Source organism: Leucobacter tenebrionis, from assembly GCF_019884725.1.
In the GTDB taxonomy this organism is placed as follows: Bacteria; Actinomycetota; Actinomycetes; order Actinomycetales; family Microbacteriaceae; genus Leucobacter; species Leucobacter tenebrionis.
Genome location: NZ_CP082322.1, coordinates 1369373 through 1426696, shown reverse-complemented (window position 1 = coordinate 1426696; position 57324 = coordinate 1369373). Strand labels below are relative to the sequence as shown.

General features: G+C 70.0%; 50 protein-coding genes (2 of these 50 only partly in view). 31 read left to right on the top strand and 19 right to left on the bottom strand.

All coding sequences use genetic code 11. The features are described from left to right. Both KVY00_RS06745 and KVY00_RS06740 read right to left on the bottom strand, forming a co-directional pair. A protein-coding gene (locus KVY00_RS06745) for a CDP-glycerol glycerophosphotransferase family protein (protein ID WP_223044916.1) crosses the window boundary here: on the bottom strand, nucleotides 1–866 show its 5' portion. 277 nt of this gene lie to the left of the window's left edge; 866 of the gene's 1143 nt are visible here — the first part of the coding sequence; its start codon is at nucleotides 864–866; the stop codon falls past the left edge of the window. Beyond that, nucleotides 867–2294 carry a sugar transferase gene (locus KVY00_RS06740; RefSeq protein WP_223044915.1) on the bottom strand — a complete coding sequence of 476 codons (1428 nt, stop codon included), beginning with the start codon at nucleotides 2292–2294 and terminating at the stop codon, nucleotides 867–869. Nucleotides 2295–2514: 220 nt separating this feature from the next. Between KVY00_RS06740 and KVY00_RS06735 the strand changes: the two genes are divergently transcribed. Further along, nucleotides 2515–3933 carry a hypothetical protein gene (locus tag KVY00_RS06735; protein ID WP_223044914.1) on the top strand — a complete coding sequence of 473 codons (1419 nt, stop codon included), beginning with the start codon at nucleotides 2515–2517 and terminating at the stop codon, nucleotides 3931–3933. Between the two features lie 64 nt (nucleotides 3934–3997). Here the strand turns inward: KVY00_RS06735 and KVY00_RS06730 are convergent, their stop codons facing one another. The 3 genes from KVY00_RS06730 to KVY00_RS06720 all read right to left on the bottom strand — a co-directional run bounded on the left by KVY00_RS06730 (nucleotide 3998) and on the right by KVY00_RS06720 (nucleotide 5913). Next, on the bottom strand, nucleotides 3998–4312 hold the full coding sequence (locus KVY00_RS06730) for a metal-sensitive transcriptional regulator (protein WP_223044913.1): 315 nt from the start codon (nucleotides 4310–4312) through the stop codon (nucleotides 3998–4000). A 216-nt stretch (nucleotides 4313–4528) separates the two neighbouring features. Beyond that, the gene (rarD, locus tag KVY00_RS06725; protein ID WP_223044912.1) at nucleotides 4529–5458 is read right to left on the bottom strand and encodes an EamA family transporter RarD; all 930 of its coding nucleotides are present in this window, start codon (nucleotides 5456–5458) and stop codon (nucleotides 4529–4531) included. Beyond that, entirely contained in the window at nucleotides 5455–5913 is a 459-nt protein-coding gene (locus KVY00_RS06720) for a GNAT family N-acetyltransferase (RefSeq protein ID WP_223044911.1), read from the bottom strand. Before KVY00_RS06720 ends, rarD begins: the two co-directional genes overlap by 4 nt. A gap of 447 nt (nucleotides 5914–6360) precedes the next feature. On the opposite strand from KVY00_RS06720, the gene KVY00_RS06715 reads away from it, so the two are divergent. The 10 genes from KVY00_RS06715 (at nucleotide 6361) to KVY00_RS06670 (ending at nucleotide 18411) form a co-directional block, all read left to right on the top strand. Next, the gene (locus tag KVY00_RS06715) at nucleotides 6361–7437 is read left to right on the top strand and encodes a sugar ABC transporter substrate-binding protein (protein ID WP_223044910.1); all 1077 of its coding nucleotides are present in this window, start codon (nucleotides 6361–6363) and stop codon (nucleotides 7435–7437) included. 88 nt (nucleotides 7438–7525) lie between these two features. Next, nucleotides 7526–10111: an ATP-binding cassette domain-containing protein gene (locus tag KVY00_RS06710; protein WP_223044909.1), complete on the top strand. Its 2586-nt coding sequence runs from the start codon at nucleotides 7526–7528 to the stop codon at nucleotides 10109–10111. Next, nucleotides 10108–11103, top strand: coding sequence for an ABC transporter permease (locus KVY00_RS06705; protein ID WP_223044908.1), 996 nt, complete (start codon nucleotides 10108–10110; stop codon nucleotides 11101–11103). The genes KVY00_RS06710 and KVY00_RS06705 overlap by 4 nt, the downstream gene beginning before the upstream one ends. Before the next feature lie 36 nt (nucleotides 11104–11139). Continuing rightward, nucleotides 11140–12150, top strand: coding sequence for a Gfo/Idh/MocA family protein (locus KVY00_RS06700; RefSeq protein ID WP_223044907.1), 1011 nt, complete (start codon nucleotides 11140–11142; stop codon nucleotides 12148–12150). A gap of 71 nt (nucleotides 12151–12221) precedes the next feature. Beyond that, nucleotides 12222–13271 (top strand): aminotransferase class V-fold PLP-dependent enzyme, encoded by a 1050-nt coding sequence (locus tag KVY00_RS06695; RefSeq protein ID WP_223044906.1) that lies wholly within the window; start codon nucleotides 12222–12224, stop codon nucleotides 13269–13271. Nucleotides 13272–13286: 15 nt separating this feature from the next. Continuing rightward, on the top strand, nucleotides 13287–14738 hold the full coding sequence (locus tag KVY00_RS06690; RefSeq protein WP_223044905.1) for an aldehyde dehydrogenase family protein: 1452 nt from the start codon (nucleotides 13287–13289) through the stop codon (nucleotides 14736–14738). A 2-nt stretch (nucleotides 14739–14740) separates the two neighbouring features. Then, nucleotides 14741–15499, top strand: a complete 759-nt coding sequence (locus tag KVY00_RS06685; protein ID WP_223044904.1) for a creatininase family protein — start codon at nucleotides 14741–14743, stop codon at nucleotides 15497–15499. Nucleotides 15500–15528: 29 nt separating this feature from the next. Beyond that, a complete protein-coding gene (locus KVY00_RS06680; protein WP_223044903.1) occupies nucleotides 15529–16377 on the top strand; it encodes an IclR family transcriptional regulator in 849 nt (282 codons plus the stop codon). Further along, entirely contained in the window at nucleotides 16370–17416 is a 1047-nt protein-coding gene (locus KVY00_RS06675; protein WP_223044902.1) for a Gfo/Idh/MocA family oxidoreductase, read from the top strand. The genes KVY00_RS06680 and KVY00_RS06675 overlap by 8 nt, the downstream gene beginning before the upstream one ends. Continuing rightward, nucleotides 17413–18411, top strand: a complete 999-nt coding sequence (locus KVY00_RS06670; protein ID WP_223044901.1) for a sugar kinase — start codon at nucleotides 17413–17415, stop codon at nucleotides 18409–18411. Before KVY00_RS06675 ends, KVY00_RS06670 begins: the two co-directional genes overlap by 4 nt. Before the next feature lie 113 nt (nucleotides 18412–18524). Here the strand turns inward: KVY00_RS06670 and KVY00_RS06665 are convergent, their stop codons facing one another. Genes KVY00_RS06665 through KVY00_RS06650 form a run of 4 tightly spaced genes read right to left on the bottom strand, consistent with a single transcriptional unit; the run spans nucleotide 18525 to nucleotide 21581 of the window. Then, a complete protein-coding gene (locus tag KVY00_RS06665) occupies nucleotides 18525–19271 on the bottom strand; it encodes an MBL fold metallo-hydrolase (RefSeq protein WP_223044900.1) in 747 nt (248 codons plus the stop codon). A gap of 3 nt (nucleotides 19272–19274) precedes the next feature. Further along, a complete protein-coding gene (locus tag KVY00_RS06660) occupies nucleotides 19275–19658 on the bottom strand; it encodes a RidA family protein (protein ID WP_223044899.1) in 384 nt (127 codons plus the stop codon). Nucleotides 19659–19663: 5 nt separating this feature from the next. After that, entirely contained in the window at nucleotides 19664–20389 is a 726-nt protein-coding gene (locus tag KVY00_RS06655) for a GntR family transcriptional regulator (protein WP_223044898.1), read from the bottom strand. Between the two features lie 10 nt (nucleotides 20390–20399). Continuing rightward, complete coding sequence (locus KVY00_RS06650) at nucleotides 20400–21581, bottom strand: M20 family metallopeptidase (protein ID WP_223044897.1); 1182 nt, start codon at nucleotides 21579–21581, stop codon at nucleotides 20400–20402. 99 nt (nucleotides 21582–21680) lie between these two features. On the opposite strand from KVY00_RS06650, the gene KVY00_RS06645 reads away from it, so the two are divergent. Together KVY00_RS06645 and KVY00_RS06640 are read left to right on the top strand one after the other, a co-directional pair. Further along, entirely contained in the window at nucleotides 21681–22304 is a 624-nt protein-coding gene (locus tag KVY00_RS06645; RefSeq protein WP_223044896.1) for a bifunctional 4-hydroxy-2-oxoglutarate aldolase/2-dehydro-3-deoxy-phosphogluconate aldolase, read from the top strand. After that, nucleotides 22297–23385, top strand: coding sequence for a pyridoxal-phosphate dependent enzyme (locus tag KVY00_RS06640; RefSeq protein WP_223044895.1), 1089 nt, complete (start codon nucleotides 22297–22299; stop codon nucleotides 23383–23385). The genes KVY00_RS06645 and KVY00_RS06640 overlap by 8 nt, the downstream gene beginning before the upstream one ends. A 36-nt stretch (nucleotides 23386–23421) precedes the next feature. Here KVY00_RS06640 and KVY00_RS06635 read toward each other — a convergent pair whose 3' ends face one another. From KVY00_RS06635 to KVY00_RS06620, 4 genes are read right to left on the bottom strand one after another with little or no spacing between them, the layout of a single operon-like run. Further along, nucleotides 23422–24126, bottom strand: coding sequence for an N-acetylmannosamine-6-phosphate 2-epimerase (locus KVY00_RS06635; RefSeq protein ID WP_223044894.1), 705 nt, complete (start codon nucleotides 24124–24126; stop codon nucleotides 23422–23424). 11 nt (nucleotides 24127–24137) lie between these two features. Next, a complete protein-coding gene (locus KVY00_RS06630) occupies nucleotides 24138–25115 on the bottom strand; it encodes an N-acetylglucosamine kinase (RefSeq protein ID WP_223044893.1) in 978 nt (325 codons plus the stop codon). Further along, the gene (locus KVY00_RS06625) at nucleotides 25108–26289 is read right to left on the bottom strand and encodes a pyridoxal phosphate-dependent aminotransferase (RefSeq protein WP_223044892.1); all 1182 of its coding nucleotides are present in this window, start codon (nucleotides 26287–26289) and stop codon (nucleotides 25108–25110) included. Before KVY00_RS06625 ends, KVY00_RS06630 begins: the two co-directional genes overlap by 8 nt. Nucleotides 26290–26311: 22 nt before the next feature. Beyond that, the gene (locus KVY00_RS06620) at nucleotides 26312–27013 is read right to left on the bottom strand and encodes a GntR family transcriptional regulator (RefSeq protein WP_223044891.1); all 702 of its coding nucleotides are present in this window, start codon (nucleotides 27011–27013) and stop codon (nucleotides 26312–26314) included. A gap of 302 nt (nucleotides 27014–27315) precedes the next feature. Here KVY00_RS06620 and KVY00_RS06615 point away from each other — a divergent pair, with 302 nt between their 5' ends. From KVY00_RS06615 to KVY00_RS06600, 4 genes are all read left to right on the top strand, one after another. Next, a complete protein-coding gene (locus tag KVY00_RS06615; protein ID WP_223044890.1) occupies nucleotides 27316–28089 on the top strand; it encodes an SDR family NAD(P)-dependent oxidoreductase in 774 nt (257 codons plus the stop codon). 5 nt (nucleotides 28090–28094) lie between these two features. Continuing rightward, complete coding sequence (gene nagB, locus KVY00_RS06610) at nucleotides 28095–28892, top strand: glucosamine-6-phosphate deaminase (RefSeq protein WP_223044889.1); 798 nt, start codon at nucleotides 28095–28097, stop codon at nucleotides 28890–28892. Beyond that, nucleotides 28889–30214, top strand: a complete 1326-nt coding sequence (locus tag KVY00_RS06605; protein WP_255572810.1) for an N-acetylglucosamine-6-phosphate deacetylase — start codon at nucleotides 28889–28891, stop codon at nucleotides 30212–30214. The genes nagB and KVY00_RS06605 overlap by 4 nt, the downstream gene beginning before the upstream one ends. An 80-nt stretch (nucleotides 30215–30294) precedes the next feature. Further along, entirely contained in the window at nucleotides 30295–31509 is a 1215-nt protein-coding gene (locus tag KVY00_RS06600) for an NADP-dependent isocitrate dehydrogenase (protein ID WP_223044888.1), read from the top strand. 347 nt (nucleotides 31510–31856) lie between these two features. Here KVY00_RS06600 and KVY00_RS06595 read toward each other — a convergent pair whose 3' ends face one another. Then, nucleotides 31857–32849: a LacI family DNA-binding transcriptional regulator gene (locus KVY00_RS06595; RefSeq protein WP_223044887.1), complete on the bottom strand. Its 993-nt coding sequence runs from the start codon at nucleotides 32847–32849 to the stop codon at nucleotides 31857–31859. Nucleotides 32850–33073: 224 nt separating this feature from the next. Here KVY00_RS06595 and KVY00_RS06590 point away from each other — a divergent pair, with 224 nt between their 5' ends. From KVY00_RS06590 to KVY00_RS06565, 6 genes are read left to right on the top strand one after another with little or no spacing between them, the layout of a single operon-like run. Then, nucleotides 33074–34729: an ABC transporter substrate-binding protein gene (locus tag KVY00_RS06590; protein ID WP_255572809.1), complete on the top strand. Its 1656-nt coding sequence runs from the start codon at nucleotides 33074–33076 to the stop codon at nucleotides 34727–34729. Nucleotides 34730–34758: 29 nt separating this feature from the next. Continuing rightward, nucleotides 34759–35706, top strand: coding sequence for an ABC transporter permease (locus KVY00_RS06585; protein WP_223044885.1), 948 nt, complete (start codon nucleotides 34759–34761; stop codon nucleotides 35704–35706). Further along, nucleotides 35703–36638 carry an ABC transporter permease gene (locus KVY00_RS06580; RefSeq protein WP_223044884.1) on the top strand — a complete coding sequence of 312 codons (936 nt, stop codon included), beginning with the start codon at nucleotides 35703–35705 and terminating at the stop codon, nucleotides 36636–36638. The genes KVY00_RS06585 and KVY00_RS06580 overlap by 4 nt, the downstream gene beginning before the upstream one ends. Then, on the top strand, nucleotides 36638–37489 hold the full coding sequence (locus KVY00_RS06575) for an ABC transporter ATP-binding protein (RefSeq protein WP_223044883.1): 852 nt from the start codon (nucleotides 36638–36640) through the stop codon (nucleotides 37487–37489). Before KVY00_RS06580 ends, KVY00_RS06575 begins: the two co-directional genes overlap by 1 nt. After that, nucleotides 37486–38325 (top strand): ABC transporter ATP-binding protein, encoded by an 840-nt coding sequence (locus tag KVY00_RS06570; protein WP_223044882.1) that lies wholly within the window; start codon nucleotides 37486–37488, stop codon nucleotides 38323–38325. Before KVY00_RS06575 ends, KVY00_RS06570 begins: the two co-directional genes overlap by 4 nt. Nucleotides 38326–38374: 49 nt before the next feature. After that, entirely contained in the window at nucleotides 38375–39439 is a 1065-nt protein-coding gene (locus tag KVY00_RS06565; RefSeq protein ID WP_223044881.1) for a C45 family autoproteolytic acyltransferase/hydolase, read from the top strand. Nucleotides 39440–39786: 347 nt separating this feature from the next. On the opposite strand, the gene KVY00_RS06560 is transcribed toward KVY00_RS06565, so the two are convergent. The 3 genes from KVY00_RS06560 to KVY00_RS06550 all read right to left on the bottom strand — a co-directional run bounded on the left by KVY00_RS06560 (nucleotide 39787) and on the right by KVY00_RS06550 (nucleotide 43957). Then, nucleotides 39787–40890 (bottom strand): LLM class flavin-dependent oxidoreductase, encoded by a 1104-nt coding sequence (locus KVY00_RS06560; RefSeq protein WP_223044880.1) that lies wholly within the window; start codon nucleotides 40888–40890, stop codon nucleotides 39787–39789. 173 nt (nucleotides 40891–41063) lie between these two features. Beyond that, nucleotides 41064–42701: an amidohydrolase gene (locus KVY00_RS06555; protein WP_223044879.1), complete on the bottom strand. Its 1638-nt coding sequence runs from the start codon at nucleotides 42699–42701 to the stop codon at nucleotides 41064–41066. Then, the gene (locus KVY00_RS06550) at nucleotides 42698–43957 is read right to left on the bottom strand and encodes an MFS transporter (RefSeq protein ID WP_255572807.1); all 1260 of its coding nucleotides are present in this window, start codon (nucleotides 43955–43957) and stop codon (nucleotides 42698–42700) included. The genes KVY00_RS06555 and KVY00_RS06550 overlap by 4 nt, the downstream gene beginning before the upstream one ends. Nucleotides 43958–44146: 189 nt before the next feature. Here KVY00_RS06550 and KVY00_RS06545 point away from each other — a divergent pair, with 189 nt between their 5' ends. Then, complete coding sequence (locus KVY00_RS06545; protein WP_223044877.1) at nucleotides 44147–45115, top strand: LacI family DNA-binding transcriptional regulator; 969 nt, start codon at nucleotides 44147–44149, stop codon at nucleotides 45113–45115. A 102-nt stretch (nucleotides 45116–45217) separates the two neighbouring features. Here the strand turns inward: KVY00_RS06545 and KVY00_RS06540 are convergent, their stop codons facing one another. After that, complete coding sequence (locus tag KVY00_RS06540) at nucleotides 45218–45583, bottom strand: DUF2568 domain-containing protein (protein WP_223044876.1); 366 nt, start codon at nucleotides 45581–45583, stop codon at nucleotides 45218–45220. A 114-nt stretch (nucleotides 45584–45697) separates the two neighbouring features. Here KVY00_RS06540 and KVY00_RS06535 point away from each other — a divergent pair, with 114 nt between their 5' ends. From KVY00_RS06535 to KVY00_RS06500, 7 genes are all read left to right on the top strand, one after another. Next, nucleotides 45698–47140 carry an amidohydrolase family protein gene (locus tag KVY00_RS06535; protein ID WP_255572806.1) on the top strand — a complete coding sequence of 481 codons (1443 nt, stop codon included), beginning with the start codon at nucleotides 45698–45700 and terminating at the stop codon, nucleotides 47138–47140. A 543-nt stretch (nucleotides 47141–47683) separates the two neighbouring features. Further along, entirely contained in the window at nucleotides 47684–49270 is a 1587-nt protein-coding gene (locus KVY00_RS06530) for an ABC transporter substrate-binding protein (protein WP_223044875.1), read from the top strand. 201 nt (nucleotides 49271–49471) lie between these two features. Then, nucleotides 49472–50668, top strand: a complete 1197-nt coding sequence (locus tag KVY00_RS06525; RefSeq protein ID WP_255572805.1) for an ABC transporter permease — start codon at nucleotides 49472–49474, stop codon at nucleotides 50666–50668. After that, entirely contained in the window at nucleotides 50665–53418 is a 2754-nt protein-coding gene (locus KVY00_RS06520; RefSeq protein ID WP_255572804.1) for an ATP-binding cassette domain-containing protein, read from the top strand. Before KVY00_RS06525 ends, KVY00_RS06520 begins: the two co-directional genes overlap by 4 nt. A 65-nt stretch (nucleotides 53419–53483) precedes the next feature. Then, nucleotides 53484–54218: a hypothetical protein gene (locus KVY00_RS06510; protein WP_255572879.1), complete on the top strand. Its 735-nt coding sequence runs from the start codon at nucleotides 53484–53486 to the stop codon at nucleotides 54216–54218. A gap of 11 nt (nucleotides 54219–54229) precedes the next feature. Then, a complete protein-coding gene (locus KVY00_RS06505; RefSeq protein ID WP_223044874.1) occupies nucleotides 54230–55999 on the top strand; it encodes an SPFH domain-containing protein in 1770 nt (589 codons plus the stop codon). Nucleotides 56000–56003: 4 nt separating this feature from the next. Then, entirely contained in the window at nucleotides 56004–56624 is a 621-nt protein-coding gene (locus KVY00_RS06500) for a PH domain-containing protein (RefSeq protein ID WP_223044873.1), read from the top strand. A gap of 291 nt (nucleotides 56625–56915) precedes the next feature. On the opposite strand, the gene KVY00_RS06495 is transcribed toward KVY00_RS06500, so the two are convergent. Then, on the bottom strand, nucleotides 56916–57324 hold the 3' portion of the coding sequence (locus KVY00_RS06495) for a YqaJ viral recombinase family protein (protein WP_255572849.1). It continues 146 nt past the right edge of the window; 409 of the gene's 555 nt are visible here — the last part of the coding sequence; its start codon lies beyond the right edge, outside the window — the gene reads right to left on this strand; its stop codon occupies nucleotides 56916–56918.

Sequence of the window (57324 nt, the reverse complement as noted above, 5' to 3'; positions counted from 1 at the left end):
ATCGCGGAGTAGTCGGTGACGAGGTACTCGGCCACCGTGAGCAGCTCGGGCCCGGTGAAACCGGGGCATGTGACGTACTCGCCGTCGGGCATGATCAGGTTGCCGTCCTTGTGCCCGTGCACGATGAGGTTGAATCGATCGCGGTCGATCGCGGCCGCTAGATCCCGCGCGCCGGTGTCGGGGCCGCTGCCGCGCCGGAACGTGGGGGCGTAGAGGATGGTGGGCTTCTGAGCCAGCTCGGGGTGGCTCTTGAGCACGCGGCGGGCGATCTGCTGCCGGTGATTGACGAGGTAGTCGGCCCGGGGCAGCCCGATGTTCAGCAGCTTCGACTCGTCGACGCCGAAGGAGGCGCAGTAGAACGGATTCCAGGCCTTACCGCCGGCGACGACCCAGTCGTAGCCCTCGTGGATGCGCATCGACTGCGCCAGCTTCTGGGAGCGGCCCTGCTCTCTGTCGAGGGTCTGCCGGCCCGACTGCTTGATCTTGCCCAGCGAGTGCCAGGCCTGGAAGACCACGAGCTCGGGGCGGTGCCGCAGAGACGACACCGCGGGCCAGTACGAGTCGAGCACGCACACCTTCGTCGTCGCCAGGTGGTACAGGCTGCGCAGCGACGCGAGGCCGAAACGGAGCGCCGCCCTCGGATTCCCCTCGAAGCGGCTCGAGACGGTGGCGATCACGATATTCGGATCCCGCCGCTCGAGCTCCTGGATGAGCATGCGGAAGTCTCGTGTGATGCCGTCGGAGTGGCGGCTCAGGAAGGTGATCTTGCAGGGGTCGACCCGCGTCACGAGCTTCAGCACCGCGTAGATGGCGCCGAATACCACTGCGATGAAGTAGTGCGCGGCAACCTTGATTCCGGTCGACATCTAGTAGGCCCCTCGGGGTTTGAGAACGGTGCGGAACGTGCGCCACAGGATCAGCAGATCACCCGTGATCGACCAGTTCTCGACGTAGAAGAGGTCGAGGCGGATGCTCTCGTCCCACGAGAGATCGCTGCGACCGCTCACCTGCCAGAGCCCGCTGACGCCCGGCCGCACGAGCAGGCGCCGGTTCGCCCACCGCGAGTACTGATCGGCCTCGGCGGGCAGCGGCGGCCGGGGGCCCACCAGCGACATCTCGCCGCGGAGCACGTTGAAGAGCTGGGGCAGTTCGTCGATGCTGTGGCGGCGCATGAACCTGCCGATGCGGGTGACCCGCGGATCCGACTTGAGCTTGAACAGCACCCCGTTGCCCTCGGAGGCATCGAGCATGCCGGGCAGCTCGTCTTCGGCGTTCTGCTTCATCGAGCGCAGCTTGAACATGGTGAACGGGGTGCCGTTGAGGCCGAGGCGGGTCTGGCGGAAGATGATGGGGCCGGGGCTGTCGATGCGGATCAGGATCGCCATCACACCCATCACGAGCAGTGCGAAGGGGAGGATCAGCAGCGTGACGAACAGGTCGAAGAGCTGTTTCGCGTAGTAGCGCCACCCCGTGAACTGGGGCGACTCGACGTGGATCAGCGGAAGGCCTGACACGGGGCGGATGTGGATGCGGGGGCCCGCGATGTCGGTGAGGGAGGAGGCCACGATCAGGTCGACGTTGCGCCCCTCAAGTTCCCACCCGATTGCGCGGATGCGCTGGGGCGGCAGCGCCGCACCGCCGGCGATGATCAGCGTGTCGGCGTCGTGCTCCTCGATCGCCTGCATGAGCTGGTCGTAGTCGCCGACGACCTCGAGGCCCTTGACCAGCTCCGAGCCCACCGGCGCACTGGAGACCGCGCCGACGAGTTCGAAGCCGACGATGATGTTCGACCGCAGCTGGCGCACCAGCGGCGCCGCGTGATCCTCATCGCCGACGACGAGGGTGCGGTAGGTGTTCTTGCGGCGGCGACGCTGCTGATGGAGCCGCTTGCGCCAGATCCACCGCCCGAGCACCAGCAGCACCAGGCCCAGCGGCAGGGCGATGTATATGGAGTCGCGCCGCAGCTCGATCGGATCGAAGAGCAGCATGATCAGGGCGGATACGCCGAACGTGACGATCGTGGCGTTGAAGAGCCGCTTGTACTCCTCGGGGCCCGTGCCGAAGACGGTGGGGTTGCGGGAGTCGTAGAACGCGAGCGCGAGCAGCCAGCCCGCGACGAGCAACAGGGAGAACTCGACCCGGCTGAGGATCGAGGGGGGCGCGTCCCGCAGCGGAGCGAGGTAGAGCAGGCTGAGAACCTGGCTGATGAAGACGGTGAAGATCACCACGCAGGTGTCGGTCCAGAGGAGCTTTCGCGAGTAGCGACGCTCCCACTGCGGTGCCTTTGCGGTCACGTCACCTCCCCCGAAGCGCCTCTCTGCACCGCGGCCGAGAGTCTGGTTGCGAGAAGGCGCGGTACATAGGTTCCTATGTTACTCCCCTGAAACACGGCGTGCGCACGCGCGTTGCTCGGCCCGTCATTCAGTTCCTGCGTGCCGGGCGGCCCTCCGCTGAGTTACACTGGGTTCTTGTTTCGGCTGCCGTGGCGGCGCGTGGATTCTCAGTGTGAGTGGTATGGACGTGAAGAACGAGAGCGACCCGGCAGAGCCTGTTTCTGCCGCGGGTGCTGTCGGCGACCCTCCGGCCTGGATTCCCGCCCGCGGTCAGCGCTCGAGCACTCGCACCAATCGTGTGCTCATGGCATCGCTCGGAGCTCTCGCCGTGGTGCTGATCACGGTGGGGATCGCGGCGCCCCAGATCGTGTACCTCGACGAGGCCACCCGCTACGACGACTTCGTCGCTGAGGCCACCGACCTGCAGGGCGGTATCAGCAAGACCGAGGCCGATCTCGAGTCCACGGCGGTCCTGCTGCATCTGCAGCAGGAGGAGGCGAAGACCCTCGCGGCGCGGCTCAAGGCTCTGGCATCCTCGAGCGCCGGCGTGCTGCCCGAGGCGCAGGTCGCGGCATTGACGAGCGCGGCGACGGAGCTCACCGAGGTGCTGCCGCAGCAGCCTACGAAGGTGCCCCCCATGCTGCTGCGCAACGTGGAGCGCACCCTGCAGCAGGATCCCGCCTCGGTGCCGGTCTCGTGGTTCGCGGTCTCGCCGATGGTGGCGGGCAGCCTCGCCGGAGTGGAAGCCGAGACGCCTGATCCGGTGAAGGCCGAGAAGACGGTCACGCTCGAGGCGGTCGACCGCGTGAAGCGGCAGATCTCGGGGGATCGGAAGGAGCTCGACGACCTCGAGGACCGGATGACGAGGCGCACCGCCGCTCTCGAGAAGCTCGAAGCGACGACGACGAGATCCCTCTCGACGGCCGAGGAGATCGCTCTCGGGGCGCCCGAACTCGCGGCGACGACGGCTGCCAAGATGCCCGTCGAAGAACTGGACCAGCCGACGCTGGTGGAGCTGAACGCAACGATGACCGCAGCGGCGGACTCGGCGTCGAAGGCGGTGGACTCGAAGGAGTTCATGCGCCTCTCGGACGCGACGCTGGTGCTGGCCTCCGAGGTGCCCGAGGGAACCGAGGGCGCCACTCGGGTCGAGCTGAATGATTCGCTCCGCTCCATGCTCCTTCTGGGGCGAGTCGAGGCGTTCGTGCAGGCGACCGCAGCGGTGATCGACGAGCAGGAGCGGCTGCAAGCAGAAGCCGAGGCGGAGGCGCAGGCTCGCGCCGAAGCGGAGGCCAACTCGTACGTTCCGCCGCCGACCACCGACCCGCCCCCGCCCGACGACTCGGGTGCCGGTGCCGCGGGCACCGCGGACGCGGGCGCTGCGGGGGCCGGCGCGGACGGCTCCGGTACCGGGGCCGACGGGACGGCGGATACCGGGGGATCAGGCGACGCCGGTGCCGGTGCCGACGCCGGATCCAGCGGTGATGCCGACGCGAGCGCGAATGACACCGGCGCGTCGGGCCCCGTGATCGTGGCCGAGGGGAACGCCACGATTCTCGGCGACGGCACTGCGTCGGGGATAAGGATCACCGCTCGCTGACGAGCGGCGGCCTCCTCACGGAGCCAGTCGATGGGAATCGACACCCGGGGTTGCTTCGAGCGGCTCAGCGCACGAGTCGGGCGATCGCCGCGGAGGCCTCGTGCAGCTTCTCCGACGCGACCTCTCCGCCCTCGGCCGCGGCCGACGCGACGCAGTGCGCGAGGTGATCGTCGAGGAGGGCGAGGGCGACCCGCTCGAGCGCTTTCGTCGCCGCGGAGACCTGGGTGAGGATGTCGATGCAGTAGTCGTCGTTCTCGACCATGCGGTGCACGCCACGCACCTGTCCTTCGGCGCGCCGCAACCGCTTCAGCAGCTCGTCCTTGTGCTCGATGTAGCCGTGGGTGTGGTGCTCGCAGGCGGCGTCTGTCGCTTCGCTCATGCGAGAACCATACAACGGACGGGCCCTTGATTCACCGTGTTTCGCGACGGGATGAATCGCGCGGCGTCGGCCGTGGTCCGGCCTGGCCCCCGGCCCGGTCCAGCGCCCGGGCCAGCCCCGACCCGACCCGACCCTGGCTCCCATCCCCGTCGAGATACGGATTTCGCACCCACGAGCGCAATCCGGCGTGCAATATCCGTATCTCGAGGGGGGGCGTCATGCGACGGATCGCGGCCCTCGGCGCGGGCGTAGCTGCGCGATCCCGCCCGCGACCAGCACCAGCACCGCCACCCAGATCGCCCCGTAGATGACGACCTCGCCGGCCGCGATCCGCTCGCCGTTCAGCATCGACGCCACCATCAGCAGCGCCGGCTCGAGGTAGCTGAGCAGCCCGAAGATGCTCAACGTGAGCAACCGCGAAGCGGCGATGTAGAACATGAGCGCGACTCCCGACGCGACGGCGAACAGGGGCGCGGCCCACCACAGCGCCGGATTCGCTGCGAGGGCCCCGCCGTCGACGACCTCGAGCACGAGAAGCACGGCGGCCACCGGGGCGAGCACCACGAATTCCCAGAACATGCCGCCCAGGTGGGCGGTCCCGAGGGCACGCCGCAGCACGAAGTACACGGGGTAGCCGAGCGCGACGAGCAGCGTCTCCCATGAGATCCCGCCCACTCGGATCAGCTCGAACCCGACGCCCAGCGCGGCGATGCCAGCGGCGAGCCACTGCCACCAGGCCAGGCGATCCTTGTAGAGCAAACGCCCCACGACCACGAGCACGAGCGGCAGCAGGAAGTAGCCGAGCGCCACCTGCATGCCGCGGCCGTGCAGGGGCGCCCAGCTGAACACCCAGAGCTGCGCGGCGACGAGCGCGCCGCAGGCCAGGATCCCGAGCAGCAGCAGCGGGTTGCGACGAATGCGGCTCCCGATCTCGGTGATGAGGCGCCCCTGGCGGATCACCACGAGTGCGAGCGCGATCACCGGAATGGTGATGAGATCGCGGAGACCCCAGATCGACTCGGCCGAAGCCGGGGCGAGCCACGGGGTGACGAAGTAGATGCCTCCGAACAGCACCGACGATGCGACGGAGACGGCGATACCGCGCCCGCCCGAGCCGAGCGGGCCCGGGCGGAGCGGCCCGGTCAATCCGCGAGGTCGATTGCGCCGACGACCTCGCCGTAGGGCGTCTCATCGATCGGCTTGAAGCCCATGTGGAGGAAGAAGCCCTCCGGTCCGTCCTCACCCGGCTCCCAGAGCACGGTGAGGCGTTCCACACCGCGACGGCGCGCCTCCTCGACCAGCGCGTTCACCGCGAAGGTGCCCACGCCCATTCCCTGCGCCTCGGCATCGACGTTGATGCGCCACAGCGCCGCGCGGAACTCCTCCTGCGGAGCGTCGGGATCGAAGTTGCCGTGGATGAAGCCCACCACCCGATCGCCGTCGAGCACCACGCGCTGCCAGGCGGTGTGCGCCGGGGTGACGGCGGCCGCTGCGGCGTAGGAGACGGGAGTGATGAACTGCTCCTGGCCGGGCTTCAGGCCGAGCGTGTTCACGGCGACGATGGTCGCAGCGGAAAGTTCTTCGAGTCTCAGAGCGCTCATGTCTCACAGGCTAGCGTGTGAACGGTGAGGCGCAAAGGCTATCGGGGAAACCCGGAGTCATATTGGGGGAAACCCGGGAGGACCCCGAGGATCGCGCGGCAGGAGTCCGGTTTGCGGGCGAGGGCGACCACCGGGATCCTCTGAGGGAGGACGCGGTTGCGGGAGGAGACCTCGAACGCGGCGATGAAGGGCGAGTCGGTCGCGCGGGTGCCGATGTCGGAGCGCACGCTCTTGGATGAGGGGCCCTCGAGGAGGTGGCGCCTGCTGCCCGAGGGTGATGACCTGCGGGTCGACCATCTGCGCGGGAAGTCCAACCCTTGCGCTCATTAGAGTGGATCTGTACTATCTGGAAGAACCTTCCAAAATATGGCGCAGAGCTATGGAGGGAGACCGCGTCGGCGGAGGGTCCTCGGCGCGGGCAGACCAGAGTCTGGAGAGAATATGTGGATGTCAACGGCGCGTCGACGGATTACCGGTGTGATAGCTGGTGCGGCTGTAGCGGCCCTGATGCTGACCGGCTGCAGCGGCGGCCAGGGCGGCTCGAGCAATGGTGACGGCGGGGGTGGCTCGGGCGATACGCCCCAGATCGGCGTCGCTGAAATCAACCTCTCGCTGCCCTTCTTCGTGCAGATGCAGCAGGCCTCCGAGGATATCGCCGATGACTACGGTGTCGAGGTGACCTGGCAGAGCGTCGACGGCTCGATCGAGAAGCAGATCTCGACGATCGAGAACTTCATTGCGCAGGGCAAGGACGCGATCCTCATCGACCCGGTCAACGCCGACGCACTCGTCGATGTCATCGACAAGGCCACCGATGCCGGCATCGACGTCGTCACGATGGGCAACAAGGTCGGGGGCGACGCGAACCACAACACGCTCTACCCGGACTACGACAACTGGGTCCAGCAGGCGCGCATTCTCGGCAACGCGATCGGCGGCAAAGGCAAGGTGCTCTTCCTGATCGGATCGGTCGGCAACTACGTCTCAGACACCCGGCAGGAGGCCTTCGAGAAGACGATGGCCGAGGAGTTCCCCGAGGTGGAGGTCATCACCCAGCCGACTGACTTCGACAGTTCGAAGGCGGGCTCGGTCACCCAGACCGTCATCACGAACAATCCCGACCTTGCCGCTGTCGCGAGCATCTCTGACGGTCTCACGCTTCCCGCGATCAAGGTCGTCGAGCAGGCCGACCTCGACATCCCCTTCGTCTCGAACGACGGCGACGAGTCCGTGAACGAGTACATCGACTCCGGTCGCGTGCTGACGAACATCCTGACCGGCTCCCACCGCGTGGGCGCCTGGAACACCGCGGTCGCCGCACGCCTGGCGCTCGGGTCTGAGTTCGACACCGATCTCTTCATGCCGACCTACGTCATCTCCTCGGAAGAGTCGGCCCAGAAGATCGCCGACTCGGGCGTCGAGATCGAGACGATCACGACCGAAGAGGCCAAGAAGGTCGCACTCGACTACGTCGCCGAGTTCGGTGCCGACCAGGACGACGCCGCCATGACGGTCGGCCAGTAACGCCGCCCTGGTATCGCCGGCCGCGCGCACGCGGTCGGCGATACCGATCCTTTTCACGCCTCTTCTCCGTTTGAAAGGCCACCGTGACATGAGCGCACTCTCCTCCGCCGGGACATTCCTCCGTGATCAGCAGCGCCGTACGACACTTATCCTCATCGTGGCGATCGTGATCGCCGTCGTGCTCTTCGGCGCCCTATACCAGGGCTTCCTCTCCCCGTTCAACCTCATCAGCATCGCTGTGCAGACCGCGGTGATCTCGCTGGTCGCGTTCGGGATGACCGGAGTCATCATCGTCCGCGGCATCGACCTGTCCGTCGGTTCCTCGCTCGCGCTCTGCTCGGTGCTCGGGGCACAGGTGCTCGGGACGACCGGAGACAACTCCCTCCTCGCTATCCTCACTATCTTCGCCGTCGCGCTTCTGGTCTCCGCCTTCAACGGCTTTCTCGTCGCGGTGCTCAAGGTCAACGCCTTCATGGCGACGCTCGGCATGTTCGCACTCGCCCGCGGCGCCGCCATCAGCATCTCCGGCGGAAGCGCCGTCCCTGTGGAGAATCACGCCATGGTGTTCCTCGGCCAGGAGGCGCTGTTCGGCATCCCCTGGTCCGTTATCGTCACCGTCATCGCGCTGGTGCTCTTCGCTCTCCTTCTGCGCCGCACGCTCGTCGGCCGCTGGTTCTTCGCGGTGGGGGGCAACGCCTCGGCCGCCTCCGCCTCCGCGGTCCCCGGCCGCTCGGTGCAGATGCTCGCCTTCATGGCGCTCGGCCTCATGGTGGGCGTGGGCGCGCTGCTGACGATCGGGCGCGCGGGCTCCGCGCAGCCGATGGGAGGGCTGAACCTCGAGTTCCAGGCCATCACCGCCGCCGTGATCGGCGGCGCGAGCCTCAAGGGCGGCCGCGGGTCCATCGTCGCCACGTTCCTCGGCTCGATCTTCGTCGGGCTGCTCTCGGCGGGCCTCTCGTTCGCGGGTGTTGACCAGTCGCTGATCTACGTCTACACGGGCCTCCTGACGGTCGTCGCGGTGATCGTCTCGCAGCGCGAGGTGATCGTGCAGATCCGTGAGAACATCACCTTCTTCCTCAATTCCCTCCGGGCCCTCGCGGATCGGCGGGGCGGCAAGGCCGCAGCCGCGGCGAGCCAGAAGCACACGAGACTCGACATCGTCGACGTGCGCAAGTCCTTCTCCGGCGTCGAGGCACTGAAGGGCGTGAGCTTCGACGTGCAGCCGGGCGAAATCGTCGCGCTCATGGGGGAGAACGGCGCGGGCAAGTCGACCCTCGTCAAGGTCGTGGCCGGCAACCACCAGCCGACCTCAGGCCACATTGCGCTCGACGGCGCGCCCGTCACCTTCGCGGGACCTGAGGACGCCCGCAAGGCGGGCATCGCGGTGATCCACCAGCACTTCAGCCTCGTCCCCGAGCTCGACGTCTCGCAGAACATGTTCCTCGGACAGGAGCTCCGCATCGGCGGCTTCGGCCCGCTGCGCCGCAAGGCCATGCAGCGCGAGACCGCGAAGCTGCTCGAGGAACTCGAGATGCCGTTCAAAGCCACCGATGTCGTCGGTGAGCTGAGCGTCGGGCACCGCCAGATGATCGAGATCGTGCGCGCGGTGCGTGAGGACGCGTGGCTCGTGATCATGGACGAGCCCACTTCGGCGCTCTCCTCACGGGAGCGCGACCACCTCTACGAATTGATCGAACGGCTGAAACAGCGCAACACCGCGATCCTCTACATCTCCCACAAGATGGACGAGATCTACCACCTCTGCTCTCGCGCGGTCGTCATGCGCGACGGGCACGTGGTCGGTGCGCCGGAACTATCGCAGATCGACTCCGCTGGCCTCGTGAGCATGATGGTCGGGCGCGATGTCGCCGACGTGTTCCCGAGCGTCGAGTCGGAGATCGGCTCTCCCCTGGTCGAGGTCTCGGGCCTCGCCGACGGACACCGCCTCGTGAACGCGTCGCTCACGGTGCGCCGGGGCGAGGTCGTCGGCCTCGTCGGGCTCATGGGTTCGGGCCGCACCGAACTCATCCGGTCCATCGCTGGGCTCAACCGCGCCTCGGCAGGCACCGTCAGCGTGTTCGAGAAGCCGGTTGCCGGTCGCACGCTGAACTCGCTCGCGAACGCGGGGCTCGCCTACGTGCCCGAGGACCGGCACGATGAAGGAATCTTCCCCGAGATGACCGTCGCAGAGAACATGAGCCTCCTGTGGCTCCGGAGAACCGCGAAGAGCGGGGTCGTCGGCGGCCGCGCCGAGCGCGGCCTCGTCGACGCGCAGATGCAGCGCATGGGCGTGCGGCCGTCGAATCCGAACCTGCTCATCAAGAATCTGTCGGGCGGCAACCAGCAGAAGGTCGTGCTCGGGAAGTGGCTCGCGCTCGATCCGAAGCTGATCCTGCTCGACGACCCGACCCGCGGCGTCGACGTCGGAGCCAAGGCCGAGATCCACTCGCTCATCATGGAGCTGAAGAGCAAGGGTGCAGGTGTCGTCGTGACCTCCTCGGAGATCCCCGAGGTGCTCGGCATCGCGGACCGGATCATCGTCCTCCGCGACGGGGTCACCGTCGCAGAGCATCCGCGAGGGGTCACCGAACAGCAGGTGATGCAGGACGCGTTCGGCGATCGCGGAGCCGAGAACGCTGCTGCCGCAGTCGAGGAACAGGAGGTAGTGCGATGACCGCCGTCGCCACAGTGCCCGGTCGCAACGCGACCGCGGGTCCGCGCGTGCGGGCCCTGATCGTGAAGTTCGCGCCGCTGCTGCTCCTCGTGCTGCTGCTCGTGGTCGTCGCGTCGATCAGCCCGGCGGTGCTGAGCCCCGGCAACCTCGTCAACGTGCTCGTCAACGCGGTGCCGATCCTCGTGCTCGCGCTGGGGGCGATGTGGGTGCTCGTGTCGGGTGGGCTCGACCTGTCTGCGGGGTTCGGCGTGGCGATGTGCGCCCTCGTCGTCGGCGGGGGGCTGCAGCAGGGGCAGCCGCTCGCGCTCTCGCTGCTCTGGGGTCTCCTTGCGGGGGTCGCGCTCGGCACCATCAACGGCGTGCTGATCGCGGTGCTCGCAATGCCCCCATTCATCGCGACGCTCGCGACGATGGCCGGCGTGCAGGGCGTCGTGTTGTTGCTCGGCAAGCAGGGCACTGTCATCGTCGGCGACGACTTCCTCGTCGGGCTGGGCTCAGGCCGGTTCCTCGGCGTCCCGCTGCTCGTGATCGCAGCGGTGGTCATCGCCCTCGTCGTCGCCGGCCTCGCCCGGTGGTCGCGTTTCGGTCTCTACACCTACGGCATTGGGTCCAACTCCCAGGCGATGATCGCCCGCGGTGTTCCGGTCATCCGGCAGACGCTGCTCGTGTACATCTTCGCGGGTCTGCTGGTGGGCCTGACGGCGATCCTGCTCGTCGCGAAGGTGCAGATCGTCGACACGAACATCGCGAACACCAACCTGCTGCTCGACGCCTTCGCGGCCACCATCATCGGCGGCACGAGCCTCTTCGGCGGCAAGGGCACGGTCATCGGCACCATCACGGGCGCCGTGATCATCAGCCTGATCTCCACGAGTCTTGTCGTCATCGGCGTGAGCGCCCAGAACATCGACTTCTTCAAGGGTGCCACGATCGTCCTCGCGGTGATCATCGACGCGGGGATCCGGTTCCTCGAGAAGCGCCGCGCCTCCTGACCGGAACATCTCCAGAACTCACACGAAAGGTTGAACATGTCCTTCAATATCGCCGTCGTCGGCGCAGGATTCATGGGCAAGATGCACGCCCGCACCGTCAAGGACTCCCCGGTCGCCACCCTCGCAGCGGTGGTCGATCTCAACGAGACGCTCGGGCGCGCCGTCGCCGATGAGCTCGGCGCCGTGCACTACGGCTCCGTCGCCGACGCCCTCGCCGACGACTCGATCGATGCGTACGTCATCGCGCTGCCGGACAAGCTGCACGAGGACGCGGCCGTCGCGCTCCTCGAGGCGGGCAAGCCCGTGCTGCTCGAGAAGCCGATGGCGCACACACTCGAGGTGGCGCGCCGCATCGCGGCGGCGGCCGAGAAGGGCGGCGCCAGGCTGCTGGTCGGCCAGATCATGCGCCACGACCCGCGCTACGTCGCGGCGGCCGAGGCCGTTCGCGCGGGCCGGATCGGCGAGCCCCTCCACCTGAAGGCAGGTCGTGTCGCCGACCGCGGCGTCGGAACCCGCATGAACGGCAACTCGAGCGTGCTGTTCTACGTCGGCATCCACGACGTCGACGCCGTGCAGTGGATCACCGGCCAGCGGATCACCCGCGTGTACTCGCGCGCCGTCAGCAAGCTCATGCCGTCGCTCGGCGTCGAGTCGGAGGACGCGATCCTCTCCGTGTTCGATCTCGAGAACGGCGCCGTCGGAGAGCTGTTCAACGGGTGGACCCGGCCCGTCGACACCCCGGTGCTCATCGACGGCCGGTTCGAGCTGTTCGGCACCGAGGGGATCGTCGAGATCGACGTACGCGACCACGGCGTGAAGGTGTATGGCAAGGACCACTTCGACCTGCCCGACGCCCTCCACTGGCCCGAAGTGAACGGCCGTATCAGCGGCGACCTGGCGGCCGAGCTCGCCCACTTCGTCGATGCCGTGCAGAACGACCTGCCCTTCGTCATCTCGGTGGAGGAGGCCATGCGCGACGTCGCGGTCAACGATGCGATCCTACGGTCGGTGGAGTCGGGGCAGCCCGAGGACGTCGAGCTGGTCTAGCCATGAGCCGGTGGTGCGACGTGCGCGACCGCTTCGGGAGTGCGGCGGTGGGATACTTCGACACGCCCAGCATGGGCGCACCCACGCGAGCGACGATCGAGGCCTTGCGCGGCGCGCTCGACGACTGGCTGAGCGGGGCGGCGCGCTTCGAGCGCTGGGAGGAGTCGGTCCTGCGCTGCCGCCAGAGCTGGGCCGACCTCGCCGGCGCCGATGAGGCGGTGGTGGGGACGGGGGCCTCGATCGTTCCCGCCGTCGCCGCGACCGCTCAGGCGCTCGCGCGCCGGCCGGGTCGCGTGCTGCTGCACGCCGATGAGTTCCGCTCGCTCGCACTCCCGGTCTTCGCCGCTTTCGGTGAGCCGCGCGTGACGACCGTATCGGGGCCGTACGCATCGAGTACGTTCATCGATGAGCTCGGCGGCGACGTGAGCGTCGTCGCGATCTCGTCGGTCTCTTCGGCGACCGGCGAGCGGCCCGACCTCGCCCGCCTCGTCGAGGCCGCGGACGCAGCGGGAGCGGTCGTGATCGTGGACAGCACCCAGTCTGAGGGGATCGTGCAGCTCGGGCCGCCCGTCGAGCGGTTCCAAGCGGTGTTCGCCGCCGGCTACAAGGGACTCCTGGGGCCGCGCGGCACCAGCTACTCCTACATCAGGGAGGACCTCGATCTGCGCCCGCTGGCCGAGGCCAGCCCGTACGGCATGGCCGACAACGACCTGCGTGGTTCCTACGGGGCTCCGGGGGTCCCCTTTCCCGGCGGGCGAGGGGTCACGCAGAGCCCGGCGTGGCTGGCCTGGGTGGGGGCCGAGGCCGGGCTCGACCTGCTGCGCACCGTCAGCGCCTCCGATCGAGAGTCGCACGCCGTCGGGAGGGCGGAGCAGTTGCGCGCGGCACTTGTCGAGGCGGGGTTCGCCGTCGAACCGTCCGAGCTCCCATCACACATCACCACCGTCCCGCACCCCGATGCCACCAGCATCTGCGAGGTCCTCGAGCAGGCGGGGATCCGGGCCGCGGCCCGGCTCGGACGCGTGCGGTTCGGCACGCACCTGTACACGGACGGCGCGGACGTGGATCTGGCGGTCGACGCCCTCCGCGGCGCCGGTCGTCCCGCTGAATTGTCACACTGAGAGAAGGAACGCAAGATGACGCTGGAACTGCAACATCCGCAGATGGTGATCGGCGGCGAAACGTACGCGCCCGACCGGGAGCACCGCATCTACACGTCGCCCTCCACGGGGCAGGAGGTTTCCGATATCCTGCTCGGATCCCCCGAGGACGTGGACCGGGCCGTCGCCTCCGCGCGCGCCGCGCTGCCCGCCCTGGCGGCGCTAGGGCTCGACGGCCGCGCCGAGCTGTTGCGGCGGACCGGCGACGCGATCCGCGCCCACGCGGATGAGTTCGCCGCGCTGCTCGCCAATGAGCACGGCAAGACCTACTACGGTGACGCGCCTGGTGAGATCGGCGCGAGCGCTGTGGCGATGGCTGATGCGGGCGCGCAGGCGCGCTGGATGCTAGAGCAGCACTACCCGGTCTCGACGCCGGGCAAACGGGTCATGACCGTGCGTCGCCCGCGCGGCGTCTACGGCATCCTCACGCCGTGGAACTTCCCGCTCGGCATCGCGACGCAGTATTACCTCGGCCCCGGACTCGCCGCGGGCAACTCGATGGTGTGGATCGGGGCTCCGTCGGTGAACTCGACGCACGCGCTGCTCGCGAAGATCATCGCCGAGATCTGGCCTCCCGGGTCGGTCAACTTCATCACGGGCGACGGCCCCGTGGTCGGCCAGGCGCTTGCCGGCCACCCCGGCGTCGACGCTGTCGGCTTCACCGGTTCGACCCCGGTCGGCAACGCCGTGCAGATCGCGGCCGTCGGCAAGCCCAGCTTCCTGGAGCTCGGAGGCAACGGGCCGACGGTCGTGTTCGCCGACGCCGACATCGAGCTCGCCGCAGCGCGCATCGCGGGCGGATCCTTCGCGAATGCCGGCCAGATCTGCACGGCCTCCGGTCGGATCCTCGCTCACGCCTCGGTCGCCTCGCAGCTCGCCGACGCGATCGCCGAGCAGTCGAAGCGCTTCGTGCTCGGCAACCCGTTCGAGCGCGAGACCACTATGGGGCCGGTGCACCGCAGCGAGCTCGCCGCGGCCGTGCTCGGCCAGGTCGAGAACGCCGTCGCGCAGGGCGCTCGCCTCGTCACGGGCGGGGCGCTGCTCGAGGGCGCGCCCACCTCCAACTACGTGCTGCCGACCGTGGTGGACAACGTCCCGGCCGGCTCGGATCTGCACCGCATGGAGACCTTCGGCCCTGTGGCGCCCGTCGTGCACTACGAGACCGACGACGAACTGCGCGAGCTGTTGAACTCCAGCCGGTTCGGCCTGCACGGCGGCGTATTCACGCGGGATGTCGAGCGCGGCCTGGCGTTCGGAGAGACGCTCCGCGTGGGCCACGTGAACATCAACGACACGAGCGCCTACTGGGAGCCCTCGATCCCCGCTGGCGGCGCCGCGGGAGCCGCGAGCGGCATCGGCCGCTCGGGTGGGCCGTGGTCCGTTCTGGAGATGACCGAGGTGCAGACCTTCACGCTCGACTTGGGCTGATCATGACCGAGTATGCACGGAGTACCGCGTTCGGTGCGCTGACGAGTCCCGAGGCCGCCGAGGCCCGGGGGGCGCTGGTCGTCGTGCCGATCGGCGCGGTCGAGCAGCACGGGCCGCACCTGCCGTTGGCGACGGATATCTGGATCGCCTCCGCAGTCGCGCGCGACGCGGTCGCGCGCGTCGACGAAGCCTTCCTGGCCGATCCGCTGCCGGTAGGATGCTCCGTGCACCACCGCTCGTTCCCGGGGACGCTGAGCCTCGGCGTCGACACCTTCATCCGGATGATCTGCGATGTCGCGACCTGTTTGTTCGAGGACGGATTCGTGCCGGTGTTCGTCAATGGGCACGGGGGGAACCGGGCACCCATGGGCGCCGCACTGCAGCGCCTGCTCGAGCAGAACGTATCGGCCTGGGGGCTCACCTATTTCGAGACCCTGCGGGACGTCGCGATCGAGCGCTTCGGCGGACGGGCACTGGGTCATGCGTGCGCCCTGGAGACATCGATCTCCCAGCACCTGTGGCCCGAACTCGTCGGCGAGCTCCCCGATCCCGGGGCGGGCGACTCGGAGGTTTTCCCGGACCCCTCGCTCTTCAGCACCGACCCCGCCGTCAGGCATCGACGGTTCGAGGAGTTCAATGAGCTCGGTCTCGTGGGAGATCCGGCACGGGCGGACCCCGAATGGGGCGAAGATGTATATGAGATAGCGGTGCTGCGCGTAGCCGAGCAGCTCCGGCGCATCTCGACCAGCAAACGCGCGTGATCGCGCTACCCCAGGAGGAATCACAGCTCATGAGTCAGACGGCACCTTTGCGACCCGCCGAAAGCGGCCGGCGCGGGCCTGAGGGCCTCCGCGCCCTCGATCGCGCGACCACCGTGCTCTACTCGCTCGCGGCGCACCCCACGGGAATCAGCCTCGCGGACCTCTCGCGGGAGACCGGCCTCACGATGACGACCGCACACCGGATCCTGGCATCGCTGCGCTCGAAGAATCTTGCCCGAGAGATGAGCGACGGGCTGCACGCGGTCGGCATCGGCAGTCTGGTGCTGTCGGGGGCCTACCTGGCGGGCATTGACCTCAGGAGCGAAGCCCTCCCGCACCTGAAGGAACTGAACGAGGCGACGGGCGAGACCTGCCACCTGGGCATGCTGACCTCGCCGCACGTGGTGTATATCGAGAAGCTGGACAGCCGGCATCCCGTGCGGATGGTCTCGCGGGTCGGCTCGGTGATGCCAGCCGTGCGGACGGCGATGGGGAAGGCGATCCTGTCGAGTGCCTCGGCCGAGACGGTGAACCGAGTGCTGGAGGACTCGAGGAGTCAGCTCGGGATCGTGGAGGACGCGGATGCCTTCGCCGCGCAGCTGCAGCATGACGGTTCGCAGGGCTTCAGCACCGACCTCGAGGAGAACGAGCCGGGCATCTGCTGTGTCGGGGCGGCGATCTTCGACCAGTTCGGCCGTTCGGAGGCGGCGGTCAGCGTCTCGACTCCCGTGGAACGCTTCGACGCGAATCGGCTCGACGAGTTCGGAGCCTTGGTGAAGGACACCGCGGACCGGATCTCGCAGGCACTCGGATATCTGACGGACGTTTCCATCGAGGAGATCCGGGACCAGGGGCCGAGGGGTGTGGCGGATGAGTGAGCACGTCAGGGTCGTCATCGCCGGGGCCGGCCGCTTCGGGGCCCTGCACGCCCGGGTCTGGCGCGAGGCGGGCGCCGACCTCGCCGGCGTCGTTGATCTCGATCCCGCCCGGTCCGCGGCGTTCGCCGAGACCTGGGGTGCCGAGCATCACGGGACCGATCTCTCCGAGATCATCGTCGATGCCGAGCCGGACATCGTGGTGATCGCGAGCGACGAGACCGCCCACACCGAACTGGCGCTCGCGGCGCTCGCCGCAGGGCGCCACGTATTCATGGAGAAGCCGTTCGCCATGTCGGTGGAGGACGCGCTCGGGACCGTCGACGCGGCGCAGCGTGCGGGACGCGAGGTGATCGCCGGGCACATCTCGCGTTTCGCCGAGCCCTATCGCGCGATGCGGCAGGCGCTGACCGCCGGACGCATCGGCGACCTGTGGTCGCTGCGCCTCCGACGTGATTTCTCGCGTCAGTGGTTCGAGGACTTCGGCGGCAGGGTGGATCCCGTGTGGGAGTCGTGCATCCACGACATCGATGTGGCGCTCTCCTTCGTGCGGCGTCCGGCGACGCGGGTGTACGCGTCGCGCAGTGAGGCGGCGGGTGCCAACGCCCCCTCCGTGGTGTCGGCGATCGTGGAGTTCGCGGGCGGGGCGATGGCGACGATCGAGACGGCGTGGACGATCCCGGAGGGGGCACCGCAAACCGAGTCGGGCGCGCTGGCGCTCCCGGGGGCGATCATCGCCGAGGCCGAGGCGCACGGCTCGACCGGTGTCATGCGCCAGCGGTTGCAGAACGACGGATTGACGGTGTGGAACAACGCCGGCTCGTGGTCGCCGAACGCATTCCTATGGCCCGTCTCGGGCGACCGCGTGGGGGGCGCCATTCGCGCGGAGGTCGAACACGCCCTCGGCGTGGTCCGCGGCGCGCACGGGAACACCGAGATGCCGATGATCGAGGCCGTGTGGGGCATCGCGATCGCGGAGGCGATGACGCGCTCCCTGGAGACCGGGGCGCCCGAGGTTCCCCGGAACGAGGGAAGGCTGTGAGCGGCGACGGAGCGGAGCTCGCTCGGCTCGACATCGCGACCGTCGGGGAGAGCATGGTGGTGCTCGTGCCGTCGCGTGGCGAGTCCCTGGAGCGCACCGCCGAAACCGCGCTGTTTCCCGCGGGAGCCGAGTCGAATGTCGCGAGCTACCTGTCGCAGCTCGGTCACGCCGTGGGTTGGGGCAGCAGGGTCGGCAACGACCCGTTCGGGCGCCGGCTGCTGCGCTCCTTCTCGGAAATCGGGATCGACGTCTCGCAGGTCGTCATCGACGATTACCGGCCCACGGGCGTCTACTTCAAGGACCCAGGCGGGGAGCCGAGCGTCTACTACTATCGTTCCGGATCCGCCGCGTCGGCGTTGGGCGTGGGCGATGTCGCCCCGCTGGTCGCCCGTTCGGCCCGCCTGCATATCACCGGGATCACCGCTGCGCTGGGAAAGGGGGCCGCGTTGACGCTGTTCAACATCGTCCGCGAGGCCAGGGCCGCGGGGAAGCGCATCTCGTTCGATGTGAACTATCGGGCACCGCTGTGGCCGACGGCCGAGGCGGCCCCGGTGCTCGCGGAGCTGGGGGGACTCGCCGACACCGTGTTCGTCGGCCTCGACGAGGCGCAGCACGTCTGGGGGATCGAGCGCGCCGACGAGATCCCGGCGATCTTCGCGAGGTCGGCGGAGGTGGTCGTCAAGGATGGCGGCGACGGGGCGACGACGTTCATCGGCGACGACGTCTTCCGGGAGCCGGCGCCCACGGTCGAGGTACTGGAACCGGTGGGCGCGGGTGACGCGTTCGCGGCCGGGTACCTGAGCGCTTCCATTCGCGGTGCATCTCCCGCTGAGCGCCTGCGCTGGGGCCACCTGCTCGCCGCGCGCGTCTTGGTCGCGCCGTCGGACTCGGTGGTCCTGCCGCCGGCCGGCGTGCTGGCGGCGCAGGCGGAGGCCGATCCGGCCGCCTGGGCCGCCCTGAGCTTCGCCGGGTCCGAGGGGTCGTGCACAGTCTGAACCGCGCTCTCCCGAATTGCGGTCGTCATGCTGGGCGTCTCTCTTCGGGCCGTGCGTCGGCGCTGACCGCTTCGGACGTGCTCTACGCCGAAACGGTGCGGACGAAACCCGAATCAGTTCAGCAAGTTCGGTGGGGGAACCAGACGAGCGAAGCTCGACGACGCCGAGCGCACGGATTCAGCGGCGGAGCCCGGATCGAGCTCTGCGCCGCCGTGCCCCGGGTAGAGGGCGACCACGGGTTGCCGTGAGAGGCGGTGCATCGTGTCGGCGTAGGCGTCGAGACGGCAGTCGGGGATCGCCTGGATGCTCACCCGACCGCCCGGGAAGAGGGTGTCCCCGGTGAAGAGTGCGACCCCGTCCGGCTCCTCCAGCGCGAAGACGAGGTGGCCGTCGCAGTGGCCGGGCGCGCGGATCACGCGCAGCACGCTCCGGCCGAAGCGCAGCTCGCGCGGCACCTCCTCGGCGGAGGGCGCGGGCGGCATGCGGTAGTCGGCGGGGTACACCCCCGCGCGGCGCGCGCGGACGAGCGAGGTCGTCTGCTCGTCACCGTCGCGCAACGCCTTCGCGGTAGCTGGGCTGCCGAGGACGCGCAGCCCCGCCCGCTCCGCCGCGGCTGCACCACCGGCGTGATCCGCGTGGTAGTGCGTGATGAGCAGGGCATCGACGGTCCGCAGGTCCCCGGTGACGGAGGCGACCTGGTCGAGCCAGGCCTTGCTGCCGCGGCCCGTGCCGCAGTCGATGAGAGCGCCGCGCTCCCCATCCCAGACGAGGTACTGGTTGCCGTCCCATGCATCGGTCGATGCAGGGCCGTCGGATCCGCCGACAAGCCACACCCGGGAGGAGAGTCGCGTCGCGGTCATCGATCAGTCCCGCGTGCGGACCGCTACGGCGTCGATCTCGACGAGGATGTTCGCGAGGGTGCTGCCGACGGTCGTGCGTGCCGGGTAGGGATTCGGGAACCGTCGAGCGTACACCTCGTTGTAGGCCGCGAAGTCACGATCGAGGCGCTCGAGGTGCACGGTTGTCTTGACCACGTCGGCGAGCGTGAGGCCGCGGAGCTTCAGCGCGGTCTCGACGTTCGATATCACCTGCTCAGTCTGCGCGGTGATGCCCTCCGGCACGGCGCCGGTTGCGGGATCCTGTGGTCCGAAGCCGGACGTGAACACGATGTCGCCTGCCTCCACGACGTGGCTGTAGGGTCCCGCCGGATTTGGCAGCTGATCGCTGAGCATCGCTTCTTTGGCCATGGGGGTTACTCCGTTTCTTCGGTGGGTGGGTGGTTCTCGGCGCGCCGGACCCTGCTGTAGGTCTCGTAGCGGTCGGCGCGGAAGCATGCGTTCGAGCGCTGGATCGGGCGCCCGCGCTCATCGAAGAACACCTGGATGATGTTGAGCGTCGGCGAGCCGGGAGGGACCCCGAGGAGGGTCGCCTGCCGATCCGTGACGATAGCGGCGTGCACTCGGCGCGTCGCGCTGTCGGGGGCGAGTCCGATCGACGCGAGTCCCCGGTGCAGGGAGACGAGCGCGGAGTCCCCGAGGGCCTTCGCATATCGCTGGGGCACGTGCGCGACTTCGAGGCAGATCGGCTCGTCATCGGCGAAGCGCAGGCGCTCGAGCTGCAAGACGAGCTCGGTCCGGCCGAGCGAGAGGTCGCGGGAGACCTCGCTTGTGGGGGTCACCTCGTCGACGCCGAGCACGCGGGTACCCGGGGTCATGCCGCGCATCGTGATGTCCTCGGTGAACGACGTCAGCGCGCTGCTTTTCGAGATGATGCCGTGGCGTACGAAGGTGCCGCGCCCGGGGATTCTCGTGACGACCCCCTGCTCTTGCAGTAAGTCGAGCGCGCGCCGGACGGTCATCGGGCTGGCGCGGTACGCGGCGGCGAGCTCCTGTTCGGCGGGCAGCTGGGCGCCTTCGTGGAGCGTCCCGCACTCGGTGCGAATGCGCTCGGCGATCTGCAGATACTTCGGAGTCGTCATGAACGGTAACCTACCCCTCGGCGGGATAGTTACGAGCCAGGTGCTCGTAGAGGTTGACGGCCTGGTGGAGCTGCGAAACGCCCACCTTTTCGTTCGCGCCGTGCGCGACGCTGAGCCAGCCCGGGCCGAGGCTCACGATCGTCGGCACCCCGGCCTCGCCCATGAAGTAGGCTGCGTCCGTGCCGCCGGGGTAGGGGGCGAAGGGGAGGGCGCGACCCAGCACCGATTCGGCCGCGGCGCTGGCGATCCGGACCACGGGGTGATCGGGATCGATCTCGGTCGCCGGCATCCAGCCCATGGACCCGGGCTCGTAGGTGATCGTGGCCGTGGCCTCGTCTCCGACGGTTCGATGCACCAACTGTTCGATCGCGGCGCGCACGCGGTCTCGGTCCATGCCGGGCACGGTGCGGATCTCGATGCCGACGGTGCAGCGTCCTGGCCAGACGCCGAAGCAGACACCGCCCGAGACCATCATTCCGGGGTTGACGGTGGGGGTCGCGGGCACCTTGCCCGGGCGGTCGACCGGGGGAGCGAAGGACTCGAAGGCGCGCAGCACGTCGGCGGCGACGAGTGAGGCATTGCGCCCGAGGCGCGGAGACAGGCCACTGTGCCCCTGCGTCGTCGTGATCTCCACCTCGAAGCAGCAGATCCCGCGCGACACGAGGAACATCGCCTCCCATGGGTCGTCGATGCCGCTCGGCTCGCCGATGACGAGCGCGTCGACGTCCGGCAGTTCGGGGGAGGCGATGAGTGACTGGGCGCCGGCGTCAGAGCCTTGCTCCTCGTCGGCGGTGAGCACGAGGGAGAGCTTGCCGAGGCCGCGGGAGGGCGCGGCCGCGATGCGCTCAGCCACGACGAGCATGGCGGCGACGGCGCCCTTCATATCGGTGGCGCCGAGACCGTACGCGGTATCCCCATCGACCGTGAGCTCGAGCGGCGGAGTGCTCCACGCGGAGAGCGCATCGCCGATCGGCTTGGTGTCGAGGTGTCCGGTGAGGCCGAGGTGCCCACCCTCGCCGAGGTCGAGTGTGACCACCACGTTGGACCGCCCGCTCTGGAACTCCACGATCCGGGAGGGCATACCGCGCTCGCGGCACCAGGCGTCGACGAAACCGGCGATCTCCCGCTCCCCGGCCCCCGGGTTCTGGGAATCGATCGAGACCAGCTGCCGGGTGAGTTCGATGACATCCATTGTCGCTCCGATCGCAGACGGGTTAGAGTGGTTCTGAAGTTTTCAGAATAGCATTCCAAAATCTTCGAGAGTCAGCCAGTCTTGAATCGAGGTCGTCCTTTGGCATTCCTGAACCTGCTCCGCGATGAGCGCCTGGTCGCAGTGCTGCGCGGCGATGACCCCGCGAAGGTCCGGCGCGCGGCCGAGACGCTCATCGACTCCGGCATTGGAATCATCGAGCTCACGCTCACGGTCCCCGGCGCGTTCGAGATCGTTCGCGATCTCTCCGACGCGCCGGCTTCCGTCGGGATCGGCACCATCACCGCCCCCGAGCACGTCGATCAAGCGGTGTCGGCCGGGGCTGCCTTCCTCGTCTCGCCCGGAATCTCGCAGCCGCTGCTCGAGGCCATGCGCGAGTCCGGAATGCCTGCGCTTCCCGGAGTGCAGACCCCGAGCGAGGTCATGCAGGCGAGGACCGCTGGGTTCGACCTCCTCAAGCTGTTCCACGCGGGACAGGTCGGTGCGGGGTACATCTCGGCGGTCCGGGGGCCGTTCCCTGAACTCGAGTTCGTGCCGAGCGGCGGGATCAGTGACGCGAACGCCGCCGAGTGGCTGGACGCCGGAGCCGTGGCCGTCGGGCTGGGATCGCTCGCGAGACCGCACGAGATCGCCGCTGAGGACTGGAGCGGCATCCGCGAGCATGCGCGGGCAGCGCTCCGCGCGGCGGGGCGTTCCGATGCCTGACGGCGCGCGGGACGTGGGGATCTGGCGGCACGCGTCGATACTGCCCGGCACGCGCACCCGCATCACGCTCGGCGAGGGATCGACTCCGCTCGTGCCGATCGACTCGGGCGACAGAAGTATCTCGTTGCTCGGCAAGCTCGAGAGTCAGAACCCCACGCTCTCCTTCAAGGACCGGGGCATGGCGCTCGCCGCGTCGGTCGCGGTGGATCAGGGCAAGCGGGGCCTCGTAGTCGCTTCGACGGGGAACGCTGCGGTGTCGGCGTCGGCGTACGCGGCGGCGGCCGGTCTTAGCTGCCGCGTGATCGTGGCCAGCTCCTCGAATGCGATGGCGAAGCTCGACGCGTGCCGCGCCTACGGTGCCGAGGTCTCCGAGATCTCCGGCGACTACAGCGACGCGTACGCCGAGGCCGCGGCGCTCGCGGACGAGGGGTACATGAACGTCTCCACGACCTACCAGAACGAGTACATTATCGAGGGGTACCGCACGGTAGCCGCCGAGCTGCTCGAGCAGTGCGGGTGCGCACCCGGTGCCGTCATCGTTCCCATCGGAGCCGGCCCGCTCCTCAGCGGCATCGAGCGTGGCTTCGCAGCGCTGGTGGAGTGCGGGGACGCGGATCGCGTGCCGGCCCTCGTCGGCGTGCAGGCCGCGGGCTGCGCACCGATCGCCCGGGCCTGGGCGATCGGTGCGGCCGCGGCCTCGTCGGCCTCAGCTGCGACGGTCTCGAGCGGCGCGGCCTCCGCGTCGACGCGGGATGAGCGGGAGGTGTGGCGCCGCATGCTGCATGAGCCCGTGCGGCAGACGCCGACCGTGGCGACGGCGATCGCTGACCCGCTGCGCGGCTACGAGGATCAGGGGCTGATCACGTTGGACGCCGTGCGGCGCACGGGCGGACAGGTCGTGGCGATCGACGAGGCCGAGACGATCGCCTCGGTGCGCGCGCTGAGGCGGGGCGGGATCTGGGTGGAGCCATCATCGGCCATTGCGCTCGCGGCCGTGGAGCAGCTGCGGTTCGAGGAGGGCGCGACCGTCGTCCTGATGCTCACGGGCCACGGGGTGAAGAGCCCGCCGGTCGAGGGCTGAACCGCTCGGGCCCTCGTGTCGGCCGTTCTTGTCCGGCTATCCGGCGACGGCCCCGCTGCGCTCCGCCACCGCCCGTGCGAAGCGTGCCGTCGTCAGCATGGGGTTGGTGATGGCGGTGCCGACGACCACCGCGGAGGCACCGGCCTCGATGGCGGCGATCGCGTCCTCCCGGGTCCAGAAGCGGCCCTCCGCGACGACGGGGACGCTCGCGAATGTCGCGATCTCCGCCACGAGCTCGAGGTCGGGTCCCTCCGTCGCGGGACGGGCCGCCGTATATCCGGCGAGCGTGGTCCCCACGAGGTCGCAGCCCTGCTCGATCGCGTACTCGGCCGAGGCGTGCGAGTCGATGTCGGCCATGACGGGGCAGCCGAGCTCGTCGTGGATGCGGCGGATGAGACTGCCGAGAGGGACGCCGTCGGGCCTGGGCCGTGGCGTCCCGTCGAGTGCGATGACATCCGCCCCCGCGGCACGGACGGCCGAGGCCTCATCCCAGCCCGGGGTGATGAACACGCTGTCGCGGTCGCGCTGCTCGGTCTTGATCAGTCCGATGATCGGCGCATCGACGGCGGCGCGGATGGCTCGCACGTCGGCAACGCCCTCGGCACGGATGCCCCCGGCGCCGCCTATGATCGCGGCCTGCGCCATGCGCGCCATCGAGTCTGGCCCGCGTAGCGGGTTCCCGTCGTGAGCCTGGCAGGAAACCACGAGCCTGCCGAGCAGGGCGGTGATCGAGGGGTCCATGTGCGGTCCTTTCACGTGGTCGGTGCTCCGACGATGGCGAGGCTCGAGTGCAGAGGATGCGCCGGGTCGAGGTCGAGTAGGCGCTCGGCTCCGTCGAGCGGCGTGCCGTCGGGCGCGCGGAACTGAGCCGTCGGCCACCGTTCGGCGAGCTCCGCGACGAGCATGCGCCGGTAGTCCTCGGAGACCACGAGGAGCGAGCCCGTGTACGACACGGACGGTCCCGACCCGGCGGGCCAGCCGGCCCGAGAGAGCCCCGCGACCGCGGACTCCGCGAGTTCGACGGCCCCCTCTCGCAGGATCCCGGCCGCGGCGTCGTCTCCGCGGCGCGCGAGGGCGACGACCTCGCTCGCGAAGGCCGCGACCAACGAGACGCGGTCGGCCCGGGCGGGCAGCGTGGCGGCGAAAGCCTTCAGCTCTCCGAAGCGTTCCTCCGCGGCGGCGCGCAGGAGCGGCGCCGTGCGACGTCCGTCGAGATCCTTCAGGGCGGTCGATAGGGCGAGCCTGCCGAGCCAGTACCCGCTGCCTCCGTCTCCGAGGAGCGCGCCCCACCCGTCGACCCGTGCCACGCCCCGCGGACCCGAGGCGAGGCAGACGGTCCCCGTGCCGACGGCGAGGACGACCCCCGAGCCCCCCGACAGCGCGCCGACGTGTGCCGACACCGAGTCGTGCGCGACGACGATCCGAGCGGGCGCCGGGTCGAGGGCCTCGGCGAGGGCGCGCGCGGCCGGCGCGGGGTCGTCGAGCCCGCTCGAGCCGATCGCTAGGCGCGACGGGGCGGTCCGCATCCGGCGAAGCGCGCCGACAACCGCCGACACGACCTGCCGAATGCGCGGATCGGACGCGCGCAGCGGCGGTCCGTCCCATTCCTCGACGGTGGCGCCGTGGAGGCGTCGGAAGCGCATCCCTGACTGGCCCACGTCGACGACGAGCGATTCGGCGCCGGGGGCGCCTGCGGGCGGTTCCGAAGGTCCCGCGAACCCCCTAGGCATGCGCCGCACCGTCGTCTACGAATGCGCGAATCCCGGCGAGCGCCGCCGTCAGCGTTGCCTCGTTCGCGGCGTAGGAGATCCTGACGAAGCCTTCGCCGCGCTCTCCAAAGGCGGTGCCCGGGATCACGGCCACGCGCTGCTCCTGCAGCAGACGTTCGGCGAACGCCTCGCTCGAGAGGCCCGTGCCGCGCACGTCGACGAACAGGTAGAAGGCTCCGTCCGGCACTGCGCAGTCGAGGCCTCGAATGCCGGTGATCCCCCTCACCAGGAGGTCGCGCCGTCGCTGGTAGGACTTCACCATTGCGCGCGTCGCGTCCTCTGGCCCCTCGAGAGCGGCGATACCGGCGCGCTGGACGAACACCGGCAAGCACGACGAGATGCCCTCCTGCATGTGCGGCATGGGGGCGATGAGGCGTGGGGAGCCGATCACGTACCCCGCTCGCCAGCCGGTCATCGCGTGGCTCTTCGAGAGCGAGTTGACGACGAGGAAGCGCTCGAAGGCGGGGTCGACCTGCGCGATGGAGACGTGCGCGCGTCCGTCGAACACCACCCGGTCGTAGACCTCGTCGGAGATGATGATGAGACCGCGTCGATCCGCGAGTTCGGCGATGCGCCGGAGCTCGTCGGCGGGAATCACGGTGCCGAGCGGGTTCGAGGGGGAGTTGATGATGAGCGCCTTCGTCCGTGCTTCGATGAGCGGTTCGATCCGATCCGCCGTGAGCCGGAAGCCGTCCGTGGCGCTCAGCGGGATCCGGACCGGTCTCGCGCCGAGCATGTGCACCTGGCCGAGGTAGTTGGGATACGCCGGGTCGGGAATCAGGATCTCGTCGCCGGGATCGAGCACCACGCCGAGCGCGAGCAGTAGCGCCTCCATACCGCCCGCCGCGACCATCACCTGCTCCTCCGCGAGCGGACGCGCCCAGCGGCGGCCGTGGTGCTCGGCGATAGCCCTCCGGAAGGCGGGGATGCCGGCGTTCGCGCTGTACCGGGTCTCGCCGTCACGGAGTGAGCGCACGGCAGCCTCGACGATGTGGGGCGGGGTATCGAAGTCGGGCTCGCCGACGGTGAGCTTCGTGACGCCCTCGAACTGCGCGACCCGGTCGAACACGGCGCGGATGGCGGACGCCGGATACTCGCCGGCGAGCCAGGAGACGGGATACTGGGTGTGGGCCATGGCGGTGCGTGCGGTCCTTCCCTTATGCGGTGAGGTCGACTTCGAAACGGTACCGATCGCCGCGGTAGACGGACCGGGCGGCCTCGACCCTCCGGCCCTCCGCGGTCCAGGTGACGCGGTCGACGAGTAGGGCTGGGCTCTGGGGAGCCAGCCCGAGCAGCGCGGATTCGGCGTCGTCAGTCACGGTCGCCTCAATCCGTTGCGACCCCGACGAGAGCTCGATGTCGTAGTCCTCCCGCAGGGTCTCGTAGAGCGAGCGGGACTCGAGCTCGCGGACCGCCAGACCCGGCACCAGGTCCAGCGGGAGCCGCAGCGTTTCGATCGCCATCGGCTCGTCGTTCGCCAGCCGGACGCGTTGGATCGAGATGACCGGGCTCGCGGGGGAGATCCTCAGCTGGGCTCCCGTCCGGGCACCCGCGGCGTGGGTCGTCGCTGAGATCAGACGGGAGGAGCTGCTCATTCCCTGCGCGCGCATCTCCTCGGTGAACGACCGCATTCTGAATTGTTTGGTCAGCCGCGGACGCGCGACGAACGTTCCCACGCCCGCCCGCTTGACGAGCTGTCCCTCGAAGACGAGGTCATCCAGCGCGCGACGGATCGTCTCGCGTGCGACTCCGAAGGTGCGCATGAGTTCCCGCTCCGGGGGGAGTCGGTGCCCCGGTTCGGCCGCGGCGATGAGGGTGCCGAGGCGCTGCCGCACCTCTTCGCCTTTGGTCTGCGTCATCGTCACCTCCTGAGCGATCGAGATTGGTGTGCTGCCGCTGCGACGCCTCCGCCGCGTCGAGCACTCGGGCGGGCGACCCCGCGGAGAGCCCGCTCGGCCGATGCGCCCCGACCTGCGTCTCTGAGCAGGATAGCGACGTGCGGTCCAGACCGCAACGGCCGGGAGCGCGAGTGGGTGTGATTGCCATCGCCGGAAATAGCTTGTAGAGTGACAGTCGTCCGTGCGTCTGGTATAGACCGCACGGGGACGGTATGGAGGGCGAGAGCATGACGTCTCAAGATCTCCGAGGGCGAGTCGCTCTCGTGACAGGCAGCGCAGGCGGCATCGGCGCCGAAACCGTACGGGAGCTCGCCGCGGCCGGCGCGAGCGTGCTCGCCACCGATGTCTCCGATGCGAGGGGCACCGAGCTGTTCGGGGAATTCGGGGCGTCGGTCCGCTTCGAGCAGGCGGATCTCCGTCGCAGCGACGAGGCCGATCGGGTGGTGCGGGCGGCGGTGGACGCGTTCGGACGACTTGACATCGTGTTCAACAACGCCGGCATCGGATTCAATGGAGCGCTCGCGGAGCACGACGACGAGCGGATCGATCAGCTCCTCCAGGTCAATCTCCGCTCGACCATCTACGTCGCACGGAGCGCGATCCCGCACCTTATGGCGAACTCCGCCGGGGGCGTCATCATCAACAATGCGTCGAACGGCGGCGTCGTCGGGCGCGCCGCGGATCCGGTGTACAGTGCCAGCAAGCACGGGGTGGTCGGCCTCACCAAGTCACTCGCGCTCGCTCACGCCGTCGACGGGATCCGCGTGAACGCCATCTGCCCCGGTCCGATCGACACCCCTATGGTATGGGCGAACTTCGTCGGCGTCGAGCGGGGAGAGGCTCAGCGCCGCGTGCTCGCGAGCTGCCCCGACCCCCGCATCGCCCACCCGCGGGAGGTCGCGGCGACGGTGCGGTTCCTCGCGTCCGAGCAGGCGAGGTTCATCAACGGCGTCGCGCTGCCGATCGACGGCGCCAAGGCCGCAGGCATCATGCCGAGCGACCGTTACCGCACGGACTTCGACTTCGACGGTCGCTAGCGCCGATGGAGATCGTTGTCGTCCCCGACGCCGAGGCCGTCGCCGAGTACGCGGCCGAGCGGATCGCGCGTGCGATCCGCTCGCGATCCGCGGATCCGTACCGCTCCGGCGCCGTGATCGGCGTCGCCACCGGCTCATCGCCGCTCGGCGCCTACGCCGCGCTCGCCGCCAGGGTGCGCGAGGGCGAGCTCGACACCTCGGGCGTCACCGCGTTCGCGCTCGACGAGTACGTCGGGCTCGACCCCTCTCACCCCGAGAGCTATCACTCGGTCATCCGTCGCACGGTCACCGAGCCGCTCGGCCTCGATCCGGCGCGCGTGCACGTGCCCGACGGCACCGCCGACGACCTCGACGCGGCCTGCGCGGAGTACGAGCGGCGCATCCGGGAAGCCGGCGGGATCGACCTGCAGCTGCTCGGGATCGGGGCCAACGGGCACATCGGCTTCAACGAGCCGACCTCGTCGTTCGCCTCGCGCACCCGCATCAAGACCCTCGCGCCGCAGACGCGTGCCGACAATGCGCGGTTCTTCGACTCGCCCGAGCAGGTGCCGGTGCACTGTGTGACGCAGGGGCTCGGCACGATCCTGGAAGCCAGACAGCTGCTGCTCGTGGCGCAGGGCGAGGCCAAGGCCGCCGCCGTGGCACGGATGGTCGAGGGGCCGCTCGCGAGCGTGTGCCCCGCGAGTGCGCTGCAGCTGCACCGCGACGCGACCGTGGTGATCGACCGGGCCGCGGCCTCGGAGCTGCGGCTCTCCGACTACTACGAGTACGTGCAGGAGCGGCTGCCCGGGGGTGCGGCGTGAGCGCGGCGGATCGCGGTTCGCGCGCCGGGGCGGATACGAGGTCGGATCCCGCGCCGGTTACGGGGACCCGCACCGGGATCCTCTCCGCCGCGCGGGTGGTCACGTCCTCGGCCGTGCACGCGCCCGGGTGGGTGTCGTTCGAGGAGGGCAGAATCACCGGCGTCGGGAGCGGTGCCCCCGTATCGCCCCCGACCCGCGACCTCGGCGACGTGACGCTCGTGCCCGGCTTCGTCGACGTCCACGTGCACGGGGGCGGGGGAGCGGGGTACGCCGAGGGATCCGCCGCGCTCGCGCTGCGCGCCCGGGACGCTCACCTCGCCCACGGCACCACCACGAGTGTCGCGAGCCTCGTGACCGATACTTCGGAACGCCTGCTCGAGAGCGTGCGGCTGCTCGCCGGACTCGTCGAGACGGGCGAGCTGCGAGGCATCCACCTGGAAGGGCCCTGGCTGAGCCCTGCGCGCGCGGGCGCGCACGATCCCGGGCTGCTGCGGAACCCCGACCCCGACGAGATCGACGCACTGCTCGCGGCCGGCGCGCTGCCTGGGCCCGGTGCGAACGGTGCCGGATCGGGATCGGCGCCCGCGAACGCGATCGCCGCGGTGACGATCGCGCCCGAGCTGCCCGGCGCGATCGGCGCGATCGAGCGGTTCGCGCGGGCCGGGGTCGTGGTCGCGGTCGGGCACACCGACGCCGACTACGACTGCGTCGTGCGGGCGATCGAGGCGGGCGCCACGGTCGCGACGCACCTCTTCAACGCGATGCGGCCGCTGCACCACCGGGAGCCGGGGCCGGTGCTCGCGCTGCTCGAGGATCCGCGGGTCTCGATCGAGCTCATCGCCGACGGCACGCACCTCCACCCCCGGCTCGCGCGGTGGGCGGCCGCGCGGGCGGGGGAGGATCGCGCACTGCTCGTCACCGACGCGATGGGGGCGGCGGCGTGCGGCGACGGCGCCTACCGCCTGGGTGCGCTCGACGTCGAGGTCGCTCGGGGCGTCGCGCGGCTGGCGGGAACGGAGACCATCGCGGGCAGCACTGCGACGATGGATGGACTCTTCCGCCACTGGGTCGCAGGTGCGGCGGCGAGTGCCGATCCCGAATCCCCCGATGCCGCGGACGAGCCGCGCTCGACCGCCGCCCGAGCACCGTCCGCGACCGAGGCCGCGCTCCTCGCCGCTGTGCGCTTGACGGCGGTGAATCCGGCGCGCGCGCTGAGGTGGAGCGACGTCGGAGATCTGGCCGTCGGCAAGCGGATGGACGCGGTGGTGCTCGATCCGGATCTGCGCGTCGTCGAGGTGATCCGCGCCGCCGAAAGGACCTGATATATCTCGACGTCGAGATACCGCCGCGTGTCGGGTAGACTTGACCCGGCTTAATTCACACCACGAGACTTGGAGACGCGTTGGCGAAGATCAAGGTTGAAGGTACGGTCGTCGAACTCGACGGCGACGAGATGACGCGCATCATCTGGCAGTTCATCAAGGACCGCCTGATCCACCCCTATCTCGACGTCACGCTCGAATACTACGACCTCGGCATGGAGCACCGTGACGCGACCGACGATCAGGTCACGATCGACGCGGCCCACGCGATCCAGAAGCACGGCGTCGGCGTCAAGTGCGCCACCATCACCCCCGACGAGGCGCGCGTCGAGGAGTTCGGCCTCAAGAAGATGTGGCGCAGCCCCAACGGCACGATCCGCAACATCCTCGGCGGCGTCATCTTCCGCGAGCCCATCATCATCTCCAACATCCCCCGCCTCGTGCCCGGCTGGAACAAGCCGATCATCATCGGCCGTCACGCGTTCGGCGACCAGTACCGCGCGACCGACTTCCGCTTCCAGGGCGAGGGCACCCTCACCGTCGAGTTCACCCCGAAGGACGGCGGCGAGCCCCAGAAGTTCGAGGTCTTCCAGGCTCCCGGCGACGGCGTCGCCCAGGTGCAGTACAACCTCGACGCCTCAATCCGCGACTTCGCGCGCGCCTCGCTCAACTACGGCCTCTCGCGCAACTACCCGGTGTACCTCTCCACGAAGAACACCATCCTGAAGGCCTACGATGGCCGTTTCAAGGACATCTTCCAGGAGATCTACGACACCGAGTTCAAGGAGCAGTTCGAGGCTGCCGGCCTCACCTATGAGCACCGCCTCATCGACGACATGGTCGCCTCGGCCATGAAGTGGGAGGGCGGCTACGTCTGGGCCTGCAAGAACTACGACGGCGACGTGCAGTCGGACACCGTGGCGCAGGGCTTCGGCTCGCTCGGGCTCATGACCTCCGTGCTCGCCACCCCGGACGGCAAGGTCGTCGAGGCCGAGGCCGCCCACGGCACCGTGACCCGTCACTACCGTCAGCACCAGCAGGGCAAGCCCACCTCGACCAACCCGATCGCCTCGATCTTCGCCTGGACGCGCGGCCTCGCGCACCGCGGCAAGCTCGACGAGAACCAGGAGCTGATCGACTTCGCCCACACCCTCGAGGACGTCGTCATCAAGACCGTCGAGTCGGGCAAGATGACCAAGGATCTCGCGCTGCTGGTCGGCCCGGATCAGGGCTACCTCACCACCGAGGAGTTCCTCGCCGCGATCGACGAGAACCTGCAGGCTCGGTTGGCCTAGCTTCTTCCGTCCCCTGAGCTTGTCGAAGGGGACGCGACTCGCAGAAGGGGGTCGGCGCTTCGGCGCCGGCCCCTTTTTTGCGTGGGGCCGGCCGCTCGCGCTCTTGCGCTCTTGTGTTCTTGTGCGCTTGCGCTCTTGCTCCATGCTCCTCGAACCCTCGCTCCCAACAGCACCGATTTGCCTAAAAGCACACCGAATCAGCGAAATCGGTGTGCTTTTAGGCAGATCGGTGTGTTTCGGTGGCAGGCATGGTGGGTGGCGGGGTGCGTGGCAGGCGGGGCGTGCGCCAGGCGGGACGGGCAGGCGGGCGAGGAGGATCGCGGGGCGCGGTCGCGGGGCGTCCCGGATCAGCGGGTCGTCGACTCGCGCACCTCGAGGCGCGCGCCCGGCACGGCGAGCGGGCCCTGGATCGGCCGCCCCTCGGCGAGGTCGGCTGCTACGGCGACGGCGAGTTTCGCGGTCTCCTCGGGGCGCAGGTCGAGCGTGGTGACGGTGGGGGAGGAGGTGCGGTTCTGCATGGCTCCGGATCCGCCGGCGACGAGCAGATCCTCGGGCACGCGGATGCCGCGCCGGATCGCCGCCTCCGTGACGCCGGCCGCGTGCCTGCCTGTGAGGCAGAAGATCGCGTCGGGGTGCTCCGACGGGTCTGCGCCGAAGAAATGGTCGATGACGGTGTCGCCGACGCTCTCGCCCGCGGCCTCGGGGAGGGAGAGGATCAGCGGGCGCTGACCGCGTGCCTCGCTCCAGCGGGTGAGCGTCTGCTGCGATCCGAGGTTCCAGTCGTTGCGGTCGGTGCCGGTGACGAGTGCGATGCGGTGCGCTCCGACTTCGGCGAGGTGGGAGATCATGAGCTGGGCCTGCATGTCGGCCCCCTCGTCGATCTCGGGGAAGAGGCCGCGCCGCGCGGGATCGGCGCCGACCGTGACGAACGGTATCCGCTGCTCCGAGAGCAGCGTCAGCACGGGGTCGTTCTCGAAGGGTTCGGTGACGATGTAGGCGTCGGCCGCCAGCGCGCTGAACGGCACTCCCGGCCTGGTCGGATCGTCGATGAGCATCATGCTGTAGCCCCGCTCCATCGCGCTGAGCGATGCGGCGCCCGCGATGCGGAGGAAGTAGTCGACGCCCTCGGGCAGGAACGTGTCGAGGCTGTGGAAGGGGCGGATCACGAGGGCGAGCAGACCGAGGCGCGATTTCTGGAGCCCGCGGGCGATCGCGCTGGGGCGGTAGCCGATCTCGCGCGCGATGCGCTCGACCCGCTCGACCGTCTCCCGCCGCACGATGCCTTTGCCGTTCAGGGCGTGGGAGACGGTGGTGGGGGAGACGCCGGCGGCTTTCGCCACGTCTTTGATGGTCGGTCTGCCGCTTGACTCCACCTGGTCAGACTAATACTTCCCGGGCTGGGCCGAGCCGCGCGGGCCGTGTTTCGGGCCCGTGAAGTTATCGAAACGAGACACCCAAAACGTTTTTCACAAACCGTTTTGGGTGCTAGCATCCTCGTGGGTCTTCGTCCAGCGCAGTGCCGGACCGAGAGGATTCAACGACGAAACTTCGAATGGAGAACAACGTGAAACTCGCAAAGACACGGGCAGCGATCGCCCTGTTTGCCATCACGGGTCTGGCGCTCGCCGGGTGCGCTTCGGGAAGCCGCGGTGGAGACGCGCAGGAGGGCGGCAGCGCCGACCTCGAGCTGCTGCAGACGACCCCAGCCGCTGCGGGCGAGGCCGACAAGGTCACCTGGAACTCGACCTACGGCGAGCTCGCGAGCCTCGATCCCGCCAAGGCGTTCAACTACTCCGAGAACACCGTGGTCACCAACCTGTGCGAGCCGCTGTTCCAGATGCAGCCCGACTTCTCGATCGAGCCCAACCTCGCGACGGGCGCCGAGACCGAGGACGGCCTCACCTGGACCATCGACCTGCGCGACGACGTGACCTTCTGGGACGGCACGCCGATGACCGTCGAAGACGTCGTCTACTCCCTCAAGCGCCACAACGATCCGGCCGAGGGCAGCTACTGGACCGGCGGCGTCACCGCGAACATCGCAGACGTCGTCAAGAGCGGCGACTCCCAGATCACCGTCACCCTGAACACCCCCGACCAGCTGCTGCCCTCGTCGCTCTCGACCGTGCTCGGCGTGGTCGTGCAGGAGAAGCAGCGCAAGGCCGCCGGCGAGAACTACGGCAACCCCGACACCGGTGTGATGTGCACCGGCCCGTTCCAGTACACCCCCGGCGACTGGAAGCAGGGGCAGTCGATCACCCTCGACCGCTACGACGGCTACTGGAACGCCGACAAGCAGGCCAAGGCGAAGCAGGTCGAGATCGGCTTCGTGGTCGACCCCACCGCGATCTCCACGGCGCTCGCGGCGGGCGAGATCCAGGGATCCTACGACGTGCCGCTCCCCGCGCTGAGCGAGCTCGCGAACAGCGACTCGGGCAACCTGTACTTCGGCGAGGGCATGCAGATCATGGCCATCATCTCGACGGGCAACGGCATCTTCGGCGATCCCGATGTGCGCCGCGCCATCACCCGGGCCACCGACCGCCAGGCCATCGCCGACACCGTCTTCGAAGGCACCGGCACGCCGTCGCGCTCCGTGGTGCCGCAGGCGCCCTGGGACGCCATCGAGGGCGCGGCCGAGCTCCGCGACGCCGAGCTGCCCGACCTGAGCTTCGACATCGAAGCGGCGAAGGCCGAGCTCGAGAAGAGCGACGCGGATCTCTCGCAGCCCATCAAGATCGCCTACCCGAGCGAGCGCAGCTTCTACGCCGACATCCTCAACGAGATGGCGAACGGTGCGAAGGAGCTCGGTATCACGCTCGAGCCCGTGGGTGTGCCGAGCGCGCAGTTCGGCGTGTTCTTCTCGGATCCCGCCGCCCGCGAGGGCTACGACGGCTTCGTCACGACCAACTACATGAGCGCTCCCGATCCGCTGCTGCACCTCATCAGCGTGGCCAAGACCGGCAGCGATCAGAACTACTCGGGCTTCTCTGACCCGGCCGTCGACCAGGCGCTTGACGCGGCGCTCGCCGAGAGCGATCCCGAGAAGCGCGCCGAGCTGACCGTCGAGGCCGAGGCGCTGATCATGGATCAGCAGCCGTGGGTGCCCGTCACCGACCTCGCGGTGCGCATGTACATGGACGACGCCATCACCGGTGCCCCGGCCTCGTTCGTGTACCTCTACTACCCCTGGGCCGCCGACCTCGGCTCCGCCGAATAAGCGGTGAGCCGCGCAGGAAGGGATCGTTCATGACCTACGTATTGAAACGGATCGGAGCGCTCGTCGCGGTGCTCGTCGTGTCCAGCTTCATCGTGTTCGCCGGCATGTACCTCGCTCCGGGCAGTCCCGAGCAGTTCCTGGTGCAGGGCCGCACGGTGAGCCCCGAGGTGCTCGCCGCGATCCGCGCCCAGTACGGTCTGGACGACCCCTTCCTGCTGCGGTACTGGCACTGGCTCGTCGACATGGTGCAGGGCGACCTCGGCCGCTCCCTGCTCACCCAGCAGGACGTGTCCACCCTGGTGATGTCGCGCCTGCCCACCACGCTGTACCTCGCCGCCTTCGCCGCGATCCTCATCATCGTCTTCGGCGTCGGGCTCGGTGTGCTCGCCGCCACCCGCTCGGGCGTCTTCGAGAAGCTCGTGGTCTTCGGCTCGAACCTCGGGTTCGCGGTGCCCACGTTCTTCGCGGCGCTGCTGCTGATGGCACTCTTCGGATCGACGCTCGGCTGGTTCCCGGTCTCCGGATCCGGCGAGGGGTTCGCCGACAGACTGTGGCACCTGACCCTCCCCGCCCTCGCGCTCGCGTTCCCCGGCATCTCGGTTGTGGCCCGCATCACCCGCACCGCGGTGCGCGAGGAGCAGGGATCCGAGCACGTGGTCATGGCGATCGCGCGGGGCGTGCCGAAGCAGTTCGTGCTCTGGCGCCACACGATCCGCAATTCCATGCTGCCCGTCTCGACGGTGCTCGGCACCCAGATCGCCGGCCTGCTCGCGAGCGCCTTCGTCATCGAGTACGCGTTCACGCTCGACGGCATCGGCTCGCTGCTCGTGAACTCGGTGCAGAAGAAGGACTTCGCGGTCGTGCAGGCGATCGCGCTCATCATGGTGCTGGCCTTCGGCCTCATCAACCTCATCGTCGACCTGCTCTACGCGGTGATCGATCCCCGAGTCCGGCTGAGCAAGGGAGTGGCACGATGACTCAGCAGAAGTCGACCCGCAAACCGTCCGCCAACACCTCCGCGCAAGACACGGTCGCGGTGCAGCTGCTGCGCAAGCACCGCGACGACGTGCCGGTCGCCGGGTGGCGCCTCCTCGCGAAGCGTCTCGGCCCGATCGGCATCGTCTGCGTCGCGATCATCGCGATCGTGGTGCTCATGGCCGCGCTCGCCCCGGTGCTCGCGCCCTACGATCCCTACGAGGGCAGCATCACCGCGCGCCACGAGGCCTGGAGCCTCGCCCACCTCATGGGCACCGACCAGTCGGGCCGCGACATCCTCTCGCGAATCATCTGGGGCGCGCGCACGAGCCTCGCCGGGCCGCTGCTCGTCATCGTGATCACGGCGACGCTCGCCACGGTGCTCGCGCTGACCGCCGTCTGGTTCGGCGGCAAGGTCGACGCGTTCATCAGCCGCGTCCTCGACATCCTCTTCGCGTTCCCCAACATGCTGCTCGCGATCCTCGCGGTCGCGATCTTCGGCCCCTCGCTGCTCACCGCATCGATCGCGCTCGCCATCGGCTTCACGCCATACTCGGCCCGCGTGATCCGCTCGGTGGCACTGCGCGAGCGCAACCTGCCCTACGTCTCGTCGGCGCAGCTGCAGGGCATCTCGGGGTTCATCATCACGGCGCGCCACATCCTGCCGAACGTGCGCACGCAGATCCTCACCGGCATGACCATCAACTTCGGATACGCGATGATCGAGCTCGCCGCGCTCTCGTTCCTCGGGCTCGGGGTGCAGCCGCCCACCGCCGACTGGGGCCTCATGGTCTCGAACGGGCAGGCGTCGCTGCAGCAGGGCTACTGGGAGCAGAGCATCTTCGCGGGCCTCGCCATCGTGATCACCGTGGCCGCGTTCGGCTACGTCGGCGAAACGCTCGGCGGGCGCCGGGCAGCAGGGAGGATCCGCTGATGCTGAACATCGAGAACCTGGTACTCACGGTCGTCGATCCCGAGACGGGAGCCGAGACCGAGATCCTGCACGGCAACTCCTTCGCGCTCGCCCAGGGCGAGGCCGTCGGCCTCGTCGGCGAATCGGGCTCGGGCAAGTCGATGACACTGAAGTGCATCCTCGGGATCGAGCCCTCGGGTGCGCGAGTGGAGGGGCGGATCGAGCTCGACGGAACCGACCTGCTCGCGTCGGGCGGCGAGGCGCTGCGGCGCATCCGCGCGAACGACCTGGCGCTCATCGCGCAGAACCCGCACGGCGCGCTGAACCCGGTGCTGCCGGTCGAGCGGTTCCTCGTCGAGGGCATGAGCGACGCGCGGTCGATGGGCAAGGCCGAGGCCCGCGCCAAGGCCGCCGATCTGCTGCGCCAGGTCGGCATCGTCGACACCGGGCGCGTGCTCGCCTCGTACCCGCACCAGCTCTCGGGCGGCATGCTGCAGCGCGTCGTCATCGCCGGCGCGATCTCGGGCACGCCGAAGCTGCTGCTCGCGGACGAGCCGACGACCGCGCTCGACGTCACCACCCAGGCCGAGGTCGTCGCGATCCTCGACGAGATGCGCCGCGAGCACGGCCTTTCGATGATCTTCGTCACCCACGACCTCGACCTGGCCGCCGCCGTGTGCGACCGGCTGGCCGTGATGAAGGATGGCGAGATCCTCGAGATCGGAACGCCCGATGAGATCCGGGATCGCCCGAAGACCGAATACACCCGCGCGCTTATGGCCGCCCGGCCCATGCTCTACCCGGCCGGGCACGAGCCGTCGGGTGTGCATCCCTCGGGTGCCGCGACGACCGGAGAGGAGACGGGCGCATGAGCGACACCGCCACCGCGATCATCGAGGTCGAGCACCTCGACCGCACTTTCCACCTGAGCCGCAAGGCGAGCGTGCACGCGCTCGACGACGTCTCCTGCGAACTGCGTCCGGGCACCTGCCTGGCGGTCGTCGGGGAATCGGGATCGGGCAAATCGACCCTCGCGCGCGTGATCGTCGGCCTCGAATCCGCCGACTCGGGCACCGTGCGCATCGCCGGGCGCGAGGTGAAGCCGACCACGGCGCGCAGCGCCCTGCGGGAGCGGGCGAAGCTCGTGCAGATGGTGTTCCAGGATCCGCAGGGCTCCCTCAACCGCTCGCTGCCCGTGTCGGCGACCATCGACGAAATGCTGCGGGCGCACCGGCCCGACCTCGACCGGGCGGGCCGCCGAGCGCGCGTGCTCGAGCTCTTCGCCGAGGTCGGCTTGACCGAGCGGCACGCCGACGCGAAGCCCGCCGCGCTCTCGGGCGGCCAGAAGCAGCGCGTCGCGATCGCACGCGCGCTCGCCGCCGAGCCGAAGATCATCGTGCTCGACGAGGCCGTCTCGGCGCTCGACGTCTCGGTGCAGGCGCAGGTGCTCGACCTGCTCAAGAAGCTGCGCGCCGAGCACGGGCTCTCGTACCTGTTCATCACCCACGACCTCTCGGTGGTGCGCGACATCGCCGACGACGTGGTGGTGATGCGCAAGGGGAGCATCATCGAGCGCGGCACGGTCGACGCCGTGCTCGACAGCCCGCAGCAGCCCTACACGCAGCTGCTCATCGCCTCGGCGCCGCGCCCGGGCTGGCGGCCGCAGCGCGGCCTGCGCGAGGCGCTGCTCGTCGAGGAGACCGGCTGAGCCCGTCGAAGCCCGATCCCGATCCCGAATCCATCACGAAGGAACCGACATGACCACCACACCCGAACGCCTCCACATCGACGTCTCGGGCGCCACGCACCGCGAGCTGGGGCTGAGCCGCGGCACCGCCCTGCGCGCGACGCTTCCCGCGGCCTACGCCAAGTACGCGGAGCTGTTCCGCGTGCTCGGCGTGAGCGAGGCCACCGAGCGCGAGGGGGCTGAGCGCGTCATCGCGGCGCTCTCGGCATGGCGACCGGCGCTGCTCGAGGAGTTCGCCGGGATCGCCGAGGGCGCCGGGATCGAGCTCGCCCAGGTGGTCGCGCTCAACGCCCGCACCGAGATCATCGCGCTCGGCGGGCGCGGCGCGAGCGAGTGCTCGACGCTGACGGCGCAGGTGGGCGGGCATCGCCTCGGCGTGCAGACCTGGGACTGGCACATCGAACTCGATCCCTTCTGGCACACGCACGCCGTGACCGGGCCGGGCCTGCGCTACGTCGGGCTCACCGAGCAGGGCATCGTCTCGAAGATCGGCGTCAACGAGGCCGGGCTGGCGCTGCACTTCAACATCCTCGGCCACCGCGAGGACGGCCCCGACGGGGTACCCATGCACGTGCTCTCGAGCGTGGTGCTCTCGGAATGCCGCTCCGTCGACGAGGCGATCGAGCTGATCCGCGAGGCGCCCGTGGCGTCGTCGTCGGCGTTCACGATGCTCGACGCCTCGCGGGCCGTGTCGGTCGAGATGAGCCCGGCGGGGGTCTTCCCGATCGAGGAGATGAACGGTTCGGTGCAGCGCACCAACCACTTCCAGCACGAGAGCCCGCTCGCCGCTCAGAAGTCGGAGATCTACGAACCCGACTCGTCAGCGCGCCTCGCCCTCGTGCGCGAGCGCCTGGCGTCGGGTCTGCCGGACGCCGCCGACGAGATGGTGCGCGTACTGCTCTCGGGCGAGGGCGAGCCCCCGCTCACCTGCCGCGCCGACATGTCGAAGTCGTACGGGGAGCGGTGGGCGACCCTCGCCACGGTGCTCACCGACCCCGACGCACGCACGATGCGCGTGCTCGACGGAATGCCCACCGAGGCCGAGACGGGGGAGTGGCGCACGCTCGTCGCTTGAGGGTGCTTGGGGGCTGTACTGCTGGGGGCTCTGCTTGCGGGGTCTACCTGCGGGGTCTGCCTGCGGGTTGTCGCCGGCCAAACAGCACCGATCTACCCAGTAGCACACCGATTTCGCTGATTCGGTGTGCTGCAGGGTAGATCGGTGCGTGAAGGAGTGTGCGCACGGGTGATCGGCGGCAGTAGGCGGCGGCGGTAGGCGGTGGCCGCTGGCGGCTGGCGGGTGACCGACGGCCGTGGGCGGCGTCGCGTACTCGGTCGGAACGCGAGTCCCCAAATGTCGAATTCCCCACGGCGGTCACGACGTTTTGGGACTCCCCGTTCCCGGGAACGGGTGCGGGGATCGGCTCACGCCGCGAGCAGCTCGCGTACGCGCGGGATCACCTCGCGCCCGTAGAGCTCGATGCTCTCGCACAGCAGCTCGTGCGGCATCGTGCCGTTGGCGTACTTGATGTCGAAGCGGTCGGCGCCGAGCAGTCGCACGGTGCGGGCGATCCGCTGCGCCACCGTTTCGGGCGAGCCCACGTACAGCGATCCCGCATCCGCCTCGCGCTCGAACTCGGCGCGCGTCGTCGCCGGCCAGCCGCGCTCGGCGCCGATGCGGTTGCGGTTCGCCTCGAAGTGCGGCCACAGTTGCTCCCGGGCCTCCGCATCGGTCGCGGCGACGTGTCCGGGAGAGTGGACGCCGAGCGGCATCGGATCCCGCCCCAGCTCGTCCTGGGCCTGGCGGTAGAGGTTCGCGAAGGGCACGAAGCGCTCGGGATCCCCGCCGATGATCGCGAGCATCATCGGGATGCCCACCTGCACGGTGCGCAGCACGGAGTGCGGACTCCCGCCGACGCCGATCCAGGCGTTCACGCCGTCGGGCTGTTCGGTCTTCGGGAAGACCTCCTGCTCGACGAGCGGACTGCGGTGGGCGCCCGACCAGGTCACCGGGCCCTCGCCGCGCAGCTTCGCGAAGAGGTCGAGCTTCTCGCTGAACAGGGCGTCGTAGTCCTCGAGCCGGTAGCCGAAGAGCGGGAACGACTCGGTGAAGGAGCCGCGGCCCAGGATCACCTCGGCTCGCCCCGAGCTCACGGCGTCGAGCGTCGCGAAGCGCTCGTAGACCCGCACAGGATCGTCGCTCGACAGCACGGTGACACCGGTGCCGAGCAGGATCCGCTCGGTGCGGCTCGCGATAGCGGCGAGGGCGATCTCGGGGCTGCTGAGCGCGAAGTCGTCTCGGTGGTGCTCGCCGAGGGTGATCGCGTCGACGCCGAGGCGGTCGGCGAGCGCGGCCTGCTCGACCACGTCGCGGATCACCTGTGCGTGGTGTACGGGGTCGCCGTCGGGAGTGCGGGTGACGTCGCCGAAGGTGTCGAGGCCGAGGACCAGCTGTTCGGGGGTCGCACCGGCGACGGTGCGCCGCGGGTTGGCGGGGGCGGAGCCTGGGGCGGGGGAGGAGTAAGGCACGGAAGTCTCAACCTGCCGGCGGGTTTTCGTATTCCGCGCGAGTGGACCCCTGCGCCGCGAGCGGCCCCCGTCCGTGCAGTGGAACAGGGGGCACACTCGCGGCATAGGGGGTCCGCTCGCTCGGCGACAGGGGCTTTCTCGGCGGGCTCGCAGCAGAACGCCTGTCCGCGGGCCTAAGCGGAGACCGCGACGCGTGCGCCGTCCACGTAGGTGGCGACGATCTCGGCCGCGGCGAGCTCCTCGGCAGACATCGAGAGCGGATCGTTCGCGAACACCGTGAACGCGGCTCGCGCGCCCGGGCGGATCACGCCCTCGTCCGAGAGGCCCGCCGCCCGCGCCGCGTGCGTCGTGTACCCCTCGAGGGCCTCGGTGATCGTCAGCGCCTGCTCGGGCTGCACCGGCGCGAGCTCCGGTCGGGCCAGCGGGCGGCGCAGCACGGTCTCGGCCATCATCGCGCGCGGGTCGAACGGGGTCACCGGCCAGTCGCTGCCGAGTGCGACGATCGCGCCGGAGCGCCGCAGATCGCCCGCGCGCCAGCCCCGCGCGGCGCGCTCCTCACCGAGCCGAACGGACCAGTTGTCTGAGCGGTCCGCGAGCGTGTGGCGCACCCCGTGGATCGGCTGCATGCTCGCAGCCACCCCGAGGGCGACGAAGCGCTCGAGCGTGTCATCCGGGATCGTCTCGATGTGCTCGATCCGGTGGGGCGCGAGCGAGGCGACGTCGCCGAGCGACTCGATCGAGTCGAGCACGAACGCCACGCCCCGGTCGCCGATCGCGTGGGTCGCGGTGGGCACACCCCGCTCGGCGAAGAACCGCAGTGCACGGCGGTAGGTCTCGGGGTCGGTCCAGATCGAGCGGGTGCCCTGCCCGTAGCAGTCGGGGTGCTCGAGCCAGGCCGAGCCGTTGTCCACGGTGCCGTCGATCATGAACTTCACCCCCTCGACTCGCCAGCGGCGACCCGCGAGGCCCTGGAGCGCGGCGATCTCGGCGAGCGCTTCCTCATCGGAGCCGGGCGGCACCATGGGAGAGAAGCGGAGGCGCACCGGCAGGTCGCCCCGTCCCTCGAGTAACTCGAGGAGCTCCCGACTCCACGGGTGGAAGTCCATCACGTGCGTCGAGGTGATCCCCGCGGCGGCCATACCGTCGAGCAGCCGCGACAGTCGCTGCGCGCGGACCTCGATCGACTCGGCGGGCATGCGGCCGAGCACGAGGTCGATCGCCGCGAGTTCCAGCAGGTAGCCGGTCGGGCGGCCTTCGGTGTCGACGCCGATCTCGGACTCGTCGGGGAACCGCTCGGCTCCGGTGAGGCCGACGGCCGCGATGCCCGCGCTGTTCACCACGGCCGAGTGCGCATCGCGCATGCGGAGGAACGCAGGGTGCCCCGCCGTCGCGTCGTCGAAGATCCGGCCGGTGAATCCGCTCTCGGTGAAGATGTTGGGGTCCACGCCCCATCCGATGATCCACTCGCCCGGCCCGGCGTTGCGAGCGGCTTCCGAGAGCCGGCTCCGCACTTCGTCGAGCGTCAGGTCCGTGAGCTGCTCGCCGCGGGTGAGCTCGAGCCCGAGCACGACGTGCGTGTGCCCGTCGATGAGACCCGGCATCACGGTGGCTCCCGCGTGCTCCTCGACCCGGGTGCCGGGTCCGATCAGCTCGGCGATCTCTTCGCGAGAGCCGACGGCTACGATCCGTCCGTCGCGTACCGCCACCGCTTCGGGTGCGTCGGCGGGTGAGGCGATGCTGCCGGGCTCTGATGCGAAGGTGCGGATCCTCGCGGCGTGCACGACCAGGTCGGCCGCCTCGCGCGCGCTCATGCCCGTGCCTCCTCGTGCTCGGCATCGGTCTCGGGCAGCACGACCACGGCGGTGGTGTTGCCGCTCTCGTACTTGCGCCGGCTGCGGGCGATCACGAACAGTGCGATCCCGAACAGCGCACTCGGCACGGTGACCAGCAGCGCGTACTGCAGCGGGGCGAGCACGCCGATGAACTGCCCGCCGATGAGGGGACCGAACGCCACCCCGACGATATAAAAGCCGAAGACGAGCACGCCCGTGCGACCGGTGACGTCCATGACAGCGGCGAGGCCCGTGACGAGCACGAGCAGTGCTCCGTAGGCTGTGCCCCAGATGATGATCGAGACGCTGTAGGCAGCGGCAGATGCGCTCGTGATCATGATGAACTTGGTCGCGGTGCTGATGAGGATCAGCGCGACGAGGGACCAGCTGCGGCCCAGCCAGCGCAGCAGCAGGGGAGCGACGAGCGCGCCGACGAGGCCGCCGCCCACTTTACCGGCGAGCAGCATGCCCGATACCTCGGGGGAGAGGCCGGACTGCTGCGCGAGCACGCTGGTCATCGAGTAGACCATGTCCTCGGTGAGTGACCACAGCGCCATCGAGATGGCGAGTACCACGGCGGTCGCGGTGATGGTGCCACGGATCGCGGCGCTCGGAGCTCCTGAAGCGTTCGCGGCGGTCTCGGCGCTGGGAACGCGATTCGCGGGAAGATTGGGGAGGCCGCCGGCGAAGATGAGGCCGAAGACGCCGAGCGACGCGATGACGATGAGTACCGTCCGCAGGTCGTTGTGGAAGATCGGGGCGATCGCGAGGAGCGCCGTCGCGCCCACGCGGTTGATGATCATGATGGTCGCGACCGTGCGGTCCGGGTTGCGCGTGGAGGACGCTGCCGCCGTGCCCGTGGCGATCATGATGCCGGCGCCGATCCCGCCGAGGATCAGGCCGCCCATGACCGTCGGTGTGGCGAGCCAGATCGCGGGCACGCCGTAGCCGACCACCATGAGCACGAGGCCGACGCGGCCCAGCCGTGGACGGTCGGCGCGGGCCACGAACCGATTGGTGACGAACATCGCCAGAGCTGAGCCGGCGGTCATGCCGGTGGCGAGCGCTCCGGCGGTGCCGATGTCCACGCCGAGATCCTGCCGCATCGCCGCGATGAGCACTGGAACGAGGTTGGCCGCCATAAGCGCGATGACCCAGGTGCCTATGAATCCGAGCACCACCTTCGAGGTCAGGGAGGCGAGGCCCGAAGGGGCGGGGGCTTGGGATGAGGTCACGGAGACTCCTTTGTCGGGTGGGGGGATCGTGCTGGTCGGGGACGGGAGTGGCTTCGGGAGCAAAATTCCTCCGCCTCCTGCGGGTTGTGCTGGTCGCGCGTCCGCAATGCGGGAACGTTCCCGCATCGCGGCCAGCATAGCCCATAGAACGAGGAATAGTACCCCTGATCCCGGCCTAGACTGAGTCCTATGACCGGTTCAACTGTGACGATCGTCGACATCGCGCAGGCGCTCGGCATATCGAAGACGGCTGTCTCCTCAGCGCTGCACGGTCGGGGTCGGGTGTCCGCGGCCACCCGAGAGCGGGTCCTCGCCCAGGCCGAGGCCATGGGGTACGTCTCCAATCGGGCCGCGCAGCGGCTCCGTGGTGGCTCTCACGGCGCGATCGGCCTGCACATTCCCGCCGATGTCCGGGAGCTCTCCTTCTACATGGAGTTCGCCTTCGGCGCCGCCGACGTTGCCGCCGAGACCGGCAACGATCTCCTGTTGCTCGCGGACACCGCGGCGCCGCGGGCCGGCCGGCGTCCCTCCGTCGACGGGCTTCTCGCGCTCGACCCGGCGCCGAGCAGCTTCGGCGAGGCGATCGCACGCGTCGGCCCGGTGCCGATCGTCTCGGTGGGCGACTACGAGGGGCCGGACCGCGAGCGTGTCTCGGCCTGGATCGCGGCCGACCACGAGGGGCTTGTGCGGGAGGTGCTCGACACGCTCGGTTCGGCGGGCAGCGCGGCGCCCGCGCTTGTCGCGCTCGAGCCCGAGCGGGAGCCCCTCTGGGCCACGCACGTAGTCGACGGCTATCGGTCGTGGTGCGCTGCCCGAGGGATCGAGTCGGTGCTGCGCCGGCTCCCCGTCACGCCTGAAGACGAGGCGATCCGGAGCGTGCTCGAAGACCTCGCCGCTGCCGGTGCCGACTCGATCGTTTGGGTGGGGCAGGGTCTCGCGATGCGAGCGCGCGCCTTGTGGGGCGAAACGCGATCCGCCCGAACACCGCGGCCGATCCTCGCGACGATGGCCGCCGAACCGGGCTCGGTCGGAGTGCTCGGCATCGATCTCCGCGCCCGCGACTACGGGCGATCCGCGGCACGTCTGCTGCTGCGGGTGATCTCCGGGGAGGCCGAGCCGGGCGAGCGCGTCGTGCACCACGCCCGCCTTCTGAGTTGAGTGCCCGGGGCCGGGGAGCTGCCCACGCGCCATTCTGCGGAGGTCGGCGCCGGCTGGCGGGTCGCCGACGACCGCGGGATCACCTCGCGGGATGGCTCGGGATCAGGCCCCGCGCGTCGACGCGATGAAGCCGACGACCGCGCCCGCGACGCCGTAGACCGCGGGGACGATCCAGATCACGCCGAGCGCGAGCAGCGCGGCGACCGCCGCCGCGAGCAGCAGCAGCTCGAACAGGGCCTGCGCGAAACGGTCGGTGCGCAGCACGGGCCGCGGCGACAGGAAGAGCGCCCACAGCAGCACCGACAGCACCAGGAACCCGAAGCCCGTGAGCAGACCCGGGAACGGCAGCGGCCAGGCGACGAACCCCCACACCGACACCGAGACGACGGCGACGAGATGGAAGAGGCCTCGTACGAGCTGCAGGATCGCGGACGTGCGGGCGGGCTGAACTTCGGAAACGCTGGTCACCGCAACAGTCTAATCGACCGCGGGATCCGTCAGCCGTGACCCCGTCGAGAGGCAGGTTCCGCAGGTTCTACGGCCCCGGAGCGTGCGAAATCAGCCTCTCGGCGGCTACCGTGGATGGCGGGCGAGGTGACCTACTCGGAGGTGGAGATGGGCGGTGCGGTGCGCGGGATCCGGATCCTCGACGAGCGCGGAGGCTTCTCCTCGCCGACGCGCGTCTCCTGGAGCGACGGTGTGTTCTCGCTGGGCGGTGAGGGGCTCGCGGAGGGTGCCACGGGCGCCGCAGGCCCCGCGCGTGGGGAGGATCGCCCGAACGGCCTCGATCCCGTCGCGCCGGGCAGGGAGGATCGCGCGAACGGCGCCGAATTCGCCCTTCAGACGCTTCCCGGCGATCCCGGCGATCCCGCCGATCCCGCTGCACCCGCGGGTGACCTGTGGCTGATCCCGGGTCTCGTCGACGCCCACCTGCACGCTGCCTGGCACGCGTTCGACGCCGAGGACCGCGCGCGCATGACCGAGTCCGAGACGCTGGCCGCGACCGAGCGGGGCCTCGCGTCGACGCTCGCGGCGCGGTTCACGAGCGCGCGCGACGCCGGAGGTCTCGACGCGAGCACGCTGGCCGCGATCCCGAGCTCCCGCCGCCCGCGCATGCAGCTCTCGACCCGCATCATCGACCGTGCCGTGGCAGACGCTGCCGGCGGGCTCGACCGCGCGGTCGAGGGTGTGCTCGAATCGGGTGCGGAGTGGGTGAAGCTGTACGCGACGGCCGGTGTGGGGTCGCCGGCCGGGGCCGGGCTCGATCCGATGTTCACCGCGGACGAGGTGCGCGACGCGGTGCGGAGGGCGGAGCGCGCCCGCGCGGGAGTGATGGTGCACGCCTGGGGCGGAGCGGCCATCGACGACGCGATCGAGGCCGGTGCGCTGAGTATCGAGCACGGGATCTTCCTGAGCGATGACCAGGCCCGCCGCGCCGCCGAGCGCGGTATGACGCTCGTTCCGACGCTGCGCATCTACCGTCTCGTGCAGCGCATGATCGACGCGGGAGTGCTGCCCGCCGCGCTGCGCGCCCGGGTTGACGAAGCGGTCGGCGCGCACCCCCGCGCGGTGCTGCGCGCTCGCGACGCCGGGCTCGCGATCGCACTCGGAACCGACTACGGAACCCCGGATCAGCACGGCACCAACGGGCTCGAGTTCGACGCTCTGGTCGAGGCCGGGCTCTCTCCGGAGGAGGCGCTCGTCGCCGCGACCCGGGGCGGCGCCGAACTACTGGCCCGGGTCGGGGAGAGGGGCTCGAGCGCAAGGGGTGGGCCGGGTGCGGATGGTTCGCCGGGTGCGCCGGGTGCGCCGGGTGCGCCGGGTGTGCCGGGTGCGCCTGGTGCGTCGGGCGCGCACGGTGCGCCGGGTGGGTCGGTGGGGCGGATCGCCGAGGGCGCTGTCGCCGACGGCGTGATCCTGCGCCGTGATCCTCGAGAACCGGGGGCGCTGAGCGATCCCGAATCCATCGTGGCCGTGCTCCTCGGAGGCCTGTTGATCGATCCGATCGCGACGCGCGGCACCTGAGTCGGTGCCCGTACGCCCTGCGGCCGTGCGCACTGCACCCGTGTCCTAGGCGTCACCTTGCCTTCGCGCGTTCCGTAGCGGAGTCCCGATCTGCTGGTACGCACCGTGGGGTACACGCAGAATGGCACTCCGCGTTCAGGGGAGGGGGTGCCTGTTCGCGCTCCCGGCTTCGCCGCTCCATTGGGTCCGGGGTCACTTTCGGCCGTGTCGCGGATTCGAGGTCGTTTTCGTGCGTGTCGCCTCGCGCGACACGCACGAAAACGACCTCGAACGCCTGGGGCGGCCATGGGTGGGCCGCGGTGGGGCGGGCGCGACGGGCGATGGCCGCGACGGGCGCGACGGGCGGGCGCGTGGTTCTGCGGATCGGGCGCAAAGTGGTCCATCGTGTGCAGGCGAGTTAGCGTATGTGCATAGACCACACAGGGCGCGCCGGCGCTCCGGCCGGAACAGGGTGCGCCGGCGCGCCGATCCCGAACTGCATCACGAAACTACATCCCGACCCACGCCCGACCCACGAACCGACCCACGCCCCGGAGGAGCCCCGTGCCCAGACACCCCCGCACCGCCTCGCGCAGCCGCCTCGCGCTCGCGACCGCCTCGATCGCCGCGGCGGCCCTGCTGCTCAGCGCCTGCGCGGGCGGCGCGAACTCCGGGACAACCGCCGAGGATGCGACCCCCGTCGCCGGCGGCACCCTCACCTTCGGTCGGGTCGCATCGGTGAACGACCTCGATCTCAACCAGCAGATCACCGCCAACAACGCGTTCGCGATCGACAAGATCTTCGAACCGCTCGTCGCGTTCGACGAGAACGGCGAGATCGGCCCCTGGCTGGCCGAGTACGACGAGAGCGACGACGGCCTCGTCTACACCTTCACGCTGCGCGACGGGCTGAAGTTCTCGAACGGCGACGAGGTCACCCCCGCCGACGTCGTGTTCTCGCTGAACCGCCACCTCGAGGTCGGCGGCCCGCTGCCGCTGACAGCTCCGATCGCGAGCATCGAGGAGACCGGCGAGCGCGAGGTGACGATTACGCTCGAGTCCCCGTACACGCCGTTCCTGTCGGAGCTCTCGGGCTTCTCGAACGGCATCTTCCCGGCGGACTTCGGCGGCGTGAGCGAGGAGCAGTTCTTCAAGAACCCGATCGGCACCGGCCCGTTCGTCGTCGACGAGTGGGATCCGAACGGCGACCTCACCTTCGTGAAGAACGAGCATTACTGGCAGGAGGGCAAACCCTACCTCGACGGGCTCGTCTACAAGTTCATCGCCGACGACACGCAGCTGCGCCAGCAGCTCGCCGCCGGCCAGATCGACGCGATCGACACGGTTCCCGCAGCGAACGCCGCTGAGGTCGACTCCGCAGACACGGTGCTCTCGCAGACCGACGGCTGGTCGACCGAGCAGATCTTCTTCAACACGCAGCGCGAGCAGTTCGCCGATCCGCACGTGCGCCGCGCCATCGCCCATGCGCTCGACCGCGAGGGGATCACCTCGGCGACCACCTTCGGCACCGCCGAGGTCGCGAACTCGCTGCTGCCGCCCAGCATCACCTACTCGGCGAACGACACCGTCGAAGCGCTCGACTTCGACGTCGACGCGGCGAAGGCCGAGCTCGCGCAGTCGGCGTACCCCGACGGGTTCAAGACGACGCTGCTCATCGCGAGCGGCAACTCGCAGCGCGCGCAGATCGCCCAGATCGTGCAGGAGGCCCTCGCCGAGATCAACATCGACGTCGAGATCGAGCAGCTCGACATCGCGGTCTTCCGCGATCGCTTCTTCGCCTACGACTACGACTTCATGATCAACAGCGGGCAGTCCGACGCGCCGGATCCCAACGGGTTCATTACCTTCCAGGCTGATCCCGAGGGCTTCAGCAAGTCGTACTGGACGCACTACACGAACGATCGCGTGACCGAGCTCATGCACGAGGGCCGCACGACCGCCCCGGGCGACGAGCGCCGGGCGATCTACGAGGAGATCCAGCAGATCCTCGCCGACGAGGTGCCCTATATCCCGCTGTTCTTCCCGGCCAACCTGAAGGCCACGACCGCGGACGTGCACGGCTTCACCGTGCTGCCGAACTCGAGCGTGCGGTTCGAGGAGGCCTGGCTGACCGGGGGCGGAGCCGAGTAGTCGGGGTCGGGCCGGGCGGATCCTGGGGCCGGTCGGTTCTGGGGTCGGGCTAGGCGGATCCCGGGCGACCGGCTCCGGGGCCGGGCCAGCCAGCCCGGCGCGCCCGGCCAGCCGAGCTCGCCCGGCGCGCCTGCCCGGCGCAGCGGGGTTCCGGGATCCCTCGCACCCATCAATGTCCGAGGCCGCCAGTAGGGTGAAACCGTGAACCAACAGACGGCGGCATCAGCGCGGCGGGCCCGCGGCGCTGCCTCCCATGCGCTGCGGGCGGCGGGCAGGATCGCCGCGCGCGTCGTCCCGGTGATGCTCGGCGTGGTGGTGGCGGTGTTCTTCCTGCTGCGCATGGTGCCGGGGGATCCGGCGGCCATGATCCTCGGTGAACGCGCCACGCCCGAGGCGGTCGCGGCCCTTCGCGAGAAACTCGGCCTCGACCAGTCGCTGTGGCGGCAGTTCACCGATTTCCTCGGGCAGCTCGTCACCCGGTTCGACACGGGCGACTCACTCGTCACCGGGGCCTCCACGCGCGAGCTCATCTTCGAGAAGGCGCCCGTGAGCCTCGGCATCGTCGTCTTCGCCGTGCTGCTCGCCGTGGTCATCGCGGTTCCGCTCGCGCTCGCCGCCGCCCTGCGCCGCGACGGCTGGGTGGATCACGCGGTGCGGGTGCTGCCCGCGGTGGGTATGGGCATGCCGCTGTTCTGGATCGGCCTGCTGCTCATCATCGTGTTCGGAGTGCAGCTGCGGTGGCTACCGGTCGGGGGTGTCGGATCGGGGCCGGGCGAACCGCTGCGCAGCCTCTTCCTGCCCGCGCTCGCGGTGGCGCTGGGGATGGCGCCGCCGCTCATCCGCTCGCTGCGCGCGCAGCTGCTCGAGGTGCTCTCGGCCGATTTCGTGACGACGTTGCGGGCGGCCCGCATCCCTGAGCGGCGCATCCTCTGGCGGCACGTGGTGCGCGGGGCTGCGCTGCCCGCGCTCACGCTGCTGAGCGTCAATACGGCGTATCTGATCGGCGGCACCCTGGTGGTCGAGAAGGTGTTCGGGATCGGCGGTCTCGGCACACTGCTGTTCCAGTCGATCGGCAGCCGCGACTTCCCCGTCGTGCAGGGGGTGGCGCTCTACTGCGCGGTGCTCGTCGTGCTGGTGACGACGCTGGCCGGGGTGCTCGCGGCGCTGCTCGACCCGAGACTGCGCGTATCCGAGGGCCGCGAAGCGGAGAACCGCTCGTTCGCGCTTCAGCGAGCCGACCGCGTCGGCGGGATACCGGGCGGCGCGGGGGCTTCCTCGAGCGGGGCGGGTGGGCGCCCGGGCTCCGAGGATGGGACCGCGTCCGAGCCGGGTAGCGTCAGCGGGGGTCTGGCTTCGCGGTCCCCGCGCCCGAGCGATGGCGAAGGGGGCGGCCGATGACGTTCTGGCGACGCGCTCTCCGTTCGCCCGCCTTCATCGGCGGAGCGGTACTATTCGCGCTGATCCTCTGTTCCGCACTGCTCGCACCCGTGATCGCGCCGTACTCGCCCAGCGCGCAGAATCTCACGGGCGGGCTGCTGCCGCCGTCGCCCGAGCACTGGTTCGGCACCGACCAGCTCGGACGCGACGTGCTGTCGCGCATGCTGTTCGCGGGGCAGACCGACCTGCGCGTCGCCCTCCTCGCCGCGATCGCCCCGTTCGTGATCGGTGTCGCAGTGGGCCTCGTGACCGGCTACTTCGGCGGCGCGGTCGACTGGATCGGATCTCGCGTCGTCGACACCGTGATCGCCTTCCCCTTCTATGTGATCGTGATCGCCATCGTGTTCGCGGTGGGTGCGGGCGAGGGCGGCATCGTCGTGGCCTTCGCCCTGGTCGGCTGGGTGGGGTACGCGCGGGTGCTGCGGGCGATGACGGCCTCGCTGCGCGATGCGGGCTGGGTGCAGGCAGCTCGCGGGGGCGGGCTGTCGCACGCGCGGGTGCTGATACGGCACGTGCTGCCGAACGTGCTGCCCCAGGCGATCGTGCTGCTGGCGACCGAGATCGTGCTGATCATGGTGGCGATCGTCACGCTCGGCTACCTGGGGCTGGGCATTCAGCCGCCGACGCCCGACTGGGGAACCATGATCTCCGACGGGCAGGCGTTCATCACCACGCACTGGTGGTTGTCGGCACTGCCCGGGCTCGCCGTCGTGCTGACCGGGGTGGCACTGTCGCTGCTCGGCGACGGCGTGGGCGACGCGATGCGGGTCGGCGGTGCGGCGCGTGGCGGAGGTGCGGCGGGGGTTGGCGGTGCGGCGGGGGTCGGCAGCGATCGAAATGACGCGAACGGCCCTGTTGCGCAGGAGAAAGGGCCGCACGCGTCATCTCGGCGCAGCGACGAGGCGCCGAGCCCCGACGCTGCAGCTCGCGCCCGTGCGGGCGAGGTGCGCGTGCGCGGGCTGCGCGTCGAGTCGAGCGCGGGATCGCCCCTCGTCGACGGGCTCGACCTCGAGGCGGGTCCAGGCGAGGCCCTCGGCATCGTGGGGGAGTCGGGGTCGGGCAAGAGCCTCACCCTGCGCGCACTGCTCGGCATGATGCCGGCGGGCACCCGGATCGCGGGCGGCGACGTGATGGTCGCTGGGGCGGTGCGCATGGTGTTCCAGGATCCGCTGACCGCCCTCGATCCGCTCACCCGAGTGGGCGTGCAACTGCGCGAGGCGGTCGCGGCCGCGCAGGGCGAGTCGCGAGAGGGCGGCCGGGCTCGAGTGCTCGAGTTGCTCGAGCTGGTGAGACTGCCCGATCCCGAGCGGATCGCCCGCTCCTACCCGCATCAACTCTCGGGCGGCCAGCGCCAGCGCGTCGTGATCGCGATGGCGCTGGCAGGGGATCCCGCGGTGCTGCTCTGCGACGAGCCGACGACCGCCCTCGACGTGACGGTGCAGCGGCGCGTGCTCGACCTGCTCGACGAACTGCGCCGCACCCGCGGAATCACCCTCGTGTTCGTGAGCCACGATCTGGCCGTGGTCGCGTCGATGTGCGACAGAGTGATCGTGATGCGCGGCGGGCGGGTCGTGGAGACGGGGGCGACGGCGCGGGTGGTGCGGGATCCGCGTGAGCCGTACACGCGCGACCTTCTTGAAGCGGTGCCGACGCTGCCCGAGTTGCGCGAGCCGCCTGAGCTGTCTGAGCTGCCCGAGCGGTCTGAGTTGCGTGAATTGCGCGAGTCGCCTGAGGCGTCTGAGCCGCCCGCGCTGCCTGAGCTGCGTGAGTCGCCTGAGCCGTTCGAGCCGCCCGCGCCGACCGAGCCGTCCGTGCGCGCATCTGCCGCCCGCGACAGGTCCGCGAAAGGTCGAAAACGGCTCTCGAACTCCCCCGAGGAGAGCCTTTTTCGACCTCTCGCCGCCCCTGCGACGGTGAGTGAACAGGAACACGCGGCGCGGCCGGCCCCCGCGATCGAGGTGCGCGGCGCGAGCGTGCGCTATGGGCGCACCGTGGCGGTTGCAGGGGTCTCGCTGGCGGTGCAGCGGGGCGGGGCGCTGGGGATCGTGGGGGAGTCGGGATCCGGCAAGACCACGCTCGCCCGCGCGATCGCAGGGCAGCTTCCGCTCGCCTCGGGCTCCGTGCTGCTCGACGGTCGCCCGCAGCCGTCGCGCCGCGGGCGGGTCGAACGCCGGGCGATCCAGCTCGTGCCCCAGGACCCGTACTCGTCGCTCAACCCGCGCATGACCGTGGCCCAGACGCTCGGCGAACTGCTGCGGGTGCACGGGCTAGGCGCGGGCGGTGCCGAGCGGCGCGCTCGGATCGTCGAACTGCTCGAGGCAGTGCGACTCGAACCGGCGCTCGCGCGCGCCTACCCGCACGAGCTCTCCGGCGGGCAGCGTCAGCGGGTGGCGCTTGCGCGCGCGCTCGCCGTGGAGCCGCGCGTGATCGTCGCCGACGAGCCGACGAGCGCGCTCGACGTCTCCGTGCAGGCGAGCGTCGTCTCGCTGCTGCAGGAGCTCCGCCGCGATCTCGACGTGACGCTTGTGCTCGTCTCTCACGACCTCGCGGTGGTGCACGCGCTGTGCGACGAGGTGCTCGTGATGCGCGACGGCGAAGCGGTGGAGAGCGGCGGATCCGACTTCTTCCGCGCACCGCGCACCGCCTACGGCCGAGAGCTGCTCGCCGCTGTGCCCCGAATCGACGACGTCGAGCGGCGTTCGGCTTCGTGAGGCGCCACGATGTCCGAGGCCCTTGATACCCTGCCAGTAACGCGCCGCACGAGAGGAGGCCCGCGATGGATAGCATCATGAGCTGGTTCGAGCGGTTGCTCGACGGTTCGCTGATCACCGGCGGTATCTTCCTCATCATCGGCATCGTCGGCGGGGTGCTGCTGCTGATCTCCCTGCTGCTCGACGGCATCTTCGACGCCTTCGATTTCGGCGACGGCCCGCTCAGCCTCACCACGATCGCCGCATTCACGGCGATCTTCGGCTTCACCTCGTTCGCGAGCGTCGGCGCTGGGATGTCCACCCCGGTCGCCGCGATCGTCGGCGCTCTGGCGGGGCTCGTGGGCGGCGCAGCCGCGTGGTGGCTGTCGCGCTTGATCCGAGGGGCCGAGTCGAGTACCGCTGTGAGCGGCGGCGACCTGGTCGGCTCCGAGGGCGCCGTCGTACTCGCGATCCCCGAGGGCGGCCTCGGCGAGGTCGCGGTCACCCGCCACGGCGAGCGCATCTCGCTCGCGGCCTCGGCTGACACGGCGATTCCACGCGGATCGATGGTCCGCGTGATCCAGACGATCACCTCCACCTCGGTGCGCGTCGAACCGATCCAGCGTGCGGACGACGCAGACGGCACCCCACGCGCTGCCGGCCCCGGCTCTGCTGATGGTCCCGCGCCCGCTACCGGTCCCGGCCCTGCTGCCGGCCCCAGCCCTGCTGACGGGCCCGCGCCCGCCACCGGCCCAAGTCCCGCCGCCGGTCCCGGCCCCGCTGCCGATCCAGGCTCTGCCACAGACCCCTCTACCCAATGAACGGAGACTGAATGTTGCTCGCAAGCCCGGCGATCATCGGCATCTTCGGCGCGGTTATCGCGCTGGTGCTGGTGGCTCTCGTCATCATCAAGCGATACCGCATCGCCAAACCCGACGAGGCGATCATCGTCACGGGTGGGAAGGGGAAGGAGGTCGTCGACGCCGCCGGCAACAAGACCCGCGATCTTTCCGGGCAGAAGGTGGTCACGGGCGGCGGCGTGTTCGTCGTGCCCTTCGTGCAGAAGTCGTTCACGATCTCGCTGCGCTCGCGCAGGCTCTCCATCACCACCGAGGCGCAGACGACCGACGGCATCACAATTCAGGCTCAGGCCGTCGCGGTGGTCAAGGTGGGCGGCACCCAGGAGATGATCCGCGCCGCCGCTCAGCGATTCCTCTCGAACTCCGATGAGATCGACGAGTCGACGCAGGAGGTGCTGTCGGGCTCGCTGCGCTCGATCATCGGCGGTCTCACGGTGCTGCAGATCATCCGCGATCGCGCCGTCGTCGCCCAGAGCGTGCTCGAGGCCGCGGAGGAGGCGCTGACCAAGCAGGGCCTCGTGGTCGACACCCTGCAGATCCAGGAGATCCGCGACGCCGCCGACTACATCGCCAACATCGGTCGCCCCGAGGCCGCGAAGGTGCGTCAGGCGGCTGACATCGCCGAGACCAACGCGTACCAGGCTTCGCAGGAGGCGAAGATCTCGGCCGAGAAGGTGCTCCTCGATCGCAACCGCGAGCTGAAGCTGCGCCAGGCCGAGATCCAGGCCGAGACCGATAAGGCGACGGCGCAGGCATCGGCCGCTGAGCCGCTCGAGCAGGCGATCCAGCAGCAGGCGATCGTCGAGCAGCAGCAGATCACCGCGCAGAAGGAGGTCGCGCTCCGCACCGAGAAGCTGAACGCCGACGTTCGTGCGGTCGCCGAGGCCGAGGCCTACCGGGTCGAGGCGCTCGCGAAGGCGGAGGCAGCCGCGTCGGTGTCGGCCGCCGAGGGCCGCGCGAAGGCGATCGAGCGGGAGGGCCTGGCGAACAGGGCGGCTCGTATCGCGGCGTCCGAGGCGCTCGAAGCCGAGGGCCGGGCCGAGGCCGCCGCGCTCGAAGCGAAGGGCACCGCCGAGGCCGCGGCCATCGACGCGCGCGCACGTGCGCTCGAAACCCAGTCGCAGGCCGTGCTGGCGCAGGAGCTCATCCACCTGCTGCCCGAGATCGCCGGCGAGTACGCGCAGGCGATCGGTGCGATCGACAACATGACCGTGGTCTCAGCCGACGGCTCGTCGAAGATCACCGGCGACGCGATGGGCAATATCAAGGGCATGCTCGAGATGGCGCGCGAGACCGTCGGCATCGACCTCGTCGGCATGCTGAACGGCGCGGTCACCGGCGGCGCTGCCGGTGCGGCGGCGGGCAGGGCCGCGCAGGCGCAGTCGGGCGAGGCCCGGTCGCATCGCTCGCAGGCGGGCGAGTCGCAGGCGGGCGAGTCGCGGGCGGATCACTCGCAGTCGGATCAGGCGCACAGGGGCGACTCGCAGCGGGATCGCGCCCAGCGGGCGGCTGCGGACACGGCCGATACGCGTGACGCAGCGCGTCATTCGGCAGCCGGCGACCGACTCTCGCAGGCCTCGCAGGGTCTTGCGGCCTCCGCCTCGAACGCTGCGGCCGAGGCCGCGGAGGCGGCCGGCGTTGCAGCCGAAGCGGCCGGCGAAGCGGCACAGCGCGCGGGCGCCACCGCGAGCGACCGCCTCGACGGTTTCGGCGCTGCGCCTCAGCAGAACCCGGCAGAATAGGGTCATGCCACCCCGCACCCCACGATCGGTCACCGCGGAGGTCGAGTCGGTGCTCGGCCCCGCCCCGGCGAACTATTCGCAGCCGGAGGTCGTGGTGGTGCGGTTCCGGCGGCATGGTCGAAAGCTCGTGCCGCCGGTCATCGCCCTGGTCGTGATCGCGGCGGCCTCGGGGTTCTGGGTGGGGGCGCTGCCCTCCGCCTGGATGAACCTCGGCGCCGGAGCGGCAGCGATCCTGCTCGCCCTGCTGCTCGGGGTGCTGCCGATCCTCTCCTGGCTCGCGCACCGCACCACGGTCACCACCCGCCGTGTGATCCTCAGACGCGGGCTCTTCTCGCGCCATCGCAGCGAGGTCGCCCTCGGCAGAGTGAGGGAGGTGCGGTCACGCCGCAGCCTCCTGCAGCGCATGTGGGGCGCCGGAGACATCGATCTGCTGCACGGGCCGGAGAGCCTGAGGCTGGCCGACGTGCCCGGCAGCGAGCGGATCGCCGACGCGCTGCACGACCTCATGGAGCGCAACTACGAGCACTCGACGCGCATGGAGCAGCGGCTCGCGAACCTCCCGGTGCAGGAGGCCCCGCCCGCGACGCAGGGGCGCACCGACCAGGGGACCGTCTCGTTCTGGTGATCGTCGCCGACGGCGGCGGCCCGGGGCCGCTCCGCACGGCCGCCGCTCCGCACCGCCGCGCCTTCGCCCGCCCCAGAGCGCCTCACTGAAATCGGGGTCGCTCGCGGCGCTTTCGAGCCCCGGGAAGCGCCCCAAGCGACCCCGATTCCATCGAGCAGCGGTGTCCCGCCCGATTTAGGGGCCGGCAGCCGGCGGCTGGGGGACCGGGAACGGGGCCGGCAGCCCGGGGGACCGGGAACGGGGCCCGGGGGAACCCCAACCGGCAGCCCGGGAAGACCAGCCCCAACCGGCTCAGGTCGTGCGCGCGATGAGCACGTCGATGAGCTGGCCCGCCATCTTCACGAGCCGCTCGATCTCGCTCTCGTCGCGATCCACCCACCGGCACTCGGGATCTCCCACCGGCACGAAGTTCTCGTGGCGCTCCCACACCACGAGGGTGCGCTCCGCGCCGAGCACGTACTGCTGCCACCAGACCTGACGCAGGTAGTTGCGCGGGATCGATCGCCATTCCTTGTTGGTGGTCTTGATCTCGGCGAGCTCGATCGTGCCGGTCTGCCGCTGCGCGAGTCCGTCGGGGGTTGCGAGGTGCCGCAGGTCGGCCTCCGCGTGGAAGAGCGCCTGGCTGGGGGAGATCTCGTGCTCCCGGAGCACCCACGCGGCGATCTCGGGTTCGCGGGCCTTGCCGTGCGCGGTGTACGCG

Excerpts from the sequence above, each read along its gene's own strand:
- KVY00_RS06735 (WP_223044914.1), top strand. The coding sequence starts at position 2,515 with ATGGACGTGAAGAACGAGAGCGACCCGGCAGAGCCTGTTTCTGCCGCG.
- KVY00_RS06730 (WP_223044913.1), bottom strand. The coding sequence starts at position 4,312 with ATGAGCGAAGCGACAGACGCCGCCTGCGAGCACCACACCCACGGCTAC.
- KVY00_RS06720 (WP_223044911.1), bottom strand. The coding sequence starts at position 5,913 with ATGAGCGCTCTGAGACTCGAAGAACTTTCCGCTGCGACCATCGTCGCC.
- KVY00_RS06715 (WP_223044910.1), top strand. The coding sequence starts at position 6,361 with ATGTCAACGGCGCGTCGACGGATTACCGGTGTGATAGCTGGTGCGGCT.
- KVY00_RS06710 (WP_223044909.1), top strand. The coding sequence starts at position 7,526 with ATGAGCGCACTCTCCTCCGCCGGGACATTCCTCCGTGATCAGCAGCGC.
- KVY00_RS06705 (WP_223044908.1), top strand. The coding sequence starts at position 10,108 with ATGACCGCCGTCGCCACAGTGCCCGGTCGCAACGCGACCGCGGGTCCG.
- KVY00_RS06700 (WP_223044907.1), top strand. The coding sequence starts at position 11,140 with ATGTCCTTCAATATCGCCGTCGTCGGCGCAGGATTCATGGGCAAGATG.
- KVY00_RS06695 (WP_223044906.1), top strand. The coding sequence starts at position 12,222 with ATGGGCGCACCCACGCGAGCGACGATCGAGGCCTTGCGCGGCGCGCTC.
- KVY00_RS06690 (WP_223044905.1), top strand. The coding sequence starts at position 13,287 with ATGACGCTGGAACTGCAACATCCGCAGATGGTGATCGGCGGCGAAACG.
- KVY00_RS06685 (WP_223044904.1), top strand. The coding sequence starts at position 14,741 with ATGACCGAGTATGCACGGAGTACCGCGTTCGGTGCGCTGACGAGTCCC.
- KVY00_RS06680 (WP_223044903.1), top strand. The coding sequence starts at position 15,529 with ATGAGTCAGACGGCACCTTTGCGACCCGCCGAAAGCGGCCGGCGCGGG.
- KVY00_RS06675 (WP_223044902.1), top strand. The coding sequence starts at position 16,370 with ATGAGTGAGCACGTCAGGGTCGTCATCGCCGGGGCCGGCCGCTTCGGG.
- KVY00_RS06665 (WP_223044900.1), bottom strand. The coding sequence starts at position 19,271 with ATGACCGCGACGCGACTCTCCTCCCGGGTGTGGCTTGTCGGCGGATCC.
- KVY00_RS06660 (WP_223044899.1), bottom strand. The coding sequence starts at position 19,658 with ATGGCCAAAGAAGCGATGCTCAGCGATCAGCTGCCAAATCCGGCGGGA.
- KVY00_RS06655 (WP_223044898.1), bottom strand. The coding sequence starts at position 20,389 with ATGACGACTCCGAAGTATCTGCAGATCGCCGAGCGCATTCGCACCGAG.
- KVY00_RS06650 (WP_223044897.1), bottom strand. The coding sequence starts at position 21,581 with ATGGATGTCATCGAACTCACCCGGCAGCTGGTCTCGATCGATTCCCAG.
- KVY00_RS06640 (WP_223044895.1), top strand. The coding sequence starts at position 22,297 with ATGCCTGACGGCGCGCGGGACGTGGGGATCTGGCGGCACGCGTCGATA.
- KVY00_RS06635 (WP_223044894.1), bottom strand. The coding sequence starts at position 24,126 with ATGGACCCCTCGATCACCGCCCTGCTCGGCAGGCTCGTGGTTTCCTGC.
- KVY00_RS06630 (WP_223044893.1), bottom strand. The coding sequence starts at position 25,115 with ATGCCTAGGGGGTTCGCGGGACCTTCGGAACCGCCCGCAGGCGCCCCC.
- KVY00_RS06625 (WP_223044892.1), bottom strand. The coding sequence starts at position 26,289 with ATGGCCCACACCCAGTATCCCGTCTCCTGGCTCGCCGGCGAGTATCCG.
- KVY00_RS06620 (WP_223044891.1), bottom strand. The coding sequence starts at position 27,013 with ATGACGCAGACCAAAGGCGAAGAGGTGCGGCAGCGCCTCGGCACCCTC.
- nagB (WP_223044889.1), top strand. The coding sequence starts at position 28,095 with ATGGAGATCGTTGTCGTCCCCGACGCCGAGGCCGTCGCCGAGTACGCG.
- KVY00_RS06585 (WP_223044885.1), top strand. The coding sequence starts at position 34,759 with ATGACCTACGTATTGAAACGGATCGGAGCGCTCGTCGCGGTGCTCGTC.
- KVY00_RS06580 (WP_223044884.1), top strand. The coding sequence starts at position 35,703 with ATGACTCAGCAGAAGTCGACCCGCAAACCGTCCGCCAACACCTCCGCG.
- KVY00_RS06575 (WP_223044883.1), top strand. The coding sequence starts at position 36,638 with ATGCTGAACATCGAGAACCTGGTACTCACGGTCGTCGATCCCGAGACG.
- KVY00_RS06570 (WP_223044882.1), top strand. The coding sequence starts at position 37,486 with ATGAGCGACACCGCCACCGCGATCATCGAGGTCGAGCACCTCGACCGC.
- KVY00_RS06565 (WP_223044881.1), top strand. The coding sequence starts at position 38,375 with ATGACCACCACACCCGAACGCCTCCACATCGACGTCTCGGGCGCCACG.
- KVY00_RS06555 (WP_223044879.1), bottom strand. The coding sequence starts at position 42,701 with ATGAGCGCGCGCGAGGCGGCCGACCTGGTCGTGCACGCCGCGAGGATC.
- KVY00_RS06545 (WP_223044877.1), top strand. The coding sequence starts at position 44,147 with ATGACCGGTTCAACTGTGACGATCGTCGACATCGCGCAGGCGCTCGGC.
- KVY00_RS06535 (WP_255572806.1), top strand. The coding sequence starts at position 45,698 with ATGGCGGGCGAGGTGACCTACTCGGAGGTGGAGATGGGCGGTGCGGTG.
- KVY00_RS06520 (WP_255572804.1), top strand. The coding sequence starts at position 50,665 with ATGACGTTCTGGCGACGCGCTCTCCGTTCGCCCGCCTTCATCGGCGGA.
- KVY00_RS06510 (WP_255572879.1), top strand. The coding sequence starts at position 53,484 with ATGGATAGCATCATGAGCTGGTTCGAGCGGTTGCTCGACGGTTCGCTG.
- KVY00_RS06505 (WP_223044874.1), top strand. The coding sequence starts at position 54,230 with ATGTTGCTCGCAAGCCCGGCGATCATCGGCATCTTCGGCGCGGTTATC.
- KVY00_RS06500 (WP_223044873.1), top strand. The coding sequence starts at position 56,004 with ATGCCACCCCGCACCCCACGATCGGTCACCGCGGAGGTCGAGTCGGTG.